The following is a 54,894-nucleotide window of genomic DNA, read 5'->3' as shown; positions in this document are numbered from 1 at the left end:
GGCGGCCATTGCGGCGGCCGAGAGGTCCGCCTCCGCCCCGGGCTGCGCCTGTCGGGAAAGCCGCCGCGCCTCGGTGCGGATGCGCTCCAGCGCGCCCTTGTTGACCGCGTGGGGGCGGGTTTCGGCGAACCGGCGCGGGTCGCGCAGCAGTTCCAGCCGCAGCCCGAGGTCCGAAGGCGCGCCGGTCAGCGGGTCGCGATCCGCCAACAGCGCCGCCAGCGGTGCGGCTCCGGCGCCCGCCAGCGTCAGCATGTGGGCGAGCCGCGGATGCAGGGGCAGCCGGGCGAGGGTCTTGCCGTGGTCGGTGATCCGGCCCCGCTCGTCGAGCGCGCCGAGCATCTGCAGCAGCGCCTGCGCCTCCTGGAACACGCCGGGATTGGGCGGCGTGAGAAAGGGCAGCTCCTCGGGGCGCGCCCCCCACACCGCGAGGTCGAGCGCCAGCCCGGCAAGATCCGCCGCCTCGATCTCGGCCGGCGGATAGGCCATGAGTGCGCCTTCCTCGCCCTTCGTCCAGAGCCGGAAGGCGGTACCCTCGGCAACCCGTCCGGCGCGGCCCGCGCGCTGGGTCGCCTCGGCGCGGGTCACGCGCTCGGTCACGAGGCGCGACATGCCGGAACCCGCATCGAAGCGCGCGCGCCGGGCGCGGCCGCCGTCCACCACCACGCGGATGTCCTCGATGGTGAGCGAGGTTTCGGCGATGGCGGTCGCCAGCACCAGCTTGCGGCCCCCGGATTCGGGACGGATGGCGGCGCGCTGGGCGGCGAAATCCATCGCGCCGAACAGCGGCCGGATCAGCGTTCCCTCGGGCAACCGCCCGGCAAGCCGGGCCTGCACGCGGCGGATCTCGCCCTCGCCGGGGAGAAAGGCCAGGATGCCGCCGGTGGTGGTCGCGGCGGCCTCCGCGACGAGATCGGCCATGGCCTCGTCGAAGCGCCGCTGTTTCGGCAGGGGCTTGTCGAGCCAGCGCGTCTCGACCGGAAAGGCGCGCCCCTCGGAGGTGATCAGCGGCGCCTCCATCAACGCGCCGACCGGCGCCGCGTCCAGCGTCGCGGACATGGCGAGCAGCAGCAGGTCGTCGCGCAGCACCCCGGCGATTTCGAGACAGAGCGCGAGCCCCAGATCGGCATTGAGGGAGCGTTCGTGGAATTCGTCGAAGATCACCGCACCGATGCCGGAAAGCGCCGGGTCGGACTGGATCATCCGGGTCAGGATGCCCTCGGTCACCACCTCGATGCGCGTCGCGCGGGATACCTTGGCCTCGCCCCGGATGCGGTAGCCGACGGTCTGGCCGGGGGATTCGCCCAGCGTGTCGGCCATGCGCTGCGCGGCGGCGCGCGCCGCGAGGCGGCGGGGTTCGAGCATGACGATCCTGAGGGGGGTGAGATCCGCGGCGAGCATGGCCAGCGGCACACGGGTGGTCTTGCCCGCGCCGGGCGGCGCCTGCAGCACGGCGCGGCCCTCGCGGCGGAGGGCCGAGAGGAGTTCGGGAAGGGCGTCGTCGATGGGCAGGCGATCCATGGGCGGGGTTATGACGCAACCGCGCCCGGCGGTCCATCCGGCCCGCGTCCCGCGGGGTGGGCGGCCGGAATCGCGCGCCCCGACGCGCCGGAGGCACGGGGAGGGGTGGACATCCCCGGCCCGCGCGGGTCAGTTCGGGGAGAGACGAGAGAGGCGACAGGCATGGACTTGCAGGATCTGGCAGACCGTATTCTGAACGGTGAACGGCGCGCGCTGGCGCGGGCGATCACGCTCGTGGAAAGCGGGCGGGCGGATCACCGCGAGCAGGCGACGCTGCTGCTGGAGCGGCTGCGCGGCCATGGGCGCGAGGCGCTGCGAATCGGTCTGTCGGGGACGCCCGGCGTGGGCAAGTCGACCTTCATCGAGGCCTTCGGCTGCATGCTGATCGCGGCGGGGCTGAAGGTGGCGGTGCTGGCGGTGGACCCGTCCTCGGCGCGCTCGGGTGGCTCGATCCTCGGGGACAAGACCCGCATGGAGCGGCTGTCGCGCGAACCGGGCGCCTTCATCCGGCCCTCGCCCTCGCAATCGCTGCTCGGGGGGGTGGCGCGCCGCACCCGCGAGGCGGTGGACCTGTGCGAGGCGGCGGCCTTCGACGTGATCCTGATCGAGACGGTGGGTGTCGGGCAGTCCGAAACCATGGTGGCCGAGATGTCGGACCTGTTCCTGCTGCTGCTCGCCCCGGCGGGCGGCGACGAACTGCAGGGGGTCAAGCGCGGCATCATGGAGACCGCGGACATCATCCTCGTGAACAAGGCCGACGGCGATCTCAAGAGCACCGCGATGCGGACCTGCGCCGATTACGCCGGCGCCCTGCGCCTGATGCGCAAGCGGCCGCAGGACCCCGAGGGCTTTCCCAAGGCGCTGACGGTGTCGGCTCTCGAGGATACCGGCCTCGTCAAGGCCTGGGAGGAGATGCAGACGCTGATCGACTGGCGGCGCGACACCGGGCATTTCGCCGCCGCGCGGGCCGGGCAGGCGCGCCACTGGTTCGAGGCCGAGGTGCGCGACGGCCTTCTGGCGAGGCTGCGCCGGGAGCCGGTGCGCGGCGCCATGGCCGCGCTGGCCGGGCAGGTCGAGGCGGGCAGGATCAGCGCCGCCCGCGCTGCCGAGGAGCTTCTGCGCGATTACCTTCAGATGTAGGGTGCGCCGGGCTTGACGCGCGGGGGGCTTGGCGGTAGAGAACGCCGACCAGATTCCGGGGCGCCGTGCCAGGCGCCCCTTGATATTGGCGGGAGCTGTCCGGATGTCAGCCTTTCGCCCCGAGACGATGAGGATGAACCCATGTCGCGCGTATGCGAACTGACCGGCAAAGGCCCGATGACGGGTAACAACGTGAGCCACGCCAACAACAAGACCCGGCGTCGCTTTCTGCCGAACCTGAACGATGTCACCCTGCAGTCCGAGACGCTCGGCCGCGGCGTGAAGATGCGGATCTCCGCATCGGCCCTGCGCTCCGTCGATCACCGCGGTGGTCTGGACAAGTTCCTGGCCAAGGCCAAGGACACCGAGCTCAGCAACAACGTGCTGAAGGTCAAGAAGGAAATCCAGAAGGCGCAGGCCGAAAAGGCCTGATCCGGCTCCACAGCTTTATCCACAGCCCCGGTGCCTGCACGCACCGGGGCTGTTTCCTTTTGTCGCTTGGCCCGGACGTCGTTTCACGGGTAGATCCGGTGCCATGACGCTGAGGAAATATCCACTGCCGGCGATTCTTCTCGCACTCGTGCTGGCCTTCACCAGCTTCGAGATCGCCGTCGCGCGCGGAACGCTGCCCGTCGCCGGGCAGATCGTCATCTGTTCGGGGCAGGGATTCGTCACGATCCTGCTGGATGCCGAGGGCAATCCGACCGACCACGTCCATATCTGCCCCGATGCCGCGATGGCCTTCACCGCCCCTCCGGTCGTGCCGCTGGCGGTGCCCGAGGTGCCGGCGGTCTGGCGGCGCATTGCCGATCCCCTCGTCGAGATCCGCCTCGCGGGCCGGCAGGGCATCCCCGGACGCGCACGGGGGCCGCCTTCTGCAACGGTCTGAATCCCGCTTTTTCGGATCCGTACAGAGGAGACACAGTAATGTACGCCAAGCTTGTTCTTGCCGGTGCCTGCGCGCTGGCCCTGTCCACCCCCGCCGACGCCGATATCGTGGTGAGCGATGCCTACGCCCGCGCCTCCATGCCGGGCGCCCGGACCGGCGCCGCCTTCATGGTGATCCGCAACACCGGCGCCGAGGACGACCGCCTGCTGTCGGTGTCCTCGGATGCCGCGGCGCGGGTCGAACTGCACAGCCATATCGACCAGGGCGGCGGCGTCATGAAGATGCGGGAGGCCGAAGAGGGCTTTGCCATTCCCGCCCACGGCGACCATGCGCTTGCGCGCGGGGGCGATCACGTCATGTTCATGGGGCTTGCAGCCCCCTTCGACGACGGCGCGGAGGTGAGCGTCACGCTGACCTTCGAAAAGGCCGGAGATATCGTGGTGGCGATTCCGGTGGATCTGGAACGCATGCCCGATCACGGCGCGGGCGGTCATGACGGCATGGACCACGGCAAGATGAAGATGGGCACGCCCTCCGAATGAGGGCGCCTGCGGGGGGGCGTTCGCTCAGGGCGCGCCCCCGGTCGTCCCGCCTGTTCCGGCAGACAGGATTCCGTCGACCCAGGCCGGCACGACCCGGCCTGCCGGACCGATGCCGACGGTGTCGAAGGCCCGGCTGACCTCGCTGCGTTCGAGGTTCATCTCGACGGTCTCGGCCCCGGCGCGCGCGGCCTCGCGCACGAAGCCCGCAGCGGGCCAGACCTGCCCGGAGGTGCCGATGGCGGCAAAGACGGCGCAATCCGCGAGATGCGCCTCGATCTCGTCCATGTGGTAGGGCATTTCGCCGAACCACACGATGTCGGGCCGGGCAGAGGCCTGTGCGCAGGCGGGGCAGGTCGTCTCGGGCGTCATCTCGGGCGGCGCGTCCCAGCGGTGTCCGCAAGCGGCGCAAAGCGCGCGGGACAGCTCTCCGTGCATGTGCAGGGCCGTCGCCCCGGCCCGTTCGTGCAGCCCGTCGACATTCTGCGTCACGATCACCACCTCGCCGGGCCAGTCGCGCTGCAACCGCGCCAGCGCGACATGCGCCGGGTTCGGCTCGGCCGCGGCGGCCTGCGTGCGGCGCATCGAGTAGAAGCGATGCACGAGGACGGGATCGCGGGCGAAGGCCTCGGGCGTGGCGACATCCTCGATCCGGTGCTGTGCCCAGAGCCCGCCGTCGTCGCGAAAGGTGGCAAGGCCGCTTTCGGCGGAAATGCCGGCGCCTGTCAGGATGACGATCTTGTCCTCGGGTTGCATGGCTTTCCCCCCGGCGCGCCTCGGGTTACAGAGGGTCGAGGGAGAAGACGCGCCATGACACACCGTATCCTCTTTGTCTGTCTGGGCAATATCTGCCGCTCGCCGTCGGCCGAGGGCGTCCTGCGCGCGATGGCGGAGGCGCGCGGCCTCGACCTTTCCATCGACAGCGCGGGCACCGGCGACTGGCACGTGGGCGAACCGCCCTACGGGCCGATGCAGGCGGCTGCCTCGGCCCGGGGGTACGACCTCTCGACGCTGCGCGCCCGGCAGGTGGCGGTCGAGGATTTCGCCCGCTTCGACCTGATCCTCGGGATGGACGATGCCAACATGGCCGCGCTGGAACGGCTGCGCCCGGCGGAGGGCACGGCGCGCCTCGCCCGGTTCACCGACCTTGCGCCCGATACCGGCGCGACCGAGGTGCCCGACCCCTATTACACGCGGGATTTCGACGGGACGCTGGACCTCGTCGAAACCCTGTCACGCGCCCTGCTCGATCAGCTCGAGGCCTAGGGGCGCCGACGGACGGATGCCACGCACCGTCGGTTGAGCAGGCGAAAGGCGCCCTGCGCGGGCGGGCAGGGTATGGAAACCCTGCCTTTCCGGTCCGGGGGCTTGATCGTCCCGGCGGGGACGGCATACTCTTGCCGATATCACCGGCATATTTCGCCACCGACACAAGAGATTGCTCCATGCATAAATCCATTCTCGCCGCCGCGCTCCTGTTGTCCGCCGCGGCCTGCGCCCCGACGCGCGACAAGGTCGAATCCGTCGACGTTCTCGAAGACATCACCTGCGCGACCCGCGGCGGCTGCGCCTATCTCAACTCTCCGGTCAAGGTGGTCGACCAGCCGGTCGAACTGCCGCGCCGCCCCTACAAGTTCTTTCCGCTCGCCGAGCAACTGAACTTCATCGACGCCCGAAGTCGCGACTGGGTGGCGCCGCGCGGCACGCTGACGGACGGCGCCTCGATCCCGCCGATCTTCGTGTCGCTGGTCGGCTCTCCCACGGCGCCGGAATACGTCAATGCCGGGGCCGTGCACGATGCCTATTGCGGTATCGGCAACGAGGGCGGGGCGAATTACCACAATGCCGAATGGCAGGCCGTGCACCGGATGTTCTACGATGCGCTGATCGCCTCGGGCACGCCGGACCAGCGCGCCAAGATCATGTTCGCGGCCGTCTGGCTGGGCGGGCCGCGCTGGAACACCTACGAACGGCTCGACCTGATCCCCGCCGGGGCCAAGCGGGCCGGCCTGCGCAAGGCGATGACCTACGTGCAGACCAGCAACCCCTCGCTGCGCCAGCTCGAACGCAAGCTGCGGCGCATCCAGCAGGACCTTTGGAACGAATATCCCGATCTCTACCCGACGATGGTGTCCGGAGACGAGCGGGAGGAGGTCTACGAGGAAGAGTATTACGAGGAATACTATTCCGAAGGCGAATCCTCCGGCGGGACCGCCAACGGCTCGGGTCTCTGATCCGGGGTCCGTCCCCGGCGCGCGGCGCCGGGGCACACGTTCTCAGCGCTGGCTGTCCGCCTGCTGCTCTGCCGGCGGATTGCTGAGGTTGGCGGGAACGGTGGCCGATTTCTCGAAGATCAGAAGGGTCATCAGCCCGGCGGGGGGCAGTCGGCGGCGCTTGACCAGGGTCAGACCCGGCGTGCCGGTGACGATGCCGATGTCGAAATCCGAATGCCAGCCGATCCGGTCCGCGAAGCGGGCGGTGCGGCGGGTCAGATGCGCCATGAGCCCCTGCTCGCGCGCGAAGTGGTTCGAGATCACCAGCCGCCCGCCGGGTTTCAGCACGCGCACCATCTCGGCCATGACGCGGCCGGGTTCGGGCACCACGGACAGGGTGTGCATCGCGACCACCGTATCGAAGCGCCCGGAGGCGAAGCCGAGATCGCGGGCATCCATGCGGTGCAGCGCCTCGACCCCGGAAATCCGCAGCCGGTCCACGCGCTGCCGGGCCTGGGCCAGCATCTCTTCGCAGATGTCGACGCCGGTGATGCGCAGGCCGCTCGGAAAGTGGGGCAGGGACAGGCCGGTCCCGACGCCGACTTCGAGCAGTTCGCTACCGGGGCGGCCGGTGACCTGGCGGGCCGCGGTGCGCCGCGCGGGCTGGGTGATGGCGCCGAAGGTCTGATCGTAGAAAGGCGCCCAGCGGGCATAGACGGAGCGGGCGGCGTTGATGTCCAAGGCTTTCTCCAGAATCTGTCCCATCCGCATAAAGCATCCGGACGGTTACGGACAAGTTAACCTTGGTCGGTGTTGCGCGGCTTGGCGCGGTTTCTCCACCGCGGGTTCCCGGGCGGCACGGGACCGGCGGACCTCGGCGCGAACCGGGCTCCGGGGGTGGCGGTTCTTCGCGCCCCCAACCGGGTGCGCGGTGCTCCGCCTTCCCGCATGGCGCGATCCGGCAAGGTCCCGCCGCGCCGGTCCGGGGGGCTTTGAAGCGCCGTGTTCCCCTGCCTAGATCTGACCGGACGGCGCGGGATGCCCCCGCTCCGGACGACAACAGACCGGCGATGCCGGAAGGAGATGTCATGAAACTGAACGGAACCCTGCTCAAGTCCACGATGATCGCGGCCCTGATCGCCGCCCCCGTGGCCCCGGTTCTGGCACAGACCGCGGCGCCCGCCCCGGAGGCCCCCGCAGCCCCGGCACAGGTCATGCCCGAGGCCCCGGCCGCGGATTACTCCGAAGAGGTGCTGACCTCGTTCGTGGATGCGGCGATGCAGGTGCAGGCCGTCCAGGAGGACTACGCCGCCCGCATCGACGAAACGCCGGAGCCCGAGAACAAGCAGGCGCTGGTCGAGGAAGCCCAGACCGAGATGGTCGCGGCGGTGGACGAGACCGAGGGCATGGATGTCGAGACCTACAACGAGATCAGCGCCGCCGCGCAGGCCGACCCGGAGCTGAACGAGCGCCTGATGGCGATGGTCCAGACCCGCCGTCAGGGCCAGGGAACGATGGTGGAGTGATCCGCCTCCCGCCCGCATGAACGCGAAAGCCGCCCCCGAGGGGGCGGCTTTCTTCTTTTCGGGCTGCTCTCCGGCCCATGACCATCGGCCGGAGAGCGGTCCGCGGGGATCACACGAAATCGAACGCGCTCAGGGAGGAGATCTCCTCAAGGGTCGTGCCGATCAGGTAGATGCTGTCGGTGCTGCCGTCGAAGGTCACGAGGACGTTCGAGCCCATGTCGACGAGGGTGACGTCGCTTTCGGTGTAGCCGGTGATGACCAGCGTCTCGGAGGCCGCGTCGAAACCGGAGATCGTGTCCTGACCGTGCATGGCGTCGAAGACGAAGGTGTCGGTGCCGTTGCCGCCGAACATGCGGTCGTCGCCGGTGCCGCCGGTGATGGTGTCGTTGCCGGCCCCGCCGTAGATCAGGTCGTCGCCGGACCCGCCGTCGATGGCGTCATCGCCGCTGCCGCCGGTCATGGTGTCGGCATCCGCGCCGCCGTCCATCACGTCGTCCGCCTTGCCGCCGTCCATGACGTCGTTGCCGAGCCCGCCTGTCATGGTGTCGTCGAAATTGCCGCCGAGCATGGTGTCGTTGCCGGAGCCGCCATCCATCGAATCCGCGCCGGTGCCGCCGTTCATGTCGTCGTCGTCGTCACCGCCGAGCAGGGTGTCGTCGCCTTCGCCGCCGAACAGGGTGTCGGAGCCGGTGCCGCCGGAGAGCCAGTCCCGGTTGCCGTCGCCGTCGATGGAGTCGTTGCCGCTTCCGCCGATCAGCGTGTCGATGCCCCGGCCGCCGGTCATCGTGTCGTTGCCGGACCCGCCGTTCATGTCGTCGCTGGAGGACCCGCCGTCGAGAAGGTCGTCGCCTATGCCGCCGTCGAGGGTGTCGAAGCCCTTGCCGCCGTAGAGGGAATCGTTGCCGCCGTCGCCGGTGACGCTGTCGTTCCCGTCCGACCCGATGGCGAGATCCGAGCCGAGCCCGCCGAGGATCGTGTCGGCACCGTTGCCGCCGCGCAGCTCGTCATTGCCGTCGCCGCCGTCGATGTAGTCCTCGCCGTCATTGCCGAAGATCGTGTCGTTGTCTGCAAGCCCGTACATCTGGTTGCCGAAGTAGTCGCCGACATAGTTGTCCTGGCCCGCGGTGCCCGAATAGGGATTGGGGAAGACCTCGTAGGGCACGTTCGGATCGATGTCGAGCACGAGCCCGACGAAGCTCAGGATGTTGGGCGTCCCGGCGGGGTAGTGGAAGAAGATGTCGCCGTTCGCATCCGCGAAGACCACGACCGGCACGGGAGTCCCGAGCGGAATTCCCGCGATGCCCGGCGTCGCGGTCCCGGAGCCGATGTAGGTCAGTTCGCTGCCGCGGAAGCTCGAGACGTTGTCGTCCGTGGAATCGAGCGTGCCCTGGTCGTCGGCAAGCTCTCCGGTCGTTTCCGTCTCGAAGAGGTTGACGAGAACGGTGGCGTTCTCCTGCTGGAGGTCTCCGGCGAGCAGCGACCCGAGATAGCGGTAAACGGAAATGGTATGTGTCGGCATTGACTTATTCTCCTGAGATTTCGACCCCTGGAGCGCGGCAGCAGAAATCCGTGCGGTCGAGAGCCTCGACACGCCTTTTTGCCATAGTTCCACACTCGTTAAGTGTCTGATCTTCCTTTGATGAACAGCGGGTACTTCTGGTTTGAGGGGATGAGCACTCCGCGACTGCAACCCTGAGGCGAATCGCCATTTCGGTCAACCGGAAAAGGTTAACAAAAGATTAATCTTATTTGGTGTGTTGACAGGTGGAGGTTCGCCGCAGGATTGCAGAGCGCCAAGAAATACTGATGCAATTGCGATGCCGGACGTGCCCGCGATCCGGGCATGACTATTGCGCCGAAACCACAGTTTCGGCGAAAAATCCCGAGGGATTTCAAGTCAGGATTGTCAGAGAGGCAAAAAGACGACCGGCCCCGAAGAGGGGCCGGAGAGGGTCATTCGTCCATTTTCAGCGCGGAAATGAAGGCTTCCTGCGGGATCTCGACGCGGCCGAACTGGCGCATCTTCTTCTTGCCGGCCTTTTGCTTTTCCAGAAGCTTCTTCTTCCGGGTGGCGTCACCGCCGTAGCATTTCGCGGTCACGTCCTTGCGCAGGGCCGACAGGGTCTCGCGGGCGATGACCTTGCCGCCGATGGCCGCCTGGATCGGGATCTTGAACATGTGACGCGGGATCAGGTCCTTGAGCTTTTCGCACATGGAGCGGCCGCGCATCTCGGCCCGGTCGCGGTGGACCATCATCGACAGCGCATCCACCGGTTCGTCGTTCACCAGGATCGACATCTTGACGAGATTGTCCTCGGTGTAGCCGGTGAGCTGGTAGTCGAAGGAGGCATAGCCCTTGGTCACCGACTTCAGCCGGTCGTAGAAGTCGAACACCACCTCGTTCAGCGGCAGGTCGTAGACCACCATGGCGCGGCTGCCGACATAGGTCAGGTCGAGCTGGATGCCGCGCCGGTCCTGGCACAGTTTCAGCACGTCGCCGAGATAGTCGTCCGGCACGAGGATCGACGCCTTGATGCGCGGCTCCTCGATGTGGTCGATGCTGGTGGGGTCGGGCATGTCGGCGGGGTTGTGCAGCTCAAGCTCGGTGCCGTCGCGCATGAAGATCTTGTAGATCACCGAGGGGGCGGTGGTGATCAGGTCGATGTCGTATTCGCGTTCGAGCCGGTCGCGGATCACTTCGAGGTGCAGGAGGCCGAGGAAGCCGCAGCGGAAGCCGAAGCCGAGCGCGGCCGAGGTTTCCATCTCGGAGGTGAAGGAGGCGTCGTTGAGCGAGAGTTTCTCGATCGCGTCGCGCATGTCCTCGAAATCGTTGGCATCGACCGGGAAGAGACCGCAGAACACCACGGGGATCGACGGTTTGAAGCCGGGCAGGGCGACTTCGCAGCCCTTGCGCTCGGTCGTGATCGTATCCCCGACGCGGGTGTCGCGGACCTGCTTGATCTGCGCGGTGATGTAGCCGATTTCGCCCGGGCCGAGTTCGGACACTTCCATCATCGCCGGGCGGTAGACGCCGATGCGGTCGATATCGTAGGTGCCGCCGGTCTTCATCATCTTGATGCGCTGACCCTTTTTCAGCACGCCGTCGATGACGCGGACGATGACCACGACGCCGAGATAGGGGTCGTACTTGGAATCGACCAGCATCGCGCGCAGCGGCTTGTCCGGGTCGCCTTCCTTGGGCGCGGGCAGCCGCTTGACGATCGCTTCGAGCACGGCGGGAATGCCGAGGCCGGTCTTGGCCGAGATTTCCAGTGCCTCGGAGGCGTCGATGCCGATGACATCCTCGATCTGTTCCTTGACCCGCTCGGGTTCCGAGGCGGGCAGGTCGATCTTGTTCAGGACGGGGACGATCTCGTGATCGGCGTCGATGGCGGTATAGACGTTGGCCAGCGTCTGCGCCTCGACGCCCTGCGTCGCGTCGACCACCAGCAGAGAGCCTTCGACCGCGCGCATGGAGCGGGAGACCTCGTAGGCAAAGTCGACATGCCCGGGGGTGTCGATCAGGTTGAGAATGTAGACCTCGCCATCCTCGGCCTTGTACTCGATCCGGACCGTGTTGGCCTTGATGGTGATGCCGCGCTCGCGCTCGATGTCCATCGAGTCGAGCAGCTGCTCCTTCATCTCCCGTTCGGTGACGGTGTTGGTGGATTGGATCAGCCGGTCGGCCAGGGTGGATTTCCCGTGGTCGATGTGGGCAACGATGGAGAAGTTGCGGATATGCGCGAGGTCGGTCATGATTTCGTGGATATGATGGGGTTTGGCTGGCCGGTCAAGGTGGTGTGTTGGCCCGCCGGCCGGGTTGGGGGGCTGACACGGCGGCGAAAGCGGATTTCGGCGAAAAGGCCGGGCGTGTCGCTGCCCCTGGCGCCGAAGCCCGGTCGCGGCGCGGGCCCCGGGGCGGGTGCGGTCGTGGAACTTGAGTAGCGATTCTGCCTGCTCCGTCCCGGACGAAAGATGCTCGGGTTGCCAGCCGCGCGGCCGATGCCGGCAAACGGTTTCCTTTCCCCGCAGGCGGCACGGCACCGTGTCCGGAACGATGCAGGGCAAGCTGGCGGCCTTGCGGATGGAATTGAAAAACGTCCGCAGTTGGGGCAGAGTGGCGTCAGTGGGTGCCGGGAGCGGGTTCTAAGCCCGTCGGGATGTGCCAATGAGCAGGAAAGTCAGGCGATGAAATCAACACTTCTGATCGGGGCCGTGGCGGCGATGACCGCACTGTCGGCCTGCGGCGGCGGCGGCGGCAGCGTGAGCCGCAATGCCGGGCCGGATTACCGGGTTGCGCGGATGGCCAGCGGGCCGATCAGCCGGGCCTGCGTGTCGTCCGACCGCAAGGCGCGCAGCCCCGAACTGTGCGGCTGCATCCAGGGCGCGGCCAATATCGAGCTGACCGGCGCCGATCAGCGCATGGCGGTGAGCTTCTACAAGGACCCGCACAAGGCACAGGAGGTCCGGCAGTCGGATCGCTCCAGCCACGAGGATTTCTGGAAGCGCTACAAATCCTACGTCGACCGGGCCGAGAGCCAGTGCAGGGGCCTCTGAGCCCCGCACCGACACCGGATCGTCACGACAGCGCGCGGTTTCGGCAGGGTCCGGGCACGCGCAGGTCCGCCGAGCGGGCGTGACCCTCCATGCCCTCGGCGCGCGAGATGACGGCCGTGGCGCGCGCGAGGTCGGGCAGGGCGGGCCCGGAGGCACGTTGCCAGGTCACCGTCTTCAGGAACTTGTGGACCGACAGCCCGCCGGTATGGCGGGCGGCGCGGCCGGTGGGCAGGACATGGTTCGGCCCGGCGGCCTTGTCCCCGAAGGCGACGCTGGTTTCGGCGCCGAGGAACAGCGATCCGTAGGCGCCGAGGCGCCCGCGCCACCAGACGGGATCGCGCGCCATGACGTGCAGATGTTCGGGCGCGGCGCGGTCGGCGGCCTGCGCCATCTCTTCGCGGCTATCGACCAGAATCACCTCTCCCAGCGCCTCCCAGGCGGTGGCTGCGGCGGTGCGGTTGGGCTCGGGCAGGGCGGCGACGGCCCGCGGCACGAGGCGCAGCACCGACTCGGCGAGCGGGCGGTGGTCGCTCACCAGCCAGACCGGCGAGGTCGGACCGTGCTCGGCCTGCGCGACGAGGTCGGCGGCGATCAGCGCCGGGTCCGCGGTGGCATCGGCAAGGATCATCACGTCGGTCGGCCCGGCGACCATGTCGATTCCGACGGGACCGAAGAGCTGACGCTTGGCCTCGGCCACGTAGGCATTGCCGGGGCCGACGAGGATGTCCGCCGCGGGCAGGCCGAAGAGCCCCAAGGCCATGGCGGCGATGCCCTGGACCCCGCCGAGCGCCAGCACCCGGTCGGCACCCGCGACGTGCAGCGCATGCAGCACGGCGGGGGGAGGGCCGTCGCGTCCGGGCGGCGTCACCGCCACCACCTGCGCCACGCCGGCGGCGCGCGCGGTGGTCACGGTCATCAGGGCCGAGGCGATATGCGCATAGCGCCCGCCGGGCACGTAGGCCCCGGCGCAGCCGACCGGGATCAGCCGCTGCCCGGCGACGAGGCCGGGGCGCAGTTCGGTCTCGAACTCGCTGACCGAGGCGCGCTGCGCGAGCGCGAAGGCGCGGATGTTGGCATGGGCATAGGCGATGGCCTCGACCAGCGCGGGATCGAGCCGGCGGTGGGCCGACGCAAGCGCCCCGGGCGGCACCTCGATGGCGGCATCGCTGCCGTCGAGCCGCCGGGCATACTCGCGGGCGGCCTCTTCTCGGCCGCTGCGCAGCCGGGCGAGCATGATCTGGACGGTATCGGCGACATCTGCCGCAGATTGCGGCGAAATGCCGGTGATCGGCTTCAAAGAGAGGAAAGGCATGACGGTTCCGGTTGACGTTGCGGCACAATAGATTCAAAAAAGGTGAAGGTACGCCCCGGGTGTGCCATGGCGCAGAGCGGCTGTTGGGGGGCGCGATGCTGATGAAGGGCGTGACACTGCGCGGCCTCGAGGTCTTCGAGGCGCTTGCCGCGAGCGGCTCGGTCGCACAGGCGGCCGAGGCCACCGGGCTCAGCCAGCCGGCGGTGAGCCAGCAGATGCGCAACCTCGAAACGGCGCTCGGGACCGACCTTGTGGATCACGCGCGCCGGCCGATGCAACTGACCCAGGCGGGGCGCACCTTCCTCGGGCGGACGCAGACGGTGCTCAGCCAGCTTCGTCTTGCGCGCAACGAGCTTACGGTGATGGACCTGACCCATCTCAGCACGCTGAGCCTCGGGGTGATCGACGATTTCGACAACGACCTGACGCCGCAGCTCGTCACCATCCTGGCCGAGAACATGACCCGCTGCCGGTTCAAGCTGGTGACCGCCCCGAGCCACGAGATCGCCGAGGCGATGGTGGACCGGCGGCTGAACATCGCCATCGCGGCCAGTCCCGGCGCGGTGATGGACGGGGTTCTGGAATACCCGCTGGTGCGCGATCCGTTCATCCTCGTCACGCCGCGCGGCGCGGTCGAAACCGCCGGTGGTGCCGAGGCGCTGATGCAGGCGCTGCCGTTCCTGCGCTACGACCGCGACCAGTTGATCGGGCGCCAGATCGAGGCGCATCTGGGGCGGCAGAAACTGACCTACCCGGAGCGGTTCGAAATCGGCGCGCACCTGTCGTTGATGACCCTCGTCGCGCGGGGTGTCGGCTGGGGCATCACCACGCCGCTCGGCTACATGCGGGCGGGCCGGTTCCATGACCGGATGGAGGCGCATCCCCTGCCGATCAAGCCCTTCGCCCGCACCATTTCCCTGTTCGCCGCCAGCGACTGGGCCGACCGGGTACCGCGCGACGTGGCGCGCACCACACGCAAGCTGGTCTCGGAACTGGTGATCGGACCGGCGCTGCGCCAGCTGCCCTGGCTGGACGGCGAGCTGCGGGTTCTGGACAGCGACTGACGGCGATGCGGGCATGACGGCTCCTTGCTGCCGATACGTGGCGGCGGCACGGGCTCTGGCGCAAGGGGCGGATCGCCGTTTCGGGATGAATGCGGCGCAGTTTCGGAAAAGCTGAAACTACGGGGCGGTGAGCCCGAGATAGGCGCGCACCGCCGCTTCGAATTCGCGCGGTTTTTCGGCGTGAAGCCAATGGCCTGCGCCCGGGATGCGGGCGAATTTCGCCGCCGGGAACAGGGCGCGGATCCGGTCGCGATGTTCGGGCAGGACGTAATTGCTTTCGCTGCCGGACAGGAACAGCGCGGGGCCGTCGAACCGGCCGGAGACCTCGGGGAAGGACAGGATCTTGTCCATCTCCGCGGCGAGGGTGTCGAGGTTGAGCTTCCAGCGCCGCGCCTTGAGGTCGAGCGACTGGGTGAAGAAGCTGCACAGGGACGGGTCGTCGACGCTGCGCAGAAGCTGGTCGTTGGCATCCGACCGCTTCTCGACGGTCGAGAGATCGACGCTGCGCATCGCGTCGATGTAATGCATCTGGGTGTGGCCGTAGGTGACCGGCGCGATGTCGGCCACGATCAGGCGGCCGACCCGTTCGGGCCGGGTCAGGGCCAGCACCATCGCGGCCTTGCCGCCCATGGAATGCCCGAGCACGTCCGCCCGCCCTCCGAGCGTGTCGATCACCTCGGCCAGGTCGGCGGCCATGTCGGGATAGGAATGGCTGTCGGTCCAGCCGCTGTCGCCGTGGTTGCGCTGGTCGACGGCGATCACCCGGCGCTCGTCCGACAGGCGCTTGGCGATCACGCCCCAGTTGCGCGCCGAGCCGTAGAGGCCGTGCACGATGACCAGCGGCAGGGTGCCGTCGACGGAAGTGCCATGGGAAAGGGTGTTCAGCATGGCCGCGGTTCTAGGGCATGTCCGCGGCCCGGGGAAGTGCGCGCGGGCCGGATTGGCGGGGAATTGTTGCCGATTTCCGGTCGGCATGTTCGCATCCCCTTGCATCGGCGCGGGATTTGCGGCTGCCTGAGCGGCATGGCGATGGTGACGGATCAGGATATCGCGCCCCATGTGGCACGGCTCGAAACGCTCTTCGAGGAGCGTCTCGCGCTGCGTCGGGGCGGCTTCGAAGCCCGCGCGGCCAAGGCGGCGCGCGCGCTGCCGCGGCTGCTGCGCCGCGATCTCGCGCGGGTGGTCGAGGCACAGCGGCTGAGCGGCCATCCCAGGCTGGCCCGCACCGTCGACACCGCCGAGGTGAAGCTGGCGGCGGATCGCGTCGCGCAGGGGCTGAAGGCGATCGACCCGGCCGACCGGCGCCGGGGGCGTCTGCTCGGGATGCTGGGCGCGTTGATGTTCAACCTCGCGCTGCTCTTCGCGGCGGTGGTGATCGTGCTGGTCTGGCGCGGCTACCTCTGAGGGCCGGGCGCCTCAGTCGGCGGGAGTGTAGCCGCGCAGGCGCAGGAACAGGCTGCGTTCGTCGTCATTGTGGAAGAACGGCACCGAGGCGGGCGGCGAGTCGTCCTGCGCGCGGGCGGCGATTTCGGCGAGCACGACCTCGGTGATGAAGGGCATGTCGAAGTGCCGCACGGCGTCGAGCCCGATCCACTGGAGATGCGACAGCTCGTCCTGCGCGGCAGAGAAATCGTCGGGGTCCGAGGCAATCGCCTCGGCATCGACGAGAAAGAAGCGCGCATCGAAGCGGCGCGGCCGCCCCGGCGGGGTGATGGCGCGAAAGACGAATTGCAGGGCCGAGGCGTCGGGCACGTGGCCGGTCGCGGCGAACGCCTGCCAGTCCTCGGGCGGGTCTTCCCAGGGTCCCGGCGTGCCGAGGACGAGGCCGGTTTCCTCCCAGAGTTCGCGGATCGCGGCGACGGCGATGGCATGGGGCAGGTGCGCCTCGGCATCCTCGCCGAGGCGCGCGGCGCAGAGGTCGGGCAGGGGCCGCGCGAGGGAGATGTCGCCGTCGTCGCGGTCGACCGCCCCGCCCGGAAAGACGAACATGTTCGGCATGAAGGATGCCTTGGCGCCGCGCTGGCCCATGAGGATGCGCGGCTGCGTGTCCCGGTCGCGCAGCACGATCACGGTCGCGGCGTCACGGATGGCCGTCTTGTCGAGTGTCATGGTCTCTCCCGCCTGTCAGGGCCCGGCGGCGCGGCGGTTCAGCCCCCGCGCGAGAAGCCATGCATCCTGCGCGCCCACTGAAATCCGACGATCGCGCCCTTGAGCCTTGGCAGAAGGTACAGCGACAATCCGATGCAGCCAACCGAGAAGATGGTGATCAGGATCAGCGGTTCCGGCCGCCAGGTGGTGAACACGAACAGCAGCGCCGGCGCGAGAAGGTGGCCGACGATGAGGATGGTCAGGTAGGCCGGGCCGTCGTCGGCGCGGTGGTGGTGCAGTTCCTCGCGGCAGACCGGGCAGTGGTCGCGCACCTTGAGGTAGCTGCGCATCAGCGGTCCCGCCCCGCAATTGGGGCAGCGGCGCCGGTATCCCTTCCAGACGGCGGGCCAGGTCTCGCGTTCCTCTTCGGGGACGGGAGAGGTGGCGGGGGCACCGTCCAGCGGTGCGTCGGCAGGGTCCGTGGACACCGTCTGCGGCGGGTTGGGAAGATGCGACATGTCGGACATACGGAACCTCGGAATACGCTCCGCGCCATCGCGGATTGCCAGGGAGGGTGAAGCAGCAAGCCCTACATTAGAAGTGTTCAGAATGTCCTTGCGTCCCGATGTCGCAAACGGCCCCGCGCCGCCGTCCGGAAACTCATTTGCGATTTCTGCGACGGAAACCTCCGGCCCCCGCGTGGAAGACACAGATCGGCGGCCGGGAGGGGCGCCGACACGATGCCGATACAGGAGACCACAGGCATGACACGTATGAGCAAGCTTCTGATGGGCGCGACCGTTCTCGTGATGGGGTCGGCAAGCCTTGCCGCCGCCTTCCCGGGCGGGCGCGAGCGCGGCGAAGGTCCGCGCGGCGGACAGCCGATGTTCCTTCAGATGTTCGACCAGCTCGACGCCGATGGCGACGGCAAGCTGACCCCCGAGGAGCTGGAGGCGATGGGCCCGGGCAAGGCCTTTGCCGAGGCCGATGCCGATGGCGACGGCCAGCTTTCGGGCGACGAGCTGACGGCGTTCTCGGATGCCCGCGAGCAGCAGCGCAAGGAAATGCGCCAGCAGATGATGCTGAAGCGCATGGACACCAACGAGGACGGCCAGCTGAGCCTGGACGAGCTTCAGGCCCGCGGTCCGGGCCGCGAGGAGATGTTCAAGTCCCTCGACAAGGATGGGGACGGCGTCCTCACCCGGACCGAGCTTCAGCAGGCGCGGCCGATGATGAAGATGCGCGGTCACGGCGACCGCGAGGACCACGGCGGCCGCGGCCACAACTGAGCCGAAAAGCCGGACGGCGAGGCCTGCCCCTGCCGTCCGGGCATTGCGCGGACCCTTCCGGGGGGATAGCGCAGGAGCATGGACCGGATGCCCTATGACGCCATGAGCGACCGAAGCGACGAGGATCTGCTGACGGCCTATGCCGCCGGCGAGCCCGCCGCCGCGCGGGCTCTGACGCTGCGCCTGGCGCCGCGCGCCTTTGCCCAGGCCATGCGCATGCTGCGCGACCGGGCCGAAGCGGAGGACGTCGCGCAGGAGGCGCTGGTGCGCCTCTGGCGTGCCGCGCCGGGCTGGCGCACGGGCGAGGCGCAGGTGACGACATGGCTCTACCGGGTGGTGTCCAACCTCTGCATCGACCGGATCCGGCGCAGGCGCGGCGGAACGGTCGACATCGCGGCGGTCGACGAACCGCCCGATCCCGCCCCCGGCGTGGAGCGGGCGATGCTGGACGATGCGCGGGCAGACGCGCTGGAAACCGCGCTGGAGGCGCTGCCCGAGCGGCAGAAACAGGCGGTGGTGCTGCGTCATCTCGAAGGGCTTTCGAACCCCGAGATCGCGGCGATCATGGACATTGGCGTGCGCGCGGTGGAAAGTCTCACCGCGCGTGGCCGCAAGGCGCTCGAAGGATTGCTTGCCGGAAAGCGCGCGGAGTTGGGATATGACGAAGACTGACAGAGCCGGGACGGAAGAGGGCTTGCTGGCCCCGTGGTTCGACGCTGCCCGCGACGCGGAGCCGCTGCCGGACGGCGACTGGATGGCGCGGATGGAAGCCCTGGCGCTGGCCGAGCAACCTGCCGCGCGCCCGGTTCCCGAAACCCGTGCCGCGCCGCGGCGCGGTGGCTGGCGCGACATTCTCGGCGGTCTCGGCGGATGGCCCGCGATGGCGGGGCTTGCCGCGGCCTGCGCGGCGGGGGTCTGGATCGGGGTTGCCGCGCCCGAGGGCAGCATGTCCACGCTGCTGCCGGTGTCGGCCGGCGACGGGGTGTCCGGTCTCGAACCGGCGAGCGGTTTCGATTACGTGATGGCGGGGCTCTGAGATGGCGGATGATGTGGCACGGCCCCGGATGGCGCTCTGGCTGCGGCTGGTGCTGTTCGCCTCGCTGGCGCTGAACCTCGCCGTGGCCGGCGTGGTGGTCGGCGGGGTGCTGAGGGGGCACGACGGCTTTCACCCGCCGCCGCGCGGGCGCGATTTCGTCACGCCCTATACCCGCGCCTTCACCGACGAAGAGCGCCGCGAACTGGGCGGGCGTCTGCGCGCGGCCTACGAACGCGACCGCCCGGAGCGCGACCGCCCCGACCGCGACGGGTTCGTCGGCGGCTACAGGCGCGGCCTCGACGTGCTGAAGACCACGCCGTTCTCGGCCGAAGCCTTTGCCGAGACGCTGTCCGATCAGAGCGCCGAGGCCGAACGCCGCCAGCAGATGGGGCAGACGGTGCTGACCGACTACCTCGCCGCGATGAGCGACGAGGACCGGGCGGCCTATGCCGCGCGTCTGGAAGTGCAGTTCGAGGAGCTGAGCAAGCGGTTCAAGCGGTTCCGGGAGGATCGCGACCACAAGTGAGGCGCGGCGGGCGGGCCGTGGTCGGCCCGGCGTCGACTCAGTACCCGCCGAAACCTGCGGCCGCGGCGGGAGAGGGGGGATTCGCGTGTTCCGAACCGCCGAGTTCCGCGATCGAGACACGGTTGCGGCCGCCATCCTTGGCGGCATAGAGCGCGCGATCGGCGCGGGCGAGCGTGATGTCCGGCAGCTCCGGGTAGCCCGGCGGGCAGACGGCGACGCCGACGCTGAGGGTCACGCCGACCGGCTCGCCGGAGTGCAGCGTGGTGAGCGGGCCGGACCCGACCGTGCCGCGCAGCCGCTCGGCGGTGCGCAGCGCGACCTCTTCATCCGCATCGGGCATCGCGACGAGAAATTCCTCGCCGCCGATGCGCGCGACGAGGTCGGCGGCCCTGAGGTTCTCGGAGAACCGGTTGGCGACCGACACCAGGACCGCATCCCCGACCGCGTGGCCGTGTATGTCGTTGATCTGCTTGAAATGATCGAGATCGGCGAGCAGCAGCGCATAGGGCCGGCCCTGCTGGGCGGCCCGTTCGGCAAGCCGGGACAGATGCGGCAGCACGTAGCGGCGGTTGTAGAGGCCGGTGAGCGGATCGGTCACCGCCGCGCGCAGGCCGTCGCGCATGTTGTCGCGCAGCCGGTCGGCGGTGCGCTTGCGGTCGATCTGCTTGGGCAGGCGGATCAGCAGCTCTTCGGTATCGAGCCCGCTGGCCAGAAGGTCGTTCGCCCCGAGGTCCAGCGCGCTGGCGGCCTCGCGGCGATGGGTCGGGTCGGTGACGTAGACGATGGCCGACTGGCGCAGGTTCGGGCTGGCGCGCAGCTGCGTCAGGATGGCGAGCCCCTCTCCCGGAACCGTGGTGGGGGTGGAGCCGACATCCACGATGACGAAGACTTCGGGCACCGGGTCGATGGCGCGCAGGGCATGTTCCGGGCTCATGGTCTCGATCCGGTCCGACATGCGGGACCGCAGGACGGTGGCGGCGGCATCCAGCGTCTGACCCCGCCGGGTGGAGACCAGCGCGATCCTGGCCGGCGACCGGAACCCCGCCGGAGGTTCGGACAGGCCGAGCGCGCGGCGCGTGTCGTCGCGCAGGCGCAGTTCGTCCGCCGCGTGTCGCGCGCGCAGCAGGCTGCGCAGCCGCGCCAGCAGGACCAGTTCGTCGACCGGCTGCGAAATCACGTCATCCGCCCCGGCGGCGAGCGCCCGCAGGCGCTGCGCATGGTCGGGGCCGCTGTGCACCAGGATGATCGGGGTGTCGTTGGCATCGGGCTGCCCGCGCATCCGCAGGCAGAAATCCCGGCCCGGCATGTCCGGCAGATCCGCCGAGGCGATCACGAGATCCGGCCGCTGCTGCCGGACGAGCCGCAGGGCATCGGTCCCGGTCTCCGCCTGGATCACATCGTAAAAGGCAGCCTTCAGCTTCACTCTCAGGGCGATCCGATTCGTCGCCACCCCGTCGGCGATCAGTATCCTTCCCGTCATGATTTCGTCCTTGGCAATGTTCGGCGTCGCGACGCACCTCTTGCGTCTATGCCTGTCCACAGTCTTTAAGAAAGTAGTTAACAAACTCTTTCGGATTTTTTCAAATGGCGCTGTCGAGTAAAAATGCCGAGCTGATCGGCCTTCAGGCGGTGGCCTGGCTGGCCGGGAACGATGAATTGCTGCCCGTGTTCCTCGGATCGACGGGGGCATCGGCGGCGGATTTCCGCTCGGGGCTGTCGGATCCGGACTTCCAGGGCGCGGTTCTGGACTTCCTTCTCATGGACGACGCCTGGGTCCGGGCCTTCTGCGAGGCCGAAGACCTGCCCCCCGAGGCCCCGCGCGAGGCGCGGATGCACCTTCCCGGCGGCGGTGAGGTACACTGGACATGACCGGCGCCCCGATTGCCGCCGTGCTCTTCGACAAGGACGGCACCCTGTTCGATTTCGGAGCGACGTGGAATGTCTGGGCGCTGGGCGCGCTGCACCATTTCGCCGCGGGCGATGCCGCGCGGCTCGAGGCGCTCGCCGCGGAGGCCCGCTTCGATCTCGCCATCCCCGCCTTCCACCCCGACAGCCCGATCATCGCCGGGACGAACCGCGAGGCCGCGGAATGCCTCGCGCGGGCGCTGCCCGGCCACGCGGTCGAGGATATCGAGGAGCACCTGATGCGATCGGCCGCCACCGCGCCGCTGACCGAAGCGGTGCCGCTCGGACCGCTGCTGGCCGAGTTGCGGGCGATGGGGATGCGGCTGGGCGTGATGACCAACGACACGGAATTCTCCGCGCGGGCGCATCTCGGGGCGGTGGGCGTTTCGGAGGCCTTCGATTTCATCGCGGGCTTCGACAGCGGCCACGGGGCGAAACCGGCCCCCGGTCCGCTCCTGGCCTTTGCCGACAGCATCGACCTTCCGCCCGGACAGGTGGTGATGGTGGGCGACAGCACCCACGATCTCGAAGCCGGGCGCGCGGCGGGAATGCGCACAGTGGGCGTGCTCACCGGCCCGGCCGTGGCCGGTGACCTTGCCCACCTGGCCGATGTGGTGCTGCCCGATATCGGTCACCTCCCCGGGTGGCTGGCTGCGGAAGCGCGCTGATCCGGCCGGATCGCGCGCCGCCGCACCGCGCCCATACCATGACGCCGACCAACGTCAGGGTAAGGAAAGTATCGCGGATTTGACCTGTTCCCTTTTTCTTAAGCCGCCGGCGGGTAAGTTGGCGGAAACGGGCAAGCGGGAAATATGTCTATGCACGGGCTGATCGCCAGGACGCTTCAATGCTTCCTGCAAGATACCTATGGACAGATCGCGTGGCAGGAAATCGCCACGAAGGGCGGTCTGGACTCGCAGGACTTCGAGGCGATGCTCGATTACGACATGGGCAGCGTGCAGAACGTGCTGTCCGCCGCCGAACGCTACCTGCAGAAACCCCGCGATGTCATTCTCGAAGACATCGGAACCTATCTCATCACCCATCCGAACAACGAAGGTCTGCGGCGCCTGATGCGCTACGGCGGGGTGGATTTCATCGACTTCCTGCATTCCCTCGAAGATCTGCCCGGGCGCGCCCGCCTTGCCGTTGCGGATTTCGACCTGCCGGAGATCGAATTGCGCGACTGCAACGCCGGCCAGTTCCTTCTGCACAGCGGCTGCGGCCAATCGGGAATGCCGGGCTTCGGGCATGTGCTGGTGGGCGTGCTGCGCGCCATGGCCGACGATTACGGGGCGCTGGTCATCCTCGACCACCAGGGGCGCCGCGACGGATCGGAAATCGTCGACATCACCGTGATCGAGACGGATTTCGCCCAGGGGAGGGAGTTCGACCTCGGCGCGCTGCCACCGTTGCGCGGGGGGCAGGCCACATGACCTTTCCGCTCGCCAGCCTCGATATCCTCTGCCCGATGCACGTGCTCCTCGACCCCGGGGGGCGGGTGCGCTCCGTCGGGCCGACCATGGCCAAGCTGTTCCGCGATCACGACTGGAAGGGTGAGCATTTCTCGACCCTGGTCGACATCTACCGCCCGCATCCGGTGACGCAGATCGTCCAGCTTCGCGATCTGGTCGGGCGGCGGTTGCAGATGCGCATGCGCAATCCCCGCCGCACGATGCTGAAGGGCATGTCCATGCCCGCCGATGCGGGCGGCGTCCTGCTCAACCTCGGTTTCGGCATCAAGGTGGTGGATGCGGTGCGCGACTACGCCCTGACCAGCACCGATTTCGCCGTCACGGACCTCGCCATCGACATGCTCTATCTGGTCGAGGCGAAATCCGCCGCGATGGAGGCGTCGCGCACCCTGAACCGTCGCCTTCAGGGCGCCATGCTGGCCGCCGAACAGCGCGCCTATACCGACACGCTGACCGGCTTGCGCAACCGGCGGGCGCTGAATCACGTGCTGGACCGGCTGATGCGCAGCGGCGCGCGCTTTGCGGTGATGAACATCGACCTCGATTTCTTCAAGCAGGTGAACGACACCCGCGGCCACGCCGCCGGCGACTGGGTGCTGCAGGTGGTGGCCCGCGCGATGTTGGACGTGATGCGCAAGGTCGACACGGTCGCGCGCGTCGGCGGCGACGAATTCGTCGTCCTGCTCGAAGACGTGCGGGACCGCGGAATGCTGGCCGATCTCGCCGACCGGCTGATCCGCCGGATCGAGCAACCGATTCTCGTCGATGGCGAAGACTGCAAGGTCTCCGCCAGCATCGGAATCGCGATGAGGGAACCGCTGGAGAATACCCCGCTCACCGCCGACGACCTTCTGGAACGCGCCGATGTGGCGCTCTACTCGGCCAAACGCAAGGGCCGAGCCCAACATGCGTTTTTTCCTCAGGAAACCCTTGCCGCTGCGGAAAGAATTCACCGCTGAACCGACCGTCGGAAACCGATGATTTTTTCGGATCTTGGGCCTTGATCCCGCCAACCGTCTATCGTAAACCCGCCGCCACGGTTGGGGTGTAGCCAAGTGGTAAGGCAGCGGTTTTTGGTACCGTGTACCGTAGGTTCGAATCCTACCACCCCAGCCAAATGCCACCAAAAGTTGAAAAACGCAGTCGTGCGGCCCTTGAAAACAAGGGCGTTTTCGATTCCGGCCACCCCGCGCAAGATGCCGTAGTCCACCCTGTGACACAGGGTATGACACATGATTTGACACATCATGCGTCGCTGGGGCATCAAGAGCCGCATTCCTCTGCCAAGCCTGATCGCGCAAAGCCGAGACGCAGTCGTCAGAAGCGTCGTCCCGCGCCTTACCTGCAACTTCGGGGGCGGGCTTGGTACTTCCGTAAACGCCTCTCGCAACGCCTCGCCGATTTTTGCGGAAGATTTTTTTTCGTCATTTCACTTCGAACCCATCTCGCCTCCGACGCGACGCTGCGGGCCGCCCGGCTCCTGGTCGCGATGGACAAGTTCGAGGCGACAATGACCCATCTCACCACCGTATCCACCCTCTCCCCCACCCAGGCGCACGCGGTTCTCCGGGAGTATCTGCGCAAGGAACTGGCCTGTGTGTTGGCCCGCTTCGAGGACGACAGCGCGTTCCAAGAGGATCCGACTATGGCGGATGACCGGCTCAATGCTGAGTTGCTCGCTTTGAAAGGGGCTGCGCGACAGAGGGACTTCTCGGCACTGGCTCCGGCGATGATCGAGGCGGCACAGTCAGCAGGCGTCACGTTGCCCGAACCGCGACCCGCTTCCCTGGGTATGCAGATGTCTGCGTTGAAGCGCGACCTGATCGACGTAGAACGCAAGAGCTTCGACCTCGAGGATCCGCATGTGCTGTCGGCACCGCTGGTCGCCCGTTTCTCCGATCAGGGTGTGGCAAGATTTGTAGCCCCTGTCGTGACCATCGAAAAGGCGATCGCAAGGACGCGAGAACTTCATCCGTCAAAAGACATGCAGGGCAACATCAACGCCCTTGAGACCCTGCTTCTCTACCATTTCGGCGGCGATGCTTCTGTCGTGTCGATAACGAAAGAGAAGCAGGAGGAATTCTTCACCTGGGTTGCCCGGTTGCCGACAAATCACGGGCGCAGCCATGGAAAGAACCGCTACAACCAGACCGAGGCCGAGCGCGACAAGAATGACCTCATCGCCGAGGCTGATACCCGTGATGCCGAGAAAGTCGCGCGGATTTGAGACCTGCCGCTTTCTCTGCCGGAAAAGCGCGCGCTGCTGACTCAGGAACTCGTTCCTCGTCTCACCGAACGAACGTTGAAGCGCTATCGGGACGGCATTGCGCGGATGTTCCGCGCGGCGGAAGATATCGATGCAGGGGAGCTGCCGAAGGTGCTCTCGTACCGCGACATCGAACGCATCGTGAAGCGTGCCGAGACGTCGGATGACGCGCTCCACATGCGGATGACCAAGTCCAAGATCCGCACGCCGTGGAGCGCGGAGCGTATGGCGAAGTTCCTTCAGTCGTCGCTTTTTACCGGTCATGCGACGGAATACTGAGCACCTCCCCGAAAATCGGACAGTGACGTAAGCTACGATCTGCCGTCTGCTGGTTGAGCTACCCCCCGAAATTCGGACACTGACATAAGCTACGATTTGCAGTCTGCTGATCTTCGACGAGAAGGAGATCAGAGATGTCGAAACGGAAGCAGCACGCGCCTGAGTTCAAGGCGAAGGTCGCGCTGGAAGCCCTGAAAGGCGAGGAGACGGCTGCCGAACTGGCAAGCCGGTTCGGGGTGCATCCGACGATGATCCATCAATGGAAGCGAGCCCTGCTCGAAGGCGCCTCCGGTGTGTTCGAACGCGGGGGCCGCAAGAAGCCGGAGATTGACGAGGAGCAGGTGAAGGAGCTCCACGCCAAGATCGGGGAGCTGGCGGTGGCCAACTCTTTTTTGGAACGAAAGCTGAAGCCCTGGGGCGGGAAGTGAGGCGCGGCATGATCGAGCCTGACCACCTGGATCTGTCGATCGGCCAGCAGTGCAAGTTGCTGTCGATCGCGCGTTCGTCTTTCTACTACACGCCCAAGGGCGAGACCGAACAGAACCTCGGCCTGATGCGGCGGATCGACGAGCAGTTCTTGGAGACGCCGTTCTTCGGTGTCCGGCAAATGACCTGGCACCTGCGCAACGACGGCCACCTAGTGAACGAGAAGCGCATCCGGCGGCTGATGCGCCTGATGGGGCTAGTGCCGATTTACCAGAAGCCCAACACGAGCAGGCCGACGAAGGGCCACAAGACCTATCCCTACCTGCTCAGAGGTCTACGGGTGGAACGCCCGAACCAGGTCTGGTGCTCGGATATCACCTACCTGCCCATGCGGCGCGGGTTCCTATACCTCGTGGCGATCATGGACTGGCATACCCGCAAGGTCCTGTCCTGGCGGATCTCGAACACGCTGGAGGCCGACTTCTGTGTCGAGGCGCTGAACGAGGCCATCCACAAGTTCGGCCCGCCAGAGATAATGAATACGGATCAGGGATCCCAGTTCACGTCCTTTGCCTGGACGGATCGGCTCCGCCGGTCCAGCGTGCGCATATCGATGGATGGGAAGGGCCGTTTCCTCGACAATATCTTCATCGAGAGGCTGTGGCGCACCCTGAAATACGAGTGCGTTTACCTGCATGCCTGGGAGACCGGATCGGAGACGAAAGCGGCGATCCGGAAATGGATGACCTTCTACAACCACCAGCGCCCGCATTCAGCCTTGGGCGGCCAGCCCCCGGCGCTGGTCTACTGGCAGAGAAATGATATCAACCAACCCGATCAGCAGGTGCAACGAGTAGCTTAATTTACGCCAGATCCTGTCCAAGAGATGGGGAGTAGCTCACTGGAGAATGCGCGCATGGTCAGCGCCCTGCGCCGGGACGCGACGGCGCGCTGATCCGCGCGGGCGGGCGGCGATCCCTACCGTCCGAACCCGGCGAGGGCGGGCAGCCATGTCGCAAGCTCCGGCACTGCGACGAGCACGGCCAGACCGGCGACCATGATCGCGACGAAGGGCGACGCGCCCCGCACGATGGTTCCCAGCGGCGCGCCGGTGATCCCCTTGATGACGAAGAGGTTCATGCCGACCGGCGGCGTGATCATCGCCAGTTCGAGGTTGATCATCAGCAGCACGCCGTACCAGATCGGGTCGATCCCCAGCGAGATCATCGTCGGCAGGAGGATCGGCGTGGTGATCAGGATGATCGCGATGGATTCCAGGAACATCCCCAGCACGAAGATCAGCCCCATCACCACGAGCACGAAGCCGATCGGGCCCAGGCCGAGGCTGACGACCGCCTCGGTCACGCCCACGGGGAGGCGGACGAGGGTGATGGCGTGACCGAACATGGCCGCCCCGGCGATGATCATGAAGACCATCATCGACGTGCGCATGGTGGCATGGGCGCAGGCCCAGAGATCGCGCCAGCCGAAGGAGCGGTAGACGAGGATGGCGACGAGCACCGCGTAGAGCGAGCCGGCCGCCGCGGCTTCGGAGGCGGTGAATATGCCGAAATAGATGCCGCCCATCACCACCGGCGGCGCCAGCAGGGCCCAGACCGACCGGCGGAACGCGGCGGCGGCGGCGGGCCAGCCCGCCCAGTCCGGCGCGTCGATCCCGCGCCGTCCGCGCGCCTGGATCATGCAGAAGATCGAGAACACCAGCGCCAGCAGCAGTCCGGGCACGATCCCGGCGAGGAACAGCGCCCCGATCGAGGCTTCGGAGACGATGGCGTAGAGGATCATCGGCCCCGACGGCGGAATGAGGATGCCGAGCGTGCCGCCTGCGGCCACCACGCCGAGGGCGTCGCGCTCGGCATAGCCGAAGCGTTTCATCTGGGGGATCGCGCTCGACCCGATGGAGAGCGCGGTGGCCACCGAGGAGCCCGAGATCGCGGCGAAGATCGTGCAGGCCAGCACCGTCGCGACGCCGAGCCCGCCCTTCACATGCCCGATGACCGTGTGCGCGAAGGTGTAGAGGTCGTCGATGACCTTGGCCCGGATCATCACCTGCGCCATGAAGACGAAGAGCGGGATGGTGCTGAGGATCGGCTTGTCGAGATGCACGTAGACCGCGTCGCCCAGCCCGTCGATATCGCCTTCGACGAGCAGCAGGATGGCGCTTGCGGTCAGGCCGAGAGCGGCAAAGATGGGGATGCCCGTCAGAAGCAGCAGGATCAGCCCGGTGAAGACGAGCAGCAGCGTCATCGCCGCGTCCCCCGGATCTCGCGGTAGAGGCCGAGCGCGGCGGTCAGGAACAGCAGGACTGCGCCGATGAGGACCGGCATCTGGGGAATCCAGGTCTCGATCTCGATATAGCCGACGGAATAGGAGCCGAAGCCGCGCGCGAAGACGATGCTGTCGCGGATCGACAGGCCGACGACGGCGGCAAAGCCCATCACCGCGAGATGGGTAAAGCCCCGCTGCAGGCGCGCGGCGGCGGGGGGCAGGCGGGCCGAGACGAGGTCGATCGCGATGTGATCGCCCCGCCGCAGCGCCTCGGAGGCGCCGAGCATGACGAGAGTGACGAGCAGGTAGCCGATCATCTCGTCGCTCCATTGCAGGGGGGTGTCGAAGACGTAGCGGCGCGTCACCGCCACCACGATCTGCACGAAGATCCACAGGATCAGCGCCGTGCTCAGCCCGCCGCAGAGGCGGATGAGGCCGGTGACGATGCGGTCGGGAAAGAGGGGAACGTCGGCCGTTCCCCCCTCTGTCTGGTCATGCATGACGCGGACTGCTCACATCTTGCCGAGCAGGTCGAGCAGCTTCTGGCTGTCCGCATCGCCCTCGCCGAAGGACTTGTCGAAGGCCGGGCGCATCACGGCTTGCAGCGCCGCGTTCTCCTCGGGTGTGGCGACATGCACCTTCACGCCCTTTTCCTCGAGCTGTCCGGGGCCTTCGGACCCGGCTTCGGTCGAGGCCTCGATGGCCCATTCCGAAGCCTTCAGCCCGGCCTCTTCGAGGGCCTTCTTCGAGGTGTCGGACAGCCCGTCGTAGAATTCGGGGTTGAGATAGCCGTGCAGGTAGGCGGAGAGAACCGGCACCACGGTGAAGGCGTCCTGCACCTCGTAGTACTTGCGCGACACGGCGGCGGCCACGTCGGTAATGGCGCCGTCGATCACGCCGGTCGCGAGCGCCTGGTAGACCTCGGAGCCGGGCATGGCGGTCGGCGTCGCGCCGAGCGCCGCGAGGGCGGCATCGAAGGGCGGGGTGAGCCCGCGCATCTTGAGTCCGGCGAAATCCTCCGGGGCGACCAGCGGCTCGCCGTTGGTGGTGAAGACCGATGTATTGGTCTGGAACATCCAGACGACGTTCTTCACGCCCTTCTCCAGCAGCTTCTCCTCGAGAAAGGCGGCGGCTTCGGAGGTCGGCCATTTCTTCCAGATCCCGATGTCGCCGAAGGCGAAGGGCGCCACGGTGACGTTCATGATCGGGAGCGTCTTGCCCCACTGGAAGTTCAGCGAAAAGGCGCATTCGATGTCGCCCTTGGCGGTGGAGACGATGTTCTCGCGCGCTCCGACGAGGCTGTCGGCGCCGAAGATCTGCACGTCGAGCTCGCCCCCGGACAGGGTTTCGACCTCGGCGGCCCAGCGGTCGACGACCTTGGCGATGTGGTGCGCCGGCGGCAGCTGGTGGCTGCACCTCATCTGCGTCTGCGCAAAAGCCGCAGGCGCGGACATGGCGATGAGGGCCGCGCCCAGGATCGCGGTTGTCTTGTAGGTCATGTTGGTCTCCTCCCTTTGGTCGGTCAGTCCGCTCCCACGGCCTCCCATTTCGTGTTTTCCGGCGGGCCCGCGCGGTGCAGGGCGCCGTGGAACTCCTCCCCGGGCATCGCCTCCTCCGCGATGCTCCGGGCCTCCTTCAGCCCGCCGAGGTCGATCCCGGTCGGGAACCCCATGGACTCGGCCATGAAGACGACATCCTCGAAGACCACGTTGCCGGTGGCCCCGGGGGCGAACGGGCAGCCGCCCAGCCCGCCGAGCGAAGCGTCGATGACGCGGGCGCCGTTGTCCAGCGCCGCAGCGGCATTGGCGATGCCCATGCCGCGGGTGTCGTGCAGGTGGATGATGAACGGCCGGTCGCCGCAGAGCCTGTCCAGCCGGGCGCAAAGCGCGCCGACCGCCTTCGGTCCGGCATAGCCCACGGTGTCGGCGATCCCCACGATGTCCGCCCCGGCGTCGAGGCAGGCCCCGGCCAGCCGCACCACTTCCTCGGGGTCCACCTCGCCGGAGATCGAGCAGCCGAAGGCCATCGCGATTCCCGCGTTCACCAGCTTCTCGGGGGCGGCGGCATCGCGCAGCGCCGCGACCCTGCCGACCAGCGCCACCGCATCCGCGCGCGAGCGGCGCATGTTGGCCTCGCTGTGCGCTTCGGTGGCCGAGACCACGCAGACCATTTCCCGGATCTCCGTCGCCAGCGCGGCATCCGCGCCCCGCTCGTTCAGCGTCAGTCCGGCGGAATGCAGATCCAGCCGCGCCGCGACCGCGATCATCGCGTCGATATCGGCAAACTGCGGAAACCGGGCGGCGGGCAGGAAGGAGCCGATCTCGAAGTGGCGCACACCGGCGGCGCCTTCGCGCCCGAGCCAGGCGATCTTGGCGGCGGTCGCGGGCAGGGCCCTGGCCAGTTGCAGACCGTCGCGCAGCCCGACCTCGCGCAGCGTGATGCGGTCGGCCGGGTAGACCTCCGTCAGCCGCGTCATGCCGGCATCTCCATCCCGCTGGCGCGGGCGATGTCCTCGTCCGAGAGGCCCGCGGCCGACAGCACGGCGCGGGTATGCGCACCGATGGCCGCGATGTCGAGTCCGTCGCCGCACAGCGGTTTGTCGTCGATCTCGAAGGGCATGGCGGGCGCGCGATAGGTCGTCCCCTCGGGCAGGGTCGAGGTAAAGAGCCCGCCCGCGCGGTTGACGTGCGGATCGTCGTACATCTCGGCCGGGCGGTGGATCGGCGAGAACGGGATGCCCGCAGGTTCGAACGCCTGCAGCAGCTCGTCGAAGGCGCGGGCGCGCACCGCCTCGGCCACGATCGGGATGGTTCGGTCGCGGGCCTCGATCTGGTCCATGCGCTTTTGCAGGCCCGGATCGTCGCGCAGGCTCTCCAGCCCGAGGATGTTGCAGAGCGTCACCCACTGGCCCTCGGTCACCGCGCCGATGAAGATCTGGCGGCCGTCCGAGGTTTCGAAGATGTCGTAGACCGGCCAGGAGAATTCCCGTTCCGGCATCGGCGGCGCCTCGCGGCCCTCGATGTCGAACTGAACCATGTGCTGCGCCACGAGGAACAGGCAATTCTCGAACAGCCCGGTGCGCAGCACGTGGCCCTTGCCGTCCTTGCCGCGTTCCAGCAGGGCCGCAAGCACCGCGAAGGCGCCGAAGAGCCCGCCCATGATGTCGTTGGCGGAGGAGCCGATGCGCAGCGGGCGCCCGGTCGGCCCTGTCATGTAGGCCATGCCCGTCATCATCTGCACCACCTCGTCCATGGCGGTGCGGTTCTCGTAGGGGCCCTTGAGGAACCCCTTGAGCGAGGACACGATGAGACGCGGATAGCGTGCCCTCAGCACCTCCGGCGCAAAGCCCATCCCGGCAAGCGACTGGTCGCGGAAATTCTCGACGAAGACATCCGCCGTCTCCAGCAGACGGTGCAGCGCGTCCCGCCCGGCGTCGGACTTGAGGTCGAGCGTGATGCTCTTCTTGCCCCGGTTGAAGGTCGGGTAGAAGCCCCGCCCCATGCCGGTCAGCGCGCGGGTCTTGTCCCCCTCGGGCGGCTCGACCTTGATGACCTCGGCCCCGAGCATTCCCAGGAACATCCCGCAGGACGGCCCCATGATCATGTGCGTCATCTCGACGACGCGCAGTCCTGCCAGCGGCCTGATGTCGGTTGTCATGAAACGGTCCTCCCGACTCGGACCATAGCCAAAGCACTGGCGACTGAATATTATAGTGTTTCGACGAAACCGTTCTGGATTCAAGAATGCTCGACACCCGACAGCTCCAATACTTCGCCGCGATCTACGAGCAGGGATCGCTGGCGCGGGCCTCCGGCCAGCTGCGCATCGCGGCCTCCGCGCTCAGCCATCACCTTTCGCAGCTCGAGGCGCGGTTCGGCGCGCCGTTGTTCCGCCGCAAGCCGCGGGGGATGGAGCCGACGGCGGCGGGGCACAGGCTCTACGAGCACGCGCGCTCCATCCTGCGCGCCGTTTCCGCGGCCGAAACGGACATGTCCGACACGGCGGGCGCGATTTCGGGGCCGGTGTCGGTGGGCATGTCCTATTCCGCCGTCAAGGCCATCGGTGTCGCCTTCATCGCCCGGGTGGTGCGGGATTTCCCGAAGGTGAAGCTGATCCTGACCGAAAGCCTGTCCGGCGCCGCCCTGCCGCACCTGCTGGCCTCGGACGTGGACATGGCGCTGATCTACAATCCGCCGACGGATCCGATGTTCCAGTCCGAACCCGTGCTCGAGGAAAAGATGGTCTGTGTCGGCCGCCCCGAGATCATCGGGGACACCGAGGAGCCGATCACCTTTGCGGATCTGCTGGACCTGCCGATCATCCTTCTGCGCCAGGGCGTGTCGGCCCGCGCGATCATGGACGACGTGACGCTGCTGAAAAAGATCGAGGCCAAGGCGAATCTCCAGATGAACTCCGTGCAGGCCATCGCCGGCTCGATCGAGGCCGGGCTGGGCTGCGTCATCGGAACCCGGCTGTTCATGCAGGACCAGCTCGAACGCCGGACGGTCAAGGCCCGGCCCATCGTCGGTCCGGAATTGTCCCGGACGCTGCACATCTGCCGTCTCGCCTCGCGCCCGCCGACCTTTGCCTCCGAAGCGATCCGGGACGTGCTGCTCGACCTCGTGCGCGAGGCGGTGCGCTCCGGCATGTGGGAGGCGCAGCTCGTCGCCCGGTCCTGATCCCGGCGGGCTTGCGCATCCGGCAAAGGGCGGCGCGGCCGCCGTCCGTCATGAAAATTTCATCGGATCTTCACTTGCTCGGATTCCAATATTTCATTAATACGTGAAATATGGAAAAAGAGATTCCCGATCAACTGACCACCCTCGGCCACCCGCAGCGGCTGGCGGTCTTCCGGCTGCTGATGCGGCGCTTTCCCGACCGCGTTCCGGCGGGAGAGCTGGCCAGCGCGCTGGCGATCAAGGCCAGCACCATGTCCACCTATCTCGCCGCGCTGTCCCGCGCCGATCTGGTGACGCAGGAGCGGGCAGGGACGTCGCTTCTCTATTCGATCAACATGACGACGGCGCAACGGATGTTCGGTTACCTGTTCAACGATTGCTGCCGGGGTCGCCCCGAACTCTGCATGACCCACAGCACAGGAACGGCTGACATGTCCGACCGCAAGTATCAGGTTCTTTTCATCTGCGTCGGGAATTCCGCGCGCTCGATCTTTGCCGAATCCCTCCTGCGCAGGATCGCGGGCGACCGGTTCACCGTGCATTCCGCCGGCACGCGGCCGGGAACGCAGCTCAACCCCTTTGCCGTGCAGGTGCTGAAGGACAAGGGGCACGACATCTCGGTCCTGCGCTCCAAGGACCTGTCGGAATTCACCGGGCCCGATGCGCCGCGGTTCGACTTCGTGTTCACCGTCTGCAACCAGGCCGCGAACGAGGAATGCCCGGCGATGGACGGCCAGCCGGTCAGCGGCCACTGGGGCATGCCCGACCCGGTCAAGGCCGAAGGGTCGGACGCCGAAAAGGCGCTGGCCTTCCAGCAGGCCTACGGTGCGCTCAAGCATCGCATCGAGGCCTTCGCCGCGCTGCCGCTCGAAAGCCTCGACCGCATCGCGCTGCAGGGCGCGGTGGACGATATCGGGCGCATCGGACCGGAGGTGTCCGCATGACCACCTACGCGCTGAACGGCCTGGGCCGGATGGGCAAGCTTGCGCTGAAACCGCTGCTCGACAGCGGCGCGAGGATCGCCTGGATCAACGATGCGGTCGGCGATCCCGCGATGCATGCGCACCTGCTGGAATTCGACACGGTCCACGGCCGGTGGGAGGCGGACTTTGCCCATGACGCCGGGGGCATCGCCATCGACGGCACCCGCCTGCCGTTCATCGGTGCCGCGAAGATTGCCGACCTGCCGTTCGACGGGGTGGACGTGGTGATCGACTGCACCGGCGTGTTCAAGACCGAGGCCCGCATCGCCCCCTATTTCGAGGCGGGCGTGAAAAAGGTCGTGGTCTCGGCCCCGGTGAAGGACGGCAATGCCGCCAACATCGTCTACGGCGTCAACCACGCGACCTACGATCCCGCCGCGCACCGGATCGTCACCGCGGCCTCCTGCACGACGAACTGCCTCGCGCCCGTGGTCAAGGTCGTTCACGAGACCTTCGGCATCCGCCACGGTTCGATCACCACGATCCATGACGTGACCAACACCCAGACCATCGTCGACCGCCCGGCAAAGGATCTGCGCCGCGCCCGGTCGGCGCTGAATTCTCTGATCCCGACGAGCACCGGCTCGGCCACGGCGATCACGCTCATCTACCCGGATCTCAAGGGCCGCCTGAACGGCCATGCCGTGCGCGTGCCCCTGCTCAATGCCTCGCTGACCGACTGCGTCTTCGAACTCGAGCGCGAAACCACCGTCGAAGAGGTCAACGCCGCCTTCGAAGCGGCCGCGAACGGGGCGCTGAAGGGCATCCTCGGCTACGAGACCCGTCCGCTGGTCTCGGCCGACTACACCAACGATCCGCGCTCCGCGATCGTCGACGCGCCCTCGACGATGGTGGTGAACGGCACGCAGCTCAAGGTCTATGCCTGGTACGACAACGAATGGGGATATGCCAACCGGCTGGTGGACGTGGCCCTGATGGTCGGAGCGTCACTGTGAGCAACGCCTGCCCGGAGAGGCCCGAAGGCCTGTCGGCCTATGTCGCGGTGACGGCGGCCTACTGGGCCTTCATGCTGACCGACGGCGCGCTGCGGATGCTGGTTCTGCTGCATTTCCACACGCTCGGGTTCAGCCCGGTGCAGCTTGCCTATCTCTTCGTGCTCTACGAAGTGGCGGGGATGATCACCAACCTTGCCGCCGGCTGGGTCGCGGCGCGGTACGGGCTGACCTCGACGCTCTATGCCGGGCTCGGGTTGCAGGTGGTGGCGCTGGTCGCGCTGGCGCAGCTCGATCCCGGCTGGAGCATCGCGGTCTCGGTCGCCTTCGTCATGTGCGTGCAGGGCCTGTCCGGCGTGGCCAAGGATCTGGCCAAGATGTCCTCGAAATCGGCGGTGAAACTGCTCGCCCCTTCGGGCGATGGCGGGCTGTTTCGCTGGGTCGCGGTTCTGACGGGTTCGAAGAACGCCGTGAAGGGTCTGGGCTTCCTGCTCGGTGCCGCACTGCTGGCGGTGCTTGGCTTCGACTGGGCCGTGCTGGGCATGGCCATCGTCCTCGGCGTGATCCTCGTCGCGGTCGTGCTGTTCATGCCTTCGGGTCTGCCCAAGGGCAAGAAGGGCACCAGGTTTTCCGAGGTCTTCTCGAAATCCGCCAACGTCAACTGGCTGTCGGCGGCGCGCGTCTTTCTGTTCGGGGCGCGCGACGTCTGGTTCGTGGTCGGCATCCCCATCTACTTCCACGCGGTGCTGGGCGACGGAACCGAGGCGGGCAACCGCGCGGCGTTCTTCATGATAGGCACCTTCATGGCGGTCTGGGTCATCCTCTACGGCATGGTGCAGGCCGCCGCGCCCGGCATCCTGCGCGCCGTCCGCCGCCCCGAGGCCGAGCTGATCCGCGCGGCGCGCGGCTGGGCCGCGGCGCTGTTCGTGGTGCCGGCGGTGCTGACGCTGGCGGTGGCGCTGTCGCCCGCGCCGCACCCCTGGCTGACGGCGACGCTGGTCGCGGGGCTGCTGGTCTTCGGCGCGGTCTTCGCGGTGAACTCCTCGCTGCACTCCTATCTCATCCTCGCCTTCTCGAAATCCGAACGGGTGACGATGGACGTGGGGTTCTACTACATGGCCAACGCGGGGGGGCGGCTGCTCGGGACGGTGCTGTCCGGCCTGACCTATCAGCTCGGCGGGCTGACGCTGGTCATGGCCACGGCGGCGGTGATGGTCCTGCTGGCGGCGCTCACCTCGGGACGGCTGAACGATCGCACGGACGAGGTGACCGCATGACCATCTTCGAACGCTACCTGACCCTGTGGGTCGGGCTTGCCATGATTGCCGGCGTGCTGATCGGGCAGGGGGCGCCCTGGCTGGTGCAGGCCGTCGCCGCGACCGAGGTGGCCAGCGTCAACCTCGTGGTGGCCGTCCTGATCTGGGCGATGGTCTACCCGATGATGGTCGGCGTGGATTTCACCGCCGTCGCCGGGGTCGCGCGGCAACCGCGCGGGCTGATCGTGACGCTGGTGGTCAACTGGCTGGTCAAGCCCTTCACCATGGCGCTGCTCGCCGTTCTGTTCTTCGACCATGTCTTCGCGCCGCTGATCGCGCCCGAGGACGCGGCGCAATACACCGCCGGCCTGATCCTGCTCGGCGCGGCCCCCTGCACGGCGATGGTCTTCGTCTGGTCGCAACTGGCGCGGGGAGACGCGACCTACACCCTCGTGCAGGTGTCGGTGAACGACCTCGTCATGGTGGTGGCCTTCGCGCCCATCGTCGCCTTCCTGCTGGGGGTGACGGATCTCACCGTCCCGTGGCAGACGCTGGTCCTCGCGACGGTGCTCTACGTCGTCCTGCCGCTGGCCGCCGGGCTGGCGACGCGCCGCAGGCTCGGCTCCGACGCCGCGATCGAGGCCTTCTCGGCCCGGGTGAAGCCGTGGTCGGTGGTCGGCCTGATCGCGACGGTCGCGATCCTCTTCGGGCTGCAGGGCGACACGATCCTCGCCGAACCGACGGTCATCCTGCTCATTGCCGTGCCCATCCTTCTGCAGAGCTACGGCATCTTCGCACTGGCCTACGGCGCGGCCTACGCGCTCGGAGTGCCGCACCGGATCGCCGCTCCCTGCGCGCTGATCGGCACGTCGAACTTCTTCGAACTGGCGGTCGCCGTGGCCATCAGCCTGTTCGGCCTGAACTCCGGCGCGGCGCTGGCCACGGTGGTCGGCGTGCTGGTCGAAGTGCCGGTGATGCTCACGCTCGTGGCATTCGCCAACCGCACCCGCGCGCGGTTTCCGGGGACCGCCGCCTGAGACGGGGCCCCGCGCGCCCCGCACGGGCCGGGCGGGGCGCTGCGCGCTTGACAGGGGCGGGCGCGGTAGGTCCCCTGCGGGGAACGACGCCGGCCGTCGCAGGCCGCGGCTTCATGCTTCGGAAACCTTGGCAGGTCTAAAGCGGTTCCACGCCGCCGCACATTGAAAACGGACTTTCCTCCATGCCCGATATCCGGATCGAGCGCGACATCCGCCTTCCCGACGCCCTCAGGGTCGCCCGTGCGCGCAGCGCGCCCCATCTCGGGCCCCGGGTGCTGTTCTTCAGCGGCGGCAGCGCGCTCAACGGCATCGCGCGCCAGCTCAAGACCCATACCTTCAACTCGGTCCACCTCATCACGCCCTTCGACAGCGGCGGCAGTTCGCAGATCCTGCGCGAAGCCTTCGACATGCCGGCGGTGGGCGATCTGCGCAGCCGCCTCATGGCGCTTGCCGACGAGACGGTGCTCGGCCAGCCCGACATCTTCGCGCTGTTCAGTCACCGCCTGTCGCGGACCGACCCGCCCGAGGTACTGCGCGCCGAGGTGGCGGCGATGGTCGACGGCAACCACCCGCTGATCGCGGCGATCTCCAAGCCGATGCGCAGGCTGATCCGCGCCTTTCTGGAGAGTTTCGCCGCCGCCGTGCCGGAGGATTTCGACTACCGCAACGCCAGCATCGGCAATCTCATCCTGGCGGGGGGCTACCTCGGGAACGGCCGCGAGCTCGACCCCGTGCTGTTCCTGATGTCCAAGATGGTCGATGTGCGCGGAACGGTCCGCGCCGTGGTGGATCAGACCCTGCAGCTCGGTGCGGAACTGGCCGACGGGCGGCGGGTCATCGGCCAGCGCCGCCTCAGCGGCAAGGAGGTCGCCCCGATCGACAGCCCGATCCGCCGCCTGTTCCTGAGCGACGGCACGGCGGAACTGCCGCCGTCGCAGGTCGTCCTGCCCAAGCGCAACCGCAAGCTCATCGCGCAATCGGACGTGATCTGCTATCCGCCCGGCAGTCTCTACACCAGTGTCGTGGCGAACCTGCTGCCCGCCGGTGTCGGACGCGCGGTGGCGGCGCGGCGCGTGCCCAAGGTCTACCTGCCGAGCCTCGGACAGGACCCCGAGGCGCTCGGCCATGCGCTGGCCGACCAGGTCGCCGCGCTGCTGGCGCCGATGGCGGGCGACCTCGGGCGCAGGATCGCGCCCACACGGTTCGTCTCGCACGTGCTCTGCGACCGTTCCGTCCCGGAAGAGGCCTGCGCCGGGGTCACCGCGAGGTTCGGCATTCCCTGCCGCCGGCTGGCGCTGCGCCAGGCCGGGCAGGACCGCTACGATCCCCGCAGGGTGGCCGAAGTGCTGGTGTCGCTCGGCTAGGGCCGCGGCCTGACCGCCGTCCGCCGCCGACCGGGAACGGCGCGGCAATCCGGTCGCTTGAATCGGGCCGGGCGACGTCGGAGAAGGGGGCGAACCGCAGAGAATCCCCCGAGTCCGAACGCCGGAGCTACCCCGATGAGCCTTGACGTCCGATCCCTGGCCAAGACCTTCGGCGATCATGCCGCCATCGACGACGTGAGTTTCTCCGTCCCGGACAACGCCTTCTGCTGCATCGTCGGCCCGTCCGGCTGCGGCAAGAGCACGCTGCTGCGCCTCGTCGCCGGGCTCGAGACGCCGGACCGGGGGCAGATCGTCCTCGACGGCACGACGGTCGCCGATGCCGGTCTCTTCGTCCCGCCCGAAGCGCGGCAGGTCGGCGTGGTGTTTCAGTCCTACGCGCTCTGGCCGCACATGACGGTGCAGCAGAACGTCGCCTTCCCCTACGAGGCCAAGGGTGCCTCGCGGTCCGAGGCGATGCGCCGCGCGGCGGAACACCTGCACACCGTCGCGCTTCGGGACCATGCCGACCGGCGGCCCGAAGCCCTGTCCGGCGGTCAGCGCCAGCGCGTCGCGCTGGCCCGCAGCCTCGCGGGCGGGGCGCGGACCATCCTGATGGACGAACCGCTTGCCAATCTCGACCCGCACCTGCGCGGCGCGATGGAGGCCGAACTGCGCGCCTTTCACGACCGCACCGGGGTGACCACGCTCTACATCACCCACGACCAGCGCGAGGCGATGGCGTTGGCCGACGTGATGGCGGTGATGGATGCGGGCCGCATCCTGCAGATCGCCCCCCCGCGCGAGATCTACGAACGCCCCGCCTCGGCAAAGGTGGCGCGTTTTGTCGGGCGCGGCGCGCTGATCCCGGCGATGGTCGACGGCGGACAGGCACGCATCGGCGGTGTGCGGGTGCCGGTCGACGGCACCGCCGACGGCCTCCGCCCGGTCCTCGTCCGGCCCGAGAACGTGACGGCAAGCGACGCGGGCCTGCCGGCGAGGGTCCTGTCGGTCCACTATCGCGGCGGCAGTTGGGAGGTCGCGGCAGCGGCGGAGGGTCTCGAAGAGCCCCTCCTGCTGGACCTGCGCCGGCCGGTCCGCAGGGGCGAGGCGCTGCATCTCGCCATCACCGGCGGCTGGGTCCTGCCGGGCTAGATCCGCCAGGGCACCACGCCCGCCGGCAGCCCGCGCCCGAACCGGTCGAGCAGCGCCATCAGCAGCACCGTGACCACGACCGTGACCGCCGCCATCGCCGAGGCGAGGGTGGTGTAGCCGCCGTCCTCGTAGTTGAAGATAGTCGTGCCGATGGTCTCGTGCCCGCTCGACCACAGCAGGGCCGAAACCGTCACCTCGTTGTAGGCGGTCAGGAACACCAGGATGGCGCCCGAGGCCGCCGCCGGGGCGATCAGCGGCAGCGAGATGCGCAGCATGCGCCGCGCCACCCCGGCGCCCGAGACCTGCGCGGCCTCGTCCAGCGCCGGGTCGAGCTGGAGGTAGGCGGAACTCACCGGCTTCAGCGCGACGGAGAAGAAGGCGCAGAGATAGGCCAGCAGGATGATCCAGAGCGTGTTGTAGAGCGACAGGCCGAGGATCGGCAGCGGCCTGATGAAGGCGAGGATGAAGGCGACCGAGATCACCAGGCCGGGAATGGCGTAGGTCATTTCCCCCAGCATCGCGATGCCCTTGCCGATGCGGCGCAGGCGGCGGTCGCGGGCGGCGACATAGCGCGCGACGAGCACCGCCATCGCGGCGAGCGTCACCGCCGACAGTGCCGCGATCAGTGTCGAATTGGCAAAGGCGCGCAGGGTGGCGGACTGCCGCAGGAGGATCTCGGCGAAATTGTCCAGGGTGATCGTGGCGGCCGAGAGGCTCACGCCGTAGGTCGGCACCAGCGCCGAGGTCACGAGCGCGGTCATCGGCAGCACCAGCGTTGCGAGGATCGCCAGCGCCATCGCCGCCTCGACCCAGGGCCGGGCACGGCCCAGACGGATGTCGAGCGGCGGCTGCGGCGGTCCGATCAGCGCGTTGCGGCGGCGCGAGGCAAGCCACATCTGAAGCACGACCGCCGCGATCGCGACCAGCGCCACCAGCATGGCGATCACCGCCATGTCGGACAGAACCGAGGGCCCGAAACTGGCCAGCCGCTGCCAGATCAGCACCGGCAGCGTCGTGTAGCGCGCCGGTATCCCCAGCAGCGCCGGGATGCCGAAATTGCCGAGCGCCGAAACCATCGCCAGCGCGTAGCCCGCGATCAGCGTCGGCGCGAGCAGCGGCAGGATGACCCGTCGCAGCATCCGCGCCGGTCCGGCGCCCGAAACGCGGGCGGCGTCCGACATCTCTCGCGGGAGACTGCGCAGCGCGGCCAGGACCAGGAGAAAGACAAGCGGCGCATGCTGGATGCCCAGCAGCAGGATCACGCCTTCGCGCGAATAAAGCGGGTGGGTGCTGCCGAGCGGCGGCGCCAGCCCGAGCGATTGCAGCAGCGGCGAGGACGGCCCCAGCGCCTGAATCCAGGCAATCGCCGTCACGTGCGGCGGGATCATCATCGGCACGAGCAGCAGAAAGGTGAAGGCGCCCTTGCGCCGCACATCCGTGAGCCCGAGCACGAGCGCCGCCAGCGTGCCGCCGACCAGCGCCAGCGCGGCCGACAGAAGCGCGCTTTCCACCGAATTCTTCAGTGCCCTCATGACCGGTCCGCTTGTCAGCGTGTCGAGCACGGGGTCGAGCCCGTCACCGAGGCCGACCTTGACCAGCAGGCCCAGCGGATAGGCAAGCAGCAGGAGGCAGAGGCAGGAAAGGGCGACGAGGGGGACCCCCTCGGCGCCCCGCAGGAGGCCGCGCATCAGCCGCCGAAGATCTCGACGAAGTGCATCTTGTTGGCCTCGTCCTCGGCCAGCGCCCGCGCCGGGTCGAAATCGAGCAGCCGGATCTCGTCCAGCGGCGGGAAGCCGGCGGGCGGGGTAACGCCGGGATGGGCGGGCAGGTAGCCCATGTCGGCGGCCAGTTCCTGGCCTTCGACCGAGACGAGGAAGTCGACAAAGGCCCGTGCCGCGTCCGGGTTCCTAGCGGTGGACAGGATCGCCACCGGCTCGGTCACCGCGCTCACGCCTTCCTCGGGAAAGACGAAGGCGACGGGCGCGCCCTCGGCCTTGCCGCGGATCGGCAGGAAGTCGACCATGAAACCATAGAGCTTCTCTCCGCCCGCGATCGCCTTGTAGGTGCCGCCGTTGCCGCCCTGCGGATTGCTGCCCTGCGCGGCGAGCCCCTCGTAATAGGCCCAGCCGAGCGCGGGATCGGCGGTGATCGCCGCCATGTGGATCGTGGCCGCGCCGGAGGTCAGCGGCGACGGCATGGCGAGCATGTCCTTCATTTCCGGCTGCAGAAGGTCCTTGTACGAGGTCGGGACCATCGGCGCGTTGGTGTTGTACATGATGCCGGTGGTGATGAGCTTGGTCGAGAAATACTGCCCGTCCGCATCCATCAGCGAGGGGTCGTAGGCCGACACGTCGGCCCCGGTGTAGGGCATCAGCCGGCCTTCGGCCTTCAACCCCTCCATCGTGACCATGTCGGCGATCAGCAGCACGTCCGGCTGCGGGGCGCCCGCCTCGAATTCGGCGCGCAGCTTGGCCATGACCTTGGTGGTGCCTTCGCGGAACCATTCGACCTCGACATCCGGGTACAGGGCGACGAAGGCGTCGACCGTCTGCTGGGCGTCGGCATTGGGTTGCGAGGTATAGAGCACGAGCTTGCCCGAGGGCTCCGCCGCGAGAGCGACGGTCGACAGCATCAGGGCGGCGGTGGCGCCTGCGAGAGTTCTGAGCATGGTGGTCCCCATTTGTTCGGATGCGACCCCGCTAGCCCCGGTTCATGACAAGCCCGTGTCATCCCGCGCACCTCGCGTCGATTTCCGCGCGCGACGGCCGGGGGCGGCGCGGCAATGGTCATGAATTCTATGCAAGACCGTCACGCTGCTGAAACACCCGCGGCGCTAGAGCAGCCGGACCGGAACCGCGGACCATGCGGGCAGCGGGCGGGCAGGGTGCGGGACCGGACCGTGCCCGGCCCCGTGGCCGCGCCGGGCCGACGGGATCAACGCAACCGGGTCGAACGGGAACAGCCATGAGCGACACGACGAACGCGACAATCGGAGAAGCGGTTCACCAGAACCGGTCGCTGTCGCTCGACACCCTGATGGATCACGCCTTTGCCCGGCTGTTCCGGGGGCTGGTCTATGCGCAGATCTGGGAGGACCCGGTCTGCGACATGCGGGCGCTGGCGCTCGGCCCTGATGACGACGTGGTCTGCATCGCCTCCGGCGGTTGCAACGTCATGTCCTACCTGACGGCCTCTCCGCGCTCCGTGACCGCCGTGGACCTGTCGCCCTGGCATGTGGAGCTGAACCGGCTCAAGCTGGCGGCGGCGCGTCATCTGCCCGATCACGCGGCGTTCTATTCCCTGTTCGGCCATGCGGACCGGACCGGGAACGTCGCGCTGATCGACCGCCATATCCTGCCGCAGCTCGACCCGGCCGCGCGCGCCTTCTGGAACGGGCGCGAGGGGATGCGCAGCCGCAAGTCCCGCTTTGCCCGCGGGTTTCACCGGTTCGGCGTGCTCGGGACCTTTCTCGGGACGCTGCATCTTGTCGCGCGCCTCGGCGGTGTCGATCCGGGCAAGCTGCTCGAAGCCCGGACCCCGGAAGAGCAATGCGCCTTCTTCGATGCCGAGATCGCGCCGCTCTACCGCTCGCCGGTGATCCGCTTCCTCGCGCGGCGGCCCGCGGCGCTGTTCGGCCTCGGCATTCCGCCCGCCCAGCACCAGAAGCTTGCCGCGGATGCGGATGGCGATATCGTGCGGGTGCTCGAACAGCGCACGCGCAAGCTGTTCTGCGATTTCCCCGTCGACCGGAACTATTTTGCCTGGCAGGCGGCAAGCCGCCGCTACCGCGCGGACGGGCTCGGGCCGGTGCCGCCCTACCTCGAGGCCGCGCATTTCGACGCGGTGCGTGCCGGGGCAGGGCGGGTCACGGTCCTGAATCGCGCGGTGACGGATGTTCTGGCCGACCTGCCCGCCGGGTCGCGATCGGTCTACGTGCTGCTGGATGCGCAGGACTGGATGACGGATGCGCAGCTTTCCGCGCTCTGGCAGGAGATCACCCGCACCGCCCGGCCCGGCGCGCGCGTGCTGTTCCGCACCGGCGGCGCCGCGGACATCCTGCCCGGCCGCATTCCCGGCGCGCTGCTCGACCAGTGGATCTACGACCCCGTCGCATCGGCCCGCGCCTTTGCCGAGGACCGCTCGGCGATCTACGGCGGCGTGCATCTCTACCGCCGGAAGGGCTGAGATCATGGCGACTCCGGCGGACCACGGGCGCCTGATGGACGAGGTCTACCGCCATCAGCGGCTGGTCTACGACATCACGCGGAAATACTACCTGCTGGGGCGGGATCACCTGATCGCGCACATGGAGATCCGGCCGGGGCAGTCGGTTCTCGAAATCGCCTGCGGCACGGGGCGCAACCTGTCGGTGATCCGCGCCCGTCACCCGGGCGCGCGGCTGTTCGGTCTCGACATTTCGGAAGAGATGCTGCTCAGCGCGCGGCGCAAGCTGGGGACGACGGTGGGCCTCGCGCGGGCGGATGCCCGCGCCTTCGATCCGGGCGCGCTCTTCGGCGAGGCGGCGTTCGACCACATCCTGTTTTCCTACAGCCTGTCGATGATCCCGGACTGGCAGGGGGCGCTGGACGAAGCGCTGCGCCACCTAGCCCCGGGCGGCACGCTGCATGTCGTGGATTTCGGCGACCAGTCCGGCCTGCCGCGCTGGTTCGGCCGCGCCCTGCGGGCCTGGCTGGCGCGCTTCCATGTCACGCCGCGCGACATCCTTCCCGGAACGCTCGACGCCCTCGCGGCGGGGGGCGGCACCCTGCACCGGCAGAGCCTTTACCGAGGCTATGCCACCTATGCGCGGCTGGTGCCGGGCAGAACAGGCAGGGCGCCGCAACGGGCCGCTCCGCCGTCGCGGGGCAGGGCTCCGTCCGTCGCGGTCTGAGTCCCCGCCCTGCGGGCCATGCCGAATCCCGAACGCCGCCGGGCCGGGCGGCGCGGCGGCGCATCGCGCCTAGGCCGCGTGGTCCTGCGCCAGCGTGTCGGCGGGATACAGGCCCCGAATCTCTTCGGCCCCGGCCCAGTCGCGCCAGAGTTCCGCGAATTCGCAGGCGTCCTCCCGGCGGCTGAAACGCACCTTTCCCAGGACGTCATCGCCCTCTGACAGGCGCGTGACGAGGTAGCCCCCGTTTTCCGGCGACACGACGATCATGATTCAGGCTCCTTCTGCTCGGCCAGCGTCCACCTAGCCATGTCTCGTGAAGGAATGAAGACAGAATCCGACCTTTCGATGCGGTTGGCAGCTTCCCGCCTCCGGGGCGGGGGTGTCGGCCCCGGCGGAGCGCCCCCGCCGGTGCCGGATTTGCCGGCCCGCAGCCCTCAGCTGCGCGGCTTGAGGTTCTGCGGATCGTAGAGCGGCGCATAGCCGACGCCCGCGACCTCCACCGGGAAGGGTTCGTCGAAATAGGTCACCTGAAGCTTGCGCCCCACCTCGCAATAGTCCCGCGGCAGATAGGCCAGCATGATGTTGCGGCCGATGCTCGGTCCGAAGGCCTGGGACGAGGTGTAGGAGCGGCGGCCTTCGCTGTCGACCAGAACGGCGCCGGTGTCCGGGTCGATCACCGGCATGGTGTTCACCGGGTAGCGGGCAACGCCCCGGCTGTCGACATTGTCGGTCATCACCAGCGTGCAGAGCATGGCGGGCTGATGCGCGCGGGCGCGGTATTCGAGGTGCTTCTCCTTGCCGCAGAAATCGGCCTCCTTGACCTTCGGGCGGGCAAGGTCGGCTTCCAGCAGATTGTACTGGGTGTGCAGGTCGGCGTTCTGCAGGCGCAGGGATTTCTCCAGCCGGCGCGAGTTGGCGTAGGTTTCGACCCCCATCGCCATGACCCCGGTTTCGCGCAGCGCGTCCCAGACGGCGAGGCCGTCCTCGTAGGCCATGTGCAGCTCCCAGCCCTGTTCCCCGACATAGGAGATGCGGAAGGCGGTGACCGTCCTGCCCGCGATCCCGATCGGCTTGATGGCCGCGAAGGGAAAATTCTCGAGATCCAGCCCCTCGGGATCGGCCACCACCTTCTTCAGCGTCTCGCGGGCGTTCGGCCCCCAGATGCCGATGGTGACGAAGGCCTCGGTCACGTCGGTGATCGTGACGTCGAGCCCGCGATCCCGCGCGGTGCGCTTCATGTATTCCAGGTCGCGCGGACCGGCGTCGGCGCCGTTCACCAGACGGCAGCGGTCGGCCATGCGGAACACGGTGAAGTCGGCGCGCACCATGCCCTCGGCGTCGAGCATGTGGGTGTAGATGCCCTTGCCGATGTTCGCCTCGCCGCCGATCTTCGCCGCGCAGAGCCATTCCATCAGGGCCTCGTGATCGGGGCCCGCGATATCGGTCATGTGGAAGTGCGACAGGTTGATGATGGCGCAATCGGCGCTCATCTCCAACTGTTCGGCGTTCGACACGCGCCAGAAGTGGCGGCTGTCCCATTCGTCCTCGCGCACCGGCACGCGGTCGGCGTATTTCTCCAGCAGGTGCTCGTTCGCGGCATAGCCGTGGGCGCGCTCCCAGCCGCCCAGCTCCATGAAATAGCCGCCCAGTTCGACCTCGCGCGCGTGAAATGGCGAGCGGCGGATGCCGCGCCCCGAGCCGAAGGGCTCGCGCGGATGCACCGGCGGGTTGTAGATCTTGGCGGCGGTCTCCTCGCAGCGGCCCCGGATGAACGCCTCGTCGAGCTGGAAGTCCTGGAACCGCGCATAGTCGATCCGGTTGTGGTCGATATGGGTGCGCCCGTCGGTCATCCAGTCGGCGATGAGCTTGCCCATCCCGGGGCCGTCCTTGACCCAGATCGCAACGGCATACCAGAGCCCGCGCAGCTTGCGGCTTTCGCCCATCGAGGGCCCGCCGTCGGTGGTGGTCTGCAACAGCCCGTTGAACGAATGGCTCTCGTTGAACCCCAGCTCGGCGAGGATCGGCGTAAGCTCCATCGCGCGTTCCAGCGGCTCGATCACGTCGTCGAGCACGAGGTCGCGCTGCGAGGGCGACAGGCGCGACTGGTGCTTTTCGAGAAGATCGCGCGGATGCACCATCCGCACGTCCTTTTCGTAGTAATAGCCCCATTCCATCTGCCCGCCCTCGGCGGTCCTGGGGTCGCCCGTATCGCGCATGTAGGCCGAGTTGCCCTGGTCGCGCAGCAGCGGACGGCCGATTTCGAGGCCGGTGCCCGCAAAGGCGTCATAGGGGCCGAAGAAGGTGAGCGGGTGATCGACCGGCATGACCGGCAGGTCCTCGCCCGCCATGTCGGCGATCAGGCGGCCCCAGAGACCGGCGCAGACCACCACGTGATCGGCCATGATCGTCCCGCGCGAGGTCTTCACGCCCTTGATGCGGCCGTCTTCCGAGATCAGTTCGAGCGCCGGAGTATTGGCAAAGGCCCTCAGCTTTCCGGTCTTCTCTGCCGCATCGACCAGCTTGCCCGCCACGGTCTGCGAGCGCGGAATGACCAGGCCCGCGTCCGGGTCCCACATGGCGCCCTGGATCTGGTCCTCTTCCAGCAGCGGGAATTTTTCCTTGGCCTCGGCGGGCGAGATCATCCGCACGCGGGTGCCGAAGGCGCGGCCGGAATCGCAGCGCCGTTTCAGTTCCTGCATCCGCGCGTCATCCCCGACCCGCGCCACCTCGAGTCCGCCGATCCGCGAGTAGTGGCCCATCTTCTCGTAGAAATCGACCGAGTACATCGTGGTCCAGGTGCTCAGCAGATCGTGGCTGGTGCAGTAGCAGAAGTCCGAGGCATGGCCGGTCGAGCCGATGTCGGTGGGAATGGCGGATTTGTCGATGCCGACGATGTCGTCCCAGCCGCGCTCGATCAGGTGATGCGCGACCGAGGCACCGACGATGCCGCCGAGACCGACGATGACGACTTTGGCGCGTTCAGGAAACGAGGACATGGGTGATTCCGTTTGTTCGGGGTGTTCGGGGTGCAGAGTACTCGGGGACCGGGGGGACACTACGGCCCAACCGGCATTCGCCGGGCGGAAAACGACCGCCTGCCGGTCGCAGGGGGGCGTCCGCCCCGGGCCGGGCACGGCGCGGGCGGTTTCGCGTCATGGTCGCGCCGGGGCCGGTTCGGTCTGGCGTCATGGCTCTTTCCTCGTGGCTCGCCGTCCCGTTCGGAGCGGCCGTCGTTCTTGCGGGGCAGGACAGGCGCGACGCCCGGCCCCGCGCGTTGTCGGGGCATTCCTGCCCGCGCGCCCGACCCGCTGCGGGCAGGATCGTTGATTATGTCGCACCCGAAGCAGGCACTTCGCTACGCAGTGTGGCCTGTTCCGGCCCGTCCCGAACAGAACGATTGCGTCAGGGTGGCATGATGGCTACGACAGTGCGTCAGGATTTCCGCGAACCCCCGGAGGAGCCGATGCAGCCTGACCCCCGTTCGACCGGAACCCCGGCCCGACCCGCCCGTCCGCACGCCCTGAGACCGCGGCCCGCCGGGGGGGCGCGGCTGTCGGTCGGCTTCATCCTTGCCAAGCGCTTCACCCTCTGCGCCTTCGCGAATTTCGTCGACGTGCTGCGCCTGGCGGCGGACGAAGGCGACCGGAGCCGCCCGATCCTGTGCAACTGGACCGTGTTGTCCGACACGATGGACGCCGTCGAATCGAGCTGCGGAATCACCGTGCAGCCCAAGGAACGGCTGGGCGATCCGACGCGGTTCGACTACATCGTCGTGGTCGGCGGCCTGATGGACGAGATGCCGGGCCTCGGGGCGCCCTACGTGCGGTTCCTCGAACGCGCCGCCGCCGGGGGCGTGCCCCTCGCCGGGGTCTGCACCGGGGCCTTCATGCTGCATCAGGCGGGGCTGCTGGACGGCTACCGCTGCTGCGTGAGCTGGTTCCACCATGCGGATTTCCTGGAGCAGTTCGAAGGGCTTACCCCCGTCACAGACCAGATCTTCGTGGTCGACGGCGACCGGCTGACCTGTTCGGGCGGGGCGAGTTCGGCGCATCTGGCGGCCTATCTCGTCGACAAGCACGTGGGGCGCGCGCAGGCCAGCAAGAGCCTGCACATCATGATCATCGACGAGGCGCTTCAGGCCGAGAAACCGCAGCCGGGGATCACGCTCGATTTCAGGACGCGCGACCCCATCGTGCTGCGCACCCTGCTGCTGATGCAGCAGAACATCGACACGCCGCTTTCGGTGACCGAGATCGCCCGCCGGATCGGGCACAGCAAGCGCCGGATCGAACGGCATTTCCGCGCGGCGATCGACATTTCTCCGCAAGCGGCGTTTCTCAGGATCCGCCTGTCGCTGGCCCATCACCTTCTCGAAACCACGGACAAGTCGGTGGCGCAGATCGCGGTGGATTGCGGCTTCTGCGATTCCTCGCATCTCGGCCGGATGTTCCGGCGCAGTTTCGGCCTGACCCCCAACGCGATGCGCGCAGGCGCCCCGGCCGAGGTCTGAGCAGGCGGAGATGCCGGGCCCGGCGGCGGCCCGGCGGGCTTGGCGCAAATCTCCGATCCGCGCGTCGCAAATGTTCAATGAGGCCCCCGCAAGGACCGCTACGAAACGCGGACCACCTTATTGCGGAGGGCACGCCCATGACGCGTTTCAACGCCTTCAACCTTCTCCGGAACGCGCTGAGCGGTCACGGAGGCTGGACCGAACAATGGCCCGACAGCCAGCCCCGGGCCGAGTATGACGTGGTCATCGTCGGCGCAGGCGGGCACGGTCTCGGCACGGCCTACTACCTTGCCAAGGAGCACGGCATCACCAATGTCGCGGTGATCGACAAGGGCTGGCTCGGCGGCGGCAACACCGGGCGCAACACCACCATCATCCGCTCGAACTACCTCTACGACGAAAGCGCGCGGCTCTACGATCATTCGGTGGATCTCTGGGAAAACCTGAGCCGGGAGCTGAACTACAACGTCATGTACTCGCGCCGCGGCGTGCTGATGCTGGCGCACAACGTCCACGACGTGCAGAGCTTTTCGCGCCACATCCACGCCAACCGGCTGAACGGCGTCGACAACCGCTGGCTCACCGCCGAGGAGTGCAAGGCCTACTGCCCGCCGCTCGACATCTCGAAGACCGCCCGCTACCCGGTGATGGGCGGCGCGCTGCAGGAACGGGCAGGGACGGCCCGCCACGATGCGGTGGCCTGGGGCTATGCGCGCGGGGCGGCGGCGCGCGGCGTCGACATCATCCAGAACTGCCCGGTGACGGCGATCCGCCGCCATGCCGACGGATCGGTCGCCGGGGTCGAGACGGCGCGCGGCTTCATCAAGGCGAAGAAGGTCGCGGTCTCCGCCGCCGGTCACACCTCGGTCGTGATGGAGACGGCGGGCGTCCGCCTGCCGCTCGAAAGCTACCCGCTGCAGGCACTGGTCTCCGAGCCGGTCAAGCCGATCTTTCCCTGCGTGGTCATGTCCAATGCGGTGCACGCCTACATCAGCCAGTCCGACAAGGGCGAGCTGGTGATCGGCTCGGGCACCGACCAGTACACCAGCTATTCCCAGCGCGGCGGGCTTCCCCTGATCGAGCATACCATCGCCGCGATCACCGAGATCTTTCCGATCTTCAACCGCATGCGGATGCTGCGGAAATGGGGCGGAATCGTCGACGTGACGCCGGACCGCTCGGCAATCATCTCCAAGACCCCGGTGCAGGGGCTCTACGTCAACTGCGGCTGGGGCACCGGCGGGTTCAAGGCGACGCCGGGCGCGGCGCACACCTTTGCCTGGACCGTGGCGAAGGACGCGCCGCACCCGATCAACGCGCCCTTCACGCTGGAGCGTTTCCGCACCGGCCGCCTGATCGACGAGGCCGCCGCCGCGGCCGTCGCGCACTGAACGCCGGGAGGACGAGACGATGCTGCTGATCCACTGCCCCCATTGCGACGAAACCCTGCCCGAGGCCGAATTCACCTATGCCGGGCAGGCGCATGTCATCCGCCCCGGCAACCCGTCGGACCAAACTGACGAACAGTGGGAAGAATTCCTGTTCCTGCGCGCCAACCCCAAGGGGCCGCATTACGAACGCTGGCGGCATTTCCACGGCTGCGGGCGCTTCTTCAACGCCGTGCGGGACACCGTGACGGATCGGTTCCTGACCACCTACAGGGCGGGCGCCCCGCGTCCCGACCTCTCCAGCCTGACGGAGCGTCTGAAATGAGCCAGTACCGCGTATCGGGCAGGGGCCGCGTCGACACCGCGCGCCCGGTGAGCTTCACCTTCGACGGCCGCCGCTACACCGGCGCGCAGGGCGACACGGTCGCCTCGGCGCTGCTGGCCAACGGCGTGCACCTGATGGGCCGGTCGTTCAAGTACCACCGCCCGCGCGGCCCCGTCGCCGCCGGGTCCGAGGAGCCGAACGCGCTGATCGGCACCCGCCGCGGCGCAGGCCGGTTCGAGCCCAATACCCGCGCCACCGTGCAGGAGATCCGGCCGGGTCTGGAGACCACCTCGCAGAACAGGTATCCGAGCCTGAAGTGGGACATCGGCGCGGTGACCGATGCCGCCTACATGCTGTTCTCGGCCGGGTTCTACTACAAGACCTTCATGTGGCCCAAGAGCTTCTGGCACAGGGTCTACGAGCCCTTCATCCGCGCCGCCGCCGGTCTGGGGGTGAGCCCGACCGAGGCGGACCCGGATACCTACGCCTCGCGCTACCTGCATTGCGACGTGCTGGTCGTCGGCGCGGGCCCGACCGGGCTCGCCGCCGCGCGGGCCGCTGCCGTGGACGGGCTGAGGGTCGTCCTCGTGGACGAGAACGCCGAAGCGGGCGGCACGCTGCTGTCCGAGCCGCAGGCGGTCATCGACGGCAAGCCGGCGTGGGACTGGCTGGCCTCGGAACTGGCCGCGCTGAAGGCGGCGGGCGTCAGGGTGATGACCCGCACCACCGCCATCGGCTACTACCACCAGAACATGATCGGCCTCTGCGAGAAGCTGACCGATCACCTGGCCGAGCTGCCCGCCGACACTCCGCGCGAACGCCTGTGGAGGGTCCGCGCGCGGCAGGTCGTGCTGGCGCAGGGCGCGCTGGAAAAGCCGCTGGTGTTCCACGGCAACGACCGCCCCGGCGTGATGCTGGCGGGGTCGGGGCAGACCTTCCTCAACCGCTACGGCGTGCTGGTGGGCAAGCGCCCGGTGGTGCTGACCTCGCATGACTCGGCCTGGTACGCGGCCTTCGACCTGCACGATGCCGGCGCCAAGGTTCAGGCCATCGTCGACACCCGCCCCGGCGTGCACGAGGCGCTGATCTCCGGCGCCCGGACGCGGGGCATTCCGGTGAGGCTGTCGCACACCGCGACCGCCACCTCGGGCCGGTTGCGGGTGTCCTCGATCCGGGTCAACCCGGTGACGGGCGGCACCGTGGGCCGGGCCGAGACCCTCGGCTGCGACGCGGTGCTGATGTCTGGCGGCTGGACACCCTCGCTGCACCTCTTCTCGCACACCCGGGGCACGCTGGCCTGGAACGACGACCTGACCACCTTCCTGCCCGGCGACACGCCGGAGGACTGCGTGATCGCGGGGGCGAGCCGGGGTCTCTGGGGCATCGGAGCGGCATTGAAGGACGGCGCGGAGAAGGGCGCGGAGGTGGCTGCCGCGCTCGGCAAGACCGCGACGCCAGCCTCCCTCAGCGTCGCCAACGACCGCACCGGCACCGGCGTCTCGCACAAGGAACTGCCGACGGACCTGTCCGCCGGCAAGGCCAAGGCCTTTGTCGACTACCAGAACGACGTGACCGCGAAGGACCTGCGCCTCGCCGTGCGCGAGGGCATGCGCTCCATCGAGCACGTCAAGCGCTACACCACCAACGGCATGGCGACCGACCAGGGCAAGATGTCGAACATCAACGGGTTGAACATCGCCGCCGACGCGCTTGGCAAGGCGCCGCCGCAGGTGGGCCTGACCACCTTCCGGCCGCCCTACACGCCGACCTCCTTCGGGGCCTTCGCGGGCTACCACAGGGGCAGCCATTTCGAGGTCACCCGCAAGACGCAGATCGACGGCTGGGCCGCCGAGAACGGCGCGGTGTTCGAGCCGGTCGGCCAGTGGCGCCGGGCGTGGTACTTCCCCAGGGCGGGAGAGGACATGACCACGGCGGTGCGCCGCGAATGCGTGGCGACGCGCGCCTCGGTCGGCATCTTCGACGCCTCGACCCTCGGCAAGATCGAGGTGGTGGGGCCGGACGCGGTCGCGTTCATGAACCGCATGTACACCAACCCCTGGACCATGCTGGGCGTGGGCCGCTGCCGCTACGGCCTGCTGCTGGGCGATGACGGCTTCATCCGCGACGACGGCGTGATCGGGCGGCTTGGTCCGGACCGCTTCCATGTCACCACCACGACGGGCGGCGCGGCGCGGGTGCTGAACATGATGGAGGACTACCTCCAGACCGAATGGCCCGACCTGAACGTCTGGCTGACCTCGACCACCGAGCAATGGTCGACCATCGCCCTGAACGGCCCCGATGCCGCGAAGCTGCTGCAGCCGCTGACCGACGTGACGCTGACCGACGAGGCCTTCCCGCACATGTCCTGCGTGGAGTGCAACGTGGCCGGGATGCCCGCGCGGCTGTTCCGGGTCAGCTTCACCGGCGAGATCGGCTTCGAGGTCAACGTGCCCGCCCCGATGGGCCGCAAGCTCTGGGAAGTGCTCTGGGAGGCCGGCCAGCCCTACGGCATCACCGCCTACGGCACCGAGACGATGCACGTCCTGCGCGCCGAGAAGGGCTTCATCATCGTCGGCCAGGAGACCGACGGCACCGTCACCCCGCAGGATTGCGGGATGGAGTGGGCCATCGGCAAGAAGAAGCCCGACTTCGTCGGCAAGCGCGGTCTCGCCCGTCCGGACCTGTCCCTGCCGACGCGCAAGCAGCTTGTCGGCCTGCTGACCGAGGACCGCTCGAAGCTGGAGGAGGGCGCGCAGATCGTCTTCGATCCCGCGCAGCCGCTGCCGATGACCATGCGCGGGCATGTGACCTCGTCCTATCACTCGGACGCGGCGGGCCGGCCCATCGCGCTGGCGCTGGTCGAGGGCGGGCACGCGAGGCTGGGCGAGACGGTCCACATCCCGATGCCCGGCGGCACCATCGCGGCGAAGATCGCGCCGACGGTCTTCGTCGATCCCGAAAACACCCGTCTGAAGATCTGAACCGGAGGCGACGATGACCGCAGCCCATTTTTCCTTCACCGCCGGAACCCTGGTCGACAGTGCCCCGGCGCGTGTCTCCATGGCCGCGCCCTGCGGGCGGCTGTCGCTGCGCGCCCGTGGCGACCTCGCGCCGCTCGGCGCGGCGCTGGGCACGGACCTGCCCGGACGGATCGGCCGCCGCGCCGGGTCCGGCGACACCGGCATCCTCTGCCTCGGCCCCGACGAATGGGCGATCCGCCTGCCCGAGGCGCGATTGGCCGAGGTCGAGGTCGCCTTTGCCGGGGTCTACGCCAGCCATCCGCACAGCCTCGTCGATGTTTCGGGGGCCGAGGTGACCTTTGTCGTCGAAGGCCCCCGCGCGGCCGAGCTTCTGACCCTCGGCTGCCCTCGTGATATCGATACCATCGCGCCGGGGGAGGGCCGCCGCACCGTCTTCGACGGGGCTACGGTGATCCTGTGGCGGGACGCCGCGACGCGCTTCCGGCTCGACGTCCGGCACAGCTTTGCGCCGCATCTCTTCGCACTACTCGACACCGGTTGCCGCGAACTGGCCGCCGAACCGCGCTGACCCCGCAAGGGGCCGCGCGTGAAACCCGCCGCCAGGCAGGCGCCCCCCCGCCGCATCGACGATTTCACGAAAGGTCCGACCGCCATGTCCCCGATGATCCTGACCGTCTCCTGCCCCGTCCGACCGGGCATCGTCGCCGCCATTTCGAGCCATCTCGCCGAGCGGGGCTGCAACATCCTCGACAGCTCGCAATTCTCGGATCTGGACAACGACCGCTTCTTCATGCGGCTCACCTTCCGCAGCGAGGCCGGGCAGGACTGCGCCGCGCCGGGTGACGGCTTTGCCGAGACCGCGACGCGGTTCGGCATGGACTACGCCTTTCACCAGCCGTCGGGGAAGATGAAGGTCGTCATCATGGTCTCGCGCTTCGGGCATTGCCTCAACGATCTGCTCTACCGCTGGCGCATCGGGGCGCTGCCGATCGACATCGTGGCGGTGATCTCGAACCACATGGACTACCAGAAGGTCGT

At 68.2% G+C, this 54,894-nt stretch carries 55 protein-coding genes and 1 tRNA gene (1 of these 56 only partly in view); 37 read left to right on the top strand and 19 right to left on the bottom strand.

Features of this window, described 5'->3' with window-relative positions; all coding sequences use genetic code 11:
* A protein-coding gene (gene hrpB / locus ACN0RJ_RS14895; protein ID WP_417724755.1) for an ATP-dependent helicase HrpB crosses the window boundary here: on the bottom strand, positions 1-1,518 show its 5' portion. 927 nt of this gene lie to the left of the window's left edge; 1,518 of the gene's 2,445 nt are visible here — the first part of the coding sequence; it begins with the start codon at positions 1,516-1,518; its stop codon lies off the left edge, out of view.
* A 162-nt stretch (positions 1,519-1,680) separates the two neighbouring features.
* Between hrpB and meaB the strand changes: the two genes are divergently transcribed.
* The 4 genes from meaB to ACN0RJ_RS14875 all read left to right on the top strand — a co-directional run bounded on the left by meaB (position 1,681) and on the right by ACN0RJ_RS14875 (position 4,089).
* Positions 1,681-2,658 (top strand): methylmalonyl Co-A mutase-associated GTPase MeaB, encoded by a 978-nt coding sequence (gene meaB, locus ACN0RJ_RS14890; protein ID WP_417724754.1) that lies wholly within the window; start codon positions 1,681-1,683, stop codon positions 2,656-2,658.
* 141 nt (positions 2,659-2,799) lie between these two features.
* Positions 2,800-3,090 (top strand): 50S ribosomal protein L28, encoded by a 291-nt coding sequence (gene rpmB / locus ACN0RJ_RS14885; RefSeq protein ID WP_417719610.1) that lies wholly within the window; start codon positions 2,800-2,802, stop codon positions 3,088-3,090.
* A 103-nt stretch (positions 3,091-3,193) separates the two neighbouring features.
* Entirely contained in the window at positions 3,194-3,547 is a 354-nt protein-coding gene (locus ACN0RJ_RS14880) for a hypothetical protein (protein WP_417724753.1), read from the top strand.
* 38 nt (positions 3,548-3,585) lie between these two features.
* Positions 3,586-4,089 (top strand): copper chaperone PCu(A)C, encoded by a 504-nt coding sequence (locus ACN0RJ_RS14875; RefSeq protein ID WP_417724752.1) that lies wholly within the window; start codon positions 3,586-3,588, stop codon positions 4,087-4,089.
* A 24-nt stretch (positions 4,090-4,113) separates the two neighbouring features.
* Here ACN0RJ_RS14875 and ACN0RJ_RS14870 read toward each other — a convergent pair whose 3' ends face one another.
* Positions 4,114-4,842, bottom strand: a complete 729-nt coding sequence (locus ACN0RJ_RS14870) for an NAD-dependent deacylase (protein ID WP_417724751.1) — start codon at positions 4,840-4,842, stop codon at positions 4,114-4,116.
* A 54-nt stretch (positions 4,843-4,896) separates the two neighbouring features.
* On the opposite strand from ACN0RJ_RS14870, the gene ACN0RJ_RS14865 reads away from it, so the two are divergent.
* Together ACN0RJ_RS14865 and ACN0RJ_RS14860 are read left to right on the top strand one after the other, a co-directional pair.
* Positions 4,897-5,352 (top strand): low molecular weight protein-tyrosine-phosphatase, encoded by a 456-nt coding sequence (locus tag ACN0RJ_RS14865; protein WP_417719606.1) that lies wholly within the window; start codon positions 4,897-4,899, stop codon positions 5,350-5,352.
* A 179-nt stretch (positions 5,353-5,531) separates the two neighbouring features.
* Positions 5,532-6,320: a DUF1353 domain-containing protein gene (locus ACN0RJ_RS14860; protein WP_417724750.1), complete on the top strand. Its 789-nt coding sequence runs from the start codon at positions 5,532-5,534 to the stop codon at positions 6,318-6,320.
* Positions 6,321-6,362: 42 nt separating this feature from the next.
* Here ACN0RJ_RS14860 and ACN0RJ_RS14855 read toward each other — a convergent pair whose 3' ends face one another.
* Entirely contained in the window at positions 6,363-7,040 is a 678-nt protein-coding gene (locus ACN0RJ_RS14855) for a class I SAM-dependent methyltransferase (protein ID WP_417719604.1), read from the bottom strand.
* A 347-nt stretch (positions 7,041-7,387) separates the two neighbouring features.
* On the opposite strand from ACN0RJ_RS14855, the gene ACN0RJ_RS14850 reads away from it, so the two are divergent.
* Positions 7,388-7,825, top strand: coding sequence for a DUF4168 domain-containing protein (locus tag ACN0RJ_RS14850; RefSeq protein WP_417719603.1), 438 nt, complete (start codon positions 7,388-7,390; stop codon positions 7,823-7,825).
* 109 nt (positions 7,826-7,934) lie between these two features.
* Here the strand turns inward: ACN0RJ_RS14850 and ACN0RJ_RS14845 are convergent, their stop codons facing one another.
* Positions 7,935-9,344: a calcium-binding protein gene (locus ACN0RJ_RS14845; protein WP_417724749.1), complete on the bottom strand. Its 1,410-nt coding sequence runs from the start codon at positions 9,342-9,344 to the stop codon at positions 7,935-7,937.
* A gap of 434 nt (positions 9,345-9,778) precedes the next feature.
* Positions 9,779-11,581: a translation elongation factor 4 gene (gene lepA, locus ACN0RJ_RS14840; RefSeq protein WP_417719601.1), complete on the bottom strand. Its 1,803-nt coding sequence runs from the start codon at positions 11,579-11,581 to the stop codon at positions 9,779-9,781.
* Positions 11,582-12,013: 432 nt separating this feature from the next.
* Between lepA and ACN0RJ_RS14835 the strand changes: the two genes are divergently transcribed.
* Positions 12,014-12,382, top strand: coding sequence for a hypothetical protein (locus tag ACN0RJ_RS14835; protein WP_417724748.1), 369 nt, complete (start codon positions 12,014-12,016; stop codon positions 12,380-12,382).
* A gap of 22 nt (positions 12,383-12,404) precedes the next feature.
* On the opposite strand, the gene hisD is transcribed toward ACN0RJ_RS14835, so the two are convergent.
* A complete protein-coding gene (hisD, locus tag ACN0RJ_RS14830) occupies positions 12,405-13,694 on the bottom strand; it encodes a histidinol dehydrogenase (protein ID WP_417724747.1) in 1,290 nt (429 codons plus the stop codon).
* 95 nt (positions 13,695-13,789) lie between these two features.
* Between hisD and ACN0RJ_RS14825 the strand changes: the two genes are divergently transcribed.
* Positions 13,790-14,758 carry a LysR family transcriptional regulator gene (locus ACN0RJ_RS14825; protein WP_417719598.1) on the top strand — a complete coding sequence of 323 codons (969 nt, stop codon included), beginning with the start codon at positions 13,790-13,792 and terminating at the stop codon, positions 14,756-14,758.
* 117 nt (positions 14,759-14,875) lie between these two features.
* On the opposite strand, the gene ACN0RJ_RS14820 is transcribed toward ACN0RJ_RS14825, so the two are convergent.
* A complete protein-coding gene (locus ACN0RJ_RS14820; protein ID WP_417719597.1) occupies positions 14,876-15,646 on the bottom strand; it encodes an alpha/beta fold hydrolase in 771 nt (256 codons plus the stop codon).
* Positions 15,647-15,781: 135 nt separating this feature from the next.
* Between ACN0RJ_RS14820 and ACN0RJ_RS14815 the strand changes: the two genes are divergently transcribed.
* Positions 15,782-16,162: a hypothetical protein gene (locus tag ACN0RJ_RS14815; RefSeq protein ID WP_417724746.1), complete on the top strand. Its 381-nt coding sequence runs from the start codon at positions 15,782-15,784 to the stop codon at positions 16,160-16,162.
* Positions 16,163-16,174: 12 nt separating this feature from the next.
* Here the strand turns inward: ACN0RJ_RS14815 and ACN0RJ_RS14810 are convergent, their stop codons facing one another.
* Complete coding sequence (locus ACN0RJ_RS14810; protein ID WP_417719595.1) at positions 16,175-16,867, bottom strand: NUDIX hydrolase; 693 nt, start codon at positions 16,865-16,867, stop codon at positions 16,175-16,177.
* Between the two features lie 38 nt (positions 16,868-16,905).
* A complete protein-coding gene (locus ACN0RJ_RS14805; protein WP_417719594.1) occupies positions 16,906-17,364 on the bottom strand; it encodes a DUF983 domain-containing protein in 459 nt (152 codons plus the stop codon).
* A 246-nt stretch (positions 17,365-17,610) separates the two neighbouring features.
* Between ACN0RJ_RS14805 and ACN0RJ_RS14800 the strand changes: the two genes are divergently transcribed.
* The 4 genes from ACN0RJ_RS14800 (at position 17,611) to ACN0RJ_RS14785 (ending at position 19,697) form a co-directional block, all read left to right on the top strand.
* Complete coding sequence (locus ACN0RJ_RS14800; RefSeq protein WP_417719593.1) at positions 17,611-18,135, top strand: EF-hand domain-containing protein; 525 nt, start codon at positions 17,611-17,613, stop codon at positions 18,133-18,135.
* Between the two features lie 87 nt (positions 18,136-18,222).
* Positions 18,223-18,807, top strand: coding sequence for an RNA polymerase sigma factor (locus ACN0RJ_RS14795; protein WP_417719592.1), 585 nt, complete (start codon positions 18,223-18,225; stop codon positions 18,805-18,807).
* A complete protein-coding gene (locus tag ACN0RJ_RS14790; RefSeq protein ID WP_417719591.1) occupies positions 18,794-19,171 on the top strand; it encodes a hypothetical protein in 378 nt (125 codons plus the stop codon). Before ACN0RJ_RS14795 ends, ACN0RJ_RS14790 begins: the two co-directional genes overlap by 14 nt.
* A 1-nt stretch (position 19,172) precedes the next feature.
* Positions 19,173-19,697 carry a hypothetical protein gene (locus ACN0RJ_RS14785; RefSeq protein ID WP_417724745.1) on the top strand — a complete coding sequence of 175 codons (525 nt, stop codon included), beginning with the start codon at positions 19,173-19,175 and terminating at the stop codon, positions 19,695-19,697.
* Positions 19,698-19,734: 37 nt separating this feature from the next.
* On the opposite strand, the gene ACN0RJ_RS14780 is transcribed toward ACN0RJ_RS14785, so the two are convergent.
* Entirely contained in the window at positions 19,735-21,177 is a 1,443-nt protein-coding gene (locus ACN0RJ_RS14780; protein ID WP_417724744.1) for a diguanylate cyclase, read from the bottom strand.
* A gap of 104 nt (positions 21,178-21,281) precedes the next feature.
* Here ACN0RJ_RS14780 and ACN0RJ_RS14775 point away from each other — a divergent pair, with 104 nt between their 5' ends.
* The 8 genes from ACN0RJ_RS14775 (at position 21,282) to ACN0RJ_RS14740 (ending at position 26,910) form a co-directional block, all read left to right on the top strand.
* The gene (locus tag ACN0RJ_RS14775; RefSeq protein WP_417719588.1) at positions 21,282-21,566 is read left to right on the top strand and encodes a DUF3572 domain-containing protein; all 285 of its coding nucleotides are present in this window, start codon (positions 21,282-21,284) and stop codon (positions 21,564-21,566) included.
* Entirely contained in the window at positions 21,563-22,270 is a 708-nt protein-coding gene (locus ACN0RJ_RS14770; RefSeq protein WP_417724743.1) for an HAD family hydrolase, read from the top strand. Before ACN0RJ_RS14775 ends, ACN0RJ_RS14770 begins: the two co-directional genes overlap by 4 nt.
* Before the next feature lie 150 nt (positions 22,271-22,420).
* Positions 22,421-23,038: a heme NO-binding domain-containing protein gene (locus ACN0RJ_RS14765; protein ID WP_417724742.1), complete on the top strand. Its 618-nt coding sequence runs from the start codon at positions 22,421-22,423 to the stop codon at positions 23,036-23,038.
* A complete protein-coding gene (locus tag ACN0RJ_RS14760) occupies positions 23,035-24,036 on the top strand; it encodes a diguanylate cyclase domain-containing protein (protein ID WP_417724741.1) in 1,002 nt (333 codons plus the stop codon). Before ACN0RJ_RS14765 ends, ACN0RJ_RS14760 begins: the two co-directional genes overlap by 4 nt.
* A gap of 82 nt (positions 24,037-24,118) precedes the next feature.
* Positions 24,119-24,193, top strand: a tRNA-Gln gene (locus ACN0RJ_RS14755).
* Between the two features lies 1 nt (position 24,194).
* A complete protein-coding gene (locus ACN0RJ_RS14750) occupies positions 24,195-25,304 on the top strand; it encodes a DUF6538 domain-containing protein (protein ID WP_417724740.1) in 1,110 nt (369 codons plus the stop codon).
* 75 nt (positions 25,305-25,379) lie between these two features.
* The gene (locus ACN0RJ_RS14745; RefSeq protein ID WP_417724739.1) at positions 25,380-25,622 is read left to right on the top strand and encodes a hypothetical protein; all 243 of its coding nucleotides are present in this window, start codon (positions 25,380-25,382) and stop codon (positions 25,620-25,622) included.
* 134 nt (positions 25,623-25,756) lie between these two features.
* Positions 25,757-26,910 (top strand): IS3 family transposase gene (locus ACN0RJ_RS14740; RefSeq protein ID WP_417723142.1). Its coding sequence is split into 2 segments (ribosomal slippage): positions 25,757-26,009 and positions 26,009-26,910, totalling 1,155 coding nucleotides; the frame shifts between segments, so codons are not numbered across the junction.
* A 116-nt stretch (positions 26,911-27,026) separates the two neighbouring features.
* On the opposite strand, the gene ACN0RJ_RS14735 is transcribed toward ACN0RJ_RS14740, so the two are convergent.
* The 5 genes from ACN0RJ_RS14735 to ACN0RJ_RS14715 are packed head-to-tail and all read right to left on the bottom strand — an operon-like array spanning position 27,027 to position 31,991.
* On the bottom strand, positions 27,027-28,313 hold the full coding sequence (locus ACN0RJ_RS14735) for a TRAP transporter large permease (protein WP_417722927.1): 1,287 nt from the start codon (positions 28,311-28,313) through the stop codon (positions 27,027-27,029).
* Entirely contained in the window at positions 28,310-28,834 is a 525-nt protein-coding gene (locus tag ACN0RJ_RS14730; protein WP_417724738.1) for a TRAP transporter small permease, read from the bottom strand. Before ACN0RJ_RS14730 ends, ACN0RJ_RS14735 begins: the two co-directional genes overlap by 4 nt.
* A gap of 12 nt (positions 28,835-28,846) precedes the next feature.
* Complete coding sequence (gene dctP / locus ACN0RJ_RS14725; protein ID WP_417724737.1) at positions 28,847-29,833, bottom strand: TRAP transporter substrate-binding protein DctP; 987 nt, start codon at positions 29,831-29,833, stop codon at positions 28,847-28,849.
* Positions 29,834-29,856: 23 nt separating this feature from the next.
* Positions 29,857-30,810: a hydroxymethylglutaryl-CoA lyase gene (locus tag ACN0RJ_RS14720; RefSeq protein WP_417724736.1), complete on the bottom strand. Its 954-nt coding sequence runs from the start codon at positions 30,808-30,810 to the stop codon at positions 29,857-29,859.
* Positions 30,807-31,991: a CaiB/BaiF CoA transferase family protein gene (locus ACN0RJ_RS14715; RefSeq protein ID WP_417724735.1), complete on the bottom strand. Its 1,185-nt coding sequence runs from the start codon at positions 31,989-31,991 to the stop codon at positions 30,807-30,809. The genes ACN0RJ_RS14720 and ACN0RJ_RS14715 overlap by 4 nt, the downstream gene beginning before the upstream one ends.
* A gap of 86 nt (positions 31,992-32,077) precedes the next feature.
* On the opposite strand from ACN0RJ_RS14715, the gene ACN0RJ_RS14710 reads away from it, so the two are divergent.
* The 7 genes from ACN0RJ_RS14710 (at position 32,078) to ACN0RJ_RS14680 (ending at position 39,758) form a co-directional block, all read left to right on the top strand.
* A complete protein-coding gene (locus ACN0RJ_RS14710) occupies positions 32,078-33,013 on the top strand; it encodes a LysR family transcriptional regulator (RefSeq protein ID WP_417724734.1) in 936 nt (311 codons plus the stop codon).
* Between the two features lie 110 nt (positions 33,014-33,123).
* Complete coding sequence (locus tag ACN0RJ_RS14705; protein ID WP_417724733.1) at positions 33,124-33,957, top strand: helix-turn-helix domain-containing protein; 834 nt, start codon at positions 33,124-33,126, stop codon at positions 33,955-33,957.
* On the top strand, positions 33,954-34,952 hold the full coding sequence (locus ACN0RJ_RS14700) for an ArsJ-associated glyceraldehyde-3-phosphate dehydrogenase (protein ID WP_417724732.1): 999 nt from the start codon (positions 33,954-33,956) through the stop codon (positions 34,950-34,952). Before ACN0RJ_RS14705 ends, ACN0RJ_RS14700 begins: the two co-directional genes overlap by 4 nt.
* Positions 34,949-36,226 (top strand): organoarsenical effux MFS transporter ArsJ, encoded by a 1,278-nt coding sequence (arsJ, locus tag ACN0RJ_RS14695; protein ID WP_417724731.1) that lies wholly within the window; start codon positions 34,949-34,951, stop codon positions 36,224-36,226. Before ACN0RJ_RS14700 ends, arsJ begins: the two co-directional genes overlap by 4 nt.
* Positions 36,223-37,242 (top strand): ACR3 family arsenite efflux transporter, encoded by a 1,020-nt coding sequence (gene arsB / locus ACN0RJ_RS14690; RefSeq protein ID WP_417722918.1) that lies wholly within the window; start codon positions 36,223-36,225, stop codon positions 37,240-37,242. The genes arsJ and arsB overlap by 4 nt, the downstream gene beginning before the upstream one ends.
* A gap of 182 nt (positions 37,243-37,424) precedes the next feature.
* Positions 37,425-38,606 (top strand): GAK system CofD-like protein, encoded by a 1,182-nt coding sequence (locus tag ACN0RJ_RS14685; RefSeq protein ID WP_417722917.1) that lies wholly within the window; start codon positions 37,425-37,427, stop codon positions 38,604-38,606.
* Positions 38,607-38,741: 135 nt separating this feature from the next.
* On the top strand, positions 38,742-39,758 hold the full coding sequence (locus ACN0RJ_RS14680) for an ABC transporter ATP-binding protein (RefSeq protein ID WP_417724730.1): 1,017 nt from the start codon (positions 38,742-38,744) through the stop codon (positions 39,756-39,758).
* On the opposite strand, the gene ACN0RJ_RS14675 is transcribed toward ACN0RJ_RS14680, so the two are convergent.
* On the bottom strand, positions 39,755-41,446 hold the full coding sequence (locus ACN0RJ_RS14675; RefSeq protein WP_417724729.1) for an ABC transporter permease: 1,692 nt from the start codon (positions 41,444-41,446) through the stop codon (positions 39,755-39,757). The two genes, ACN0RJ_RS14680 and ACN0RJ_RS14675, sit on opposite strands and share 4 nt — an antisense overlap.
* Positions 41,446-42,426 carry an ABC transporter substrate-binding protein gene (locus ACN0RJ_RS14670; RefSeq protein ID WP_417722914.1) on the bottom strand — a complete coding sequence of 327 codons (981 nt, stop codon included), beginning with the start codon at positions 42,424-42,426 and terminating at the stop codon, positions 41,446-41,448. Before ACN0RJ_RS14670 ends, ACN0RJ_RS14675 begins: the two co-directional genes overlap by 1 nt.
* A 296-nt stretch (positions 42,427-42,722) precedes the next feature.
* On the opposite strand from ACN0RJ_RS14670, the gene ACN0RJ_RS14665 reads away from it, so the two are divergent.
* Together ACN0RJ_RS14665 and ACN0RJ_RS14660 are read left to right on the top strand one after the other, a co-directional pair.
* Complete coding sequence (locus ACN0RJ_RS14665) at positions 42,723-43,943, top strand: DUF3419 family protein (RefSeq protein ID WP_417724728.1); 1,221 nt, start codon at positions 42,723-42,725, stop codon at positions 43,941-43,943.
* 4 nt (positions 43,944-43,947) lie between these two features.
* A complete protein-coding gene (locus ACN0RJ_RS14660) occupies positions 43,948-44,649 on the top strand; it encodes a class I SAM-dependent methyltransferase (RefSeq protein WP_417724727.1) in 702 nt (233 codons plus the stop codon).
* Positions 44,650-44,718: 69 nt separating this feature from the next.
* On the opposite strand, the gene ACN0RJ_RS14655 is transcribed toward ACN0RJ_RS14660, so the two are convergent.
* Both ACN0RJ_RS14655 and ACN0RJ_RS14650 read right to left on the bottom strand, forming a co-directional pair.
* Positions 44,719-44,916, bottom strand: coding sequence for a hypothetical protein (locus ACN0RJ_RS14655; protein ID WP_417722911.1), 198 nt, complete (start codon positions 44,914-44,916; stop codon positions 44,719-44,721).
* A gap of 167 nt (positions 44,917-45,083) precedes the next feature.
* The gene (locus ACN0RJ_RS14650; protein ID WP_417724726.1) at positions 45,084-47,645 is read right to left on the bottom strand and encodes a GcvT family protein; all 2,562 of its coding nucleotides are present in this window, start codon (positions 47,643-47,645) and stop codon (positions 45,084-45,086) included.
* Positions 47,646-48,061: 416 nt separating this feature from the next.
* Here ACN0RJ_RS14650 and ACN0RJ_RS14645 point away from each other — a divergent pair, with 416 nt between their 5' ends.
* The 6 genes from ACN0RJ_RS14645 to ACN0RJ_RS14620 all read left to right on the top strand — a co-directional run.
* The gene (locus ACN0RJ_RS14645; protein ID WP_417724725.1) at positions 48,062-49,159 is read left to right on the top strand and encodes a GlxA family transcriptional regulator; all 1,098 of its coding nucleotides are present in this window, start codon (positions 48,062-48,064) and stop codon (positions 49,157-49,159) included.
* 137 nt (positions 49,160-49,296) lie between these two features.
* Positions 49,297-50,550, top strand: a complete 1,254-nt coding sequence (locus tag ACN0RJ_RS14640) for a sarcosine oxidase subunit beta family protein (RefSeq protein ID WP_417724724.1) — start codon at positions 49,297-49,299, stop codon at positions 50,548-50,550.
* Between the two features lie 19 nt (positions 50,551-50,569).
* Positions 50,570-50,872: a sarcosine oxidase subunit delta gene (locus ACN0RJ_RS14635; RefSeq protein ID WP_417724723.1), complete on the top strand. Its 303-nt coding sequence runs from the start codon at positions 50,570-50,572 to the stop codon at positions 50,870-50,872.
* Entirely contained in the window at positions 50,869-53,856 is a 2,988-nt protein-coding gene (locus tag ACN0RJ_RS14630) for a sarcosine oxidase subunit alpha (protein WP_417724722.1), read from the top strand. Before ACN0RJ_RS14635 ends, ACN0RJ_RS14630 begins: the two co-directional genes overlap by 4 nt.
* A 13-nt stretch (positions 53,857-53,869) precedes the next feature.
* Positions 53,870-54,424: a sarcosine oxidase subunit gamma gene (locus tag ACN0RJ_RS14625; protein ID WP_417724721.1), complete on the top strand. Its 555-nt coding sequence runs from the start codon at positions 53,870-53,872 to the stop codon at positions 54,422-54,424.
* 84 nt (positions 54,425-54,508) lie between these two features.
* A partial coding sequence (locus ACN0RJ_RS14620; RefSeq protein ID WP_417724720.1) for an ACT domain-containing protein occupies positions 54,509-54,894 on the top strand: 386 nt, incomplete at its 3' end.

Source organism: Salipiger sp. (assembly GCF_048261495.1).
GTDB lineage: Bacteria > Pseudomonadota > Alphaproteobacteria > Rhodobacterales > Rhodobacteraceae > Salipiger.
This window is presented reverse-complemented; position numbering and strand designations above follow the sequence as displayed.

Excerpts from the sequence above, each read along its gene's own strand:
- ACN0RJ_RS14640 (WP_417724724.1), top strand. The coding sequence starts at position 49,297 with ATGACGCGTTTCAACGCCTTCAACCTTCTCCGGAACGCGCTGAGCGGT.
- ACN0RJ_RS14780 (WP_417724744.1), bottom strand. The coding sequence starts at position 21,177 with ATGACGGGAAGGATACTGATCGCCGACGGGGTGGCGACGAATCGGATC.
- lepA (WP_417719601.1), bottom strand. The coding sequence starts at position 11,581 with ATGACCGACCTCGCGCATATCCGCAACTTCTCCATCGTTGCCCACATC.
- ACN0RJ_RS14680 (WP_417724730.1), top strand. The coding sequence starts at position 38,742 with ATGAGCCTTGACGTCCGATCCCTGGCCAAGACCTTCGGCGATCATGCC.
- ACN0RJ_RS14795 (WP_417719592.1), top strand. The coding sequence starts at position 18,223 with ATGCCCTATGACGCCATGAGCGACCGAAGCGACGAGGATCTGCTGACG.
- rpmB (WP_417719610.1), top strand. The coding sequence starts at position 2,800 with ATGTCGCGCGTATGCGAACTGACCGGCAAAGGCCCGATGACGGGTAAC.
- ACN0RJ_RS14770 (WP_417724743.1), top strand. The coding sequence starts at position 21,563 with ATGACCGGCGCCCCGATTGCCGCCGTGCTCTTCGACAAGGACGGCACC.
- ACN0RJ_RS14715 (WP_417724735.1), bottom strand. The coding sequence starts at position 31,991 with ATGACAACCGACATCAGGCCGCTGGCAGGACTGCGCGTCGTCGAGATG.
- ACN0RJ_RS14870 (WP_417724751.1), bottom strand. The coding sequence starts at position 4,842 with ATGCAACCCGAGGACAAGATCGTCATCCTGACAGGCGCCGGCATTTCC.
- ACN0RJ_RS14860 (WP_417724750.1), top strand. The coding sequence starts at position 5,532 with ATGCATAAATCCATTCTCGCCGCCGCGCTCCTGTTGTCCGCCGCGGCC.
- ACN0RJ_RS14785 (WP_417724745.1), top strand. The coding sequence starts at position 19,173 with ATGGCGGATGATGTGGCACGGCCCCGGATGGCGCTCTGGCTGCGGCTG.
- ACN0RJ_RS14665 (WP_417724728.1), top strand. The coding sequence starts at position 42,723 with ATGAGCGACACGACGAACGCGACAATCGGAGAAGCGGTTCACCAGAAC.
- ACN0RJ_RS14750 (WP_417724740.1), top strand. The coding sequence starts at position 24,195 with ATGCCACCAAAAGTTGAAAAACGCAGTCGTGCGGCCCTTGAAAACAAG.
- ACN0RJ_RS14760 (WP_417724741.1), top strand. The coding sequence starts at position 23,035 with ATGACCTTTCCGCTCGCCAGCCTCGATATCCTCTGCCCGATGCACGTG.
- ACN0RJ_RS14790 (WP_417719591.1), top strand. The coding sequence starts at position 18,794 with ATGACGAAGACTGACAGAGCCGGGACGGAAGAGGGCTTGCTGGCCCCG.
- ACN0RJ_RS14810 (WP_417719595.1), bottom strand. The coding sequence starts at position 16,867 with ATGACACTCGACAAGACGGCCATCCGTGACGCCGCGACCGTGATCGTG.
- ACN0RJ_RS14765 (WP_417724742.1), top strand. The coding sequence starts at position 22,421 with ATGCACGGGCTGATCGCCAGGACGCTTCAATGCTTCCTGCAAGATACC.
- ACN0RJ_RS14655 (WP_417722911.1), bottom strand. The coding sequence starts at position 44,916 with ATGATCGTCGTGTCGCCGGAAAACGGGGGCTACCTCGTCACGCGCCTG.
- ACN0RJ_RS14660 (WP_417724727.1), top strand. The coding sequence starts at position 43,948 with ATGGCGACTCCGGCGGACCACGGGCGCCTGATGGACGAGGTCTACCGC.
- ACN0RJ_RS14815 (WP_417724746.1), top strand. The coding sequence starts at position 15,782 with ATGGCGATGGTGACGGATCAGGATATCGCGCCCCATGTGGCACGGCTC.
- ACN0RJ_RS14705 (WP_417724733.1), top strand. The coding sequence starts at position 33,124 with ATGGAAAAAGAGATTCCCGATCAACTGACCACCCTCGGCCACCCGCAG.
- ACN0RJ_RS14735 (WP_417722927.1), bottom strand. The coding sequence starts at position 28,313 with ATGACGCTGCTGCTCGTCTTCACCGGGCTGATCCTGCTGCTTCTGACG.
- arsB (WP_417722918.1), top strand. The coding sequence starts at position 36,223 with ATGACCATCTTCGAACGCTACCTGACCCTGTGGGTCGGGCTTGCCATG.
- ACN0RJ_RS14630 (WP_417724722.1), top strand. The coding sequence starts at position 50,869 with ATGAGCCAGTACCGCGTATCGGGCAGGGGCCGCGTCGACACCGCGCGC.
- ACN0RJ_RS14865 (WP_417719606.1), top strand. The coding sequence starts at position 4,897 with ATGACACACCGTATCCTCTTTGTCTGTCTGGGCAATATCTGCCGCTCG.
- ACN0RJ_RS14825 (WP_417719598.1), top strand. The coding sequence starts at position 13,790 with ATGCTGATGAAGGGCGTGACACTGCGCGGCCTCGAGGTCTTCGAGGCG.
- ACN0RJ_RS14700 (WP_417724732.1), top strand. The coding sequence starts at position 33,954 with ATGACCACCTACGCGCTGAACGGCCTGGGCCGGATGGGCAAGCTTGCG.
- ACN0RJ_RS14775 (WP_417719588.1), top strand. The coding sequence starts at position 21,282 with ATGGCGCTGTCGAGTAAAAATGCCGAGCTGATCGGCCTTCAGGCGGTG.
- ACN0RJ_RS14820 (WP_417719597.1), bottom strand. The coding sequence starts at position 15,646 with ATGCTGAACACCCTTTCCCATGGCACTTCCGTCGACGGCACCCTGCCG.
- ACN0RJ_RS14850 (WP_417719603.1), top strand. The coding sequence starts at position 7,388 with ATGAAACTGAACGGAACCCTGCTCAAGTCCACGATGATCGCGGCCCTG.
- ACN0RJ_RS14835 (WP_417724748.1), top strand. The coding sequence starts at position 12,014 with ATGAAATCAACACTTCTGATCGGGGCCGTGGCGGCGATGACCGCACTG.
- dctP (WP_417724737.1), bottom strand. The coding sequence starts at position 29,833 with ATGACCTACAAGACAACCGCGATCCTGGGCGCGGCCCTCATCGCCATG.
- ACN0RJ_RS14685 (WP_417722917.1), top strand. The coding sequence starts at position 37,425 with ATGCCCGATATCCGGATCGAGCGCGACATCCGCCTTCCCGACGCCCTC.
- ACN0RJ_RS14880 (WP_417724753.1), top strand. The coding sequence starts at position 3,194 with ATGACGCTGAGGAAATATCCACTGCCGGCGATTCTTCTCGCACTCGTG.
- hisD (WP_417724747.1), bottom strand. The coding sequence starts at position 13,694 with ATGCCTTTCCTCTCTTTGAAGCCGATCACCGGCATTTCGCCGCAATCT.
- ACN0RJ_RS14720 (WP_417724736.1), bottom strand. The coding sequence starts at position 30,810 with ATGACGCGGCTGACGGAGGTCTACCCGGCCGACCGCATCACGCTGCGC.
- ACN0RJ_RS14875 (WP_417724752.1), top strand. The coding sequence starts at position 3,586 with ATGTACGCCAAGCTTGTTCTTGCCGGTGCCTGCGCGCTGGCCCTGTCC.
- ACN0RJ_RS14710 (WP_417724734.1), top strand. The coding sequence starts at position 32,078 with ATGCTCGACACCCGACAGCTCCAATACTTCGCCGCGATCTACGAGCAG.
- ACN0RJ_RS14645 (WP_417724725.1), top strand. The coding sequence starts at position 48,062 with ATGATGGCTACGACAGTGCGTCAGGATTTCCGCGAACCCCCGGAGGAG.
- ACN0RJ_RS14675 (WP_417724729.1), bottom strand. The coding sequence starts at position 41,446 with ATGCGCGGCCTCCTGCGGGGCGCCGAGGGGGTCCCCCTCGTCGCCCTT.
- meaB (WP_417724754.1), top strand. The coding sequence starts at position 1,681 with ATGGACTTGCAGGATCTGGCAGACCGTATTCTGAACGGTGAACGGCGC.
- ACN0RJ_RS14635 (WP_417724723.1), top strand. The coding sequence starts at position 50,570 with ATGCTGCTGATCCACTGCCCCCATTGCGACGAAACCCTGCCCGAGGCC.
- ACN0RJ_RS14670 (WP_417722914.1), bottom strand. The coding sequence starts at position 42,426 with ATGCTCAGAACTCTCGCAGGCGCCACCGCCGCCCTGATGCTGTCGACC.
- ACN0RJ_RS14625 (WP_417724721.1), top strand. The coding sequence starts at position 53,870 with ATGACCGCAGCCCATTTTTCCTTCACCGCCGGAACCCTGGTCGACAGT.
- ACN0RJ_RS14800 (WP_417719593.1), top strand. The coding sequence starts at position 17,611 with ATGACACGTATGAGCAAGCTTCTGATGGGCGCGACCGTTCTCGTGATG.
- ACN0RJ_RS14650 (WP_417724726.1), bottom strand. The coding sequence starts at position 47,645 with ATGTCCTCGTTTCCTGAACGCGCCAAAGTCGTCATCGTCGGTCTCGGC.
- ACN0RJ_RS14730 (WP_417724738.1), bottom strand. The coding sequence starts at position 28,834 with ATGCATGACCAGACAGAGGGGGGAACGGCCGACGTTCCCCTCTTTCCC.
- ACN0RJ_RS14805 (WP_417719594.1), bottom strand. The coding sequence starts at position 17,364 with ATGTCGCATCTTCCCAACCCGCCGCAGACGGTGTCCACGGACCCTGCC.
- ACN0RJ_RS14845 (WP_417724749.1), bottom strand. The coding sequence starts at position 9,344 with ATGCCGACACATACCATTTCCGTTTACCGCTATCTCGGGTCGCTGCTC.